We start from the raw sequence: 57,671 nt of genomic DNA, 5'->3' as shown, positions 1-57,671 counted from the left end.
GGCAATATACATGAAAAAAACAACGCGATGAGCAGTGGAGATTTTCATCCTGGTCAGATTTATACATCGGATGAGCAGAAAAATAATACCTTTCAGCGTGTTACAAAACGTCCTTCTTGGCTGCGTTATGAAAATTCAAAAAAATCTCATTCATAGAGTTAGTGAGGGAGCTCTTGATAAAACATTGTCCGCCAAAGCACCAATATAAAGGTGTTGTTTTGAAACACAAAAAAGTGGGGTATGTGTTTGAGAAAAATGTTCCAGGATTAGCTGTTCGGCAAGTGTGTGTGCGTCTTTTAGGCGCTATACTTGATAAGTGTACGCCTCTTACTAGTTTAACAGATAATGAACATGGACATCCGCAATATTTAAAGCTTTCTCAACGAGATCGTTTATTATGTCGGGCTATTTTGCTAGTGGCGTTGCGTCATCGAGGGCAAATTACAGCAGTTCTCTCACGTTTTTTGGTCCGTCCTTTGCCGTCACAAGCACTTTCACTTCAGCATCTTTTGCATATTAGTATTGCGCAAATTCTTTATCTTGATATTCCTGATCATGCAGTTGTCGATTTAGCTGTACGTGTGGCGAAATTTGATCCTCGTATGTATCGTTTTTCTGGGGTAGTGAATGCTCTTTTGCGCAATATTGTGCGGGAAGCAGCGATTTTACGTCAACAAGTTTTTACCATTGAAGATGTTCCAGCGTGGTTTGGACAGCTTTTAGTGTCAACTTATGGAATAGAAAAGGCACATCAGATTATAGCAATTCAAAGTGTAGAACCCCCTCTTGATTTGACAGTAAAATCTGACAGTGTTGGATGGGCTGAAAGACTTGGCGGTGTGGTGTTGCCCAATGGTTCTGTTCGATTGAATCGTTTGGAGTGTTCTATTGCTGATTTGCCAGGTTATCATGAAGGGATTTGGTGGGTTCAAGATTTTGCCGCAGCACTTCCTGCTCGTTTACTAGGAGAGATTCGGGGTAAAAATGTCGCTGATCTTTGTGCGAGTCCTGGAGGGAAAACAGCACAATTGGTTTTGCAAGGGGCGCAGGTGACAGCAATTGAGCTGTCTGCTAACCGTTTAAAGCGTTTAAAAGAAAATATGGAACGGCTTCAGTTTTCAGTTCATACTTGGCATGGCGATGTAAGAAATTTCCATCCCACACAGCTTTTTGATGCAGCCCTTCTTGATGCTCCTTGTTCTTCTACAGGAATAATCCGCCGCCATCCAGATATTTTATGGACAAAGTCAAAGAATGATATCATCAAGTTAGCGGCGTTGCAATATGATTTGCTTGTTGCAGCAATTGCTTTGGTAAAGGAGGGGGGGCGTATTATTTTTTCAAACTGTTCGTTGGCAAGAGAAGAAGGTGAAGATCTTATTGAAAAAATTTTATCGACACACAATAACATTGTTTTAGAACCTATTTATCCAGAGGAAATGGGAGCATTGGCACACTTGCTTTATGAAGGGGTGTTGCGTACAACGCCGGTGGATTTTTGTCATAGAAATTTTGATGCTGAGAAAACCGCATTTCTAGGAATGGATGGTTTTTTCGCTGCGCGATTACGAAAAGTTGCTTAATTAACGCTTCATTTACAAAAATGATCGAAATTATATTTGATTCAGCATAAATGGAGATGGAATTTTGGTAGTTGCGGTGAAAGTTCCTCAAGTGAAATTGGCAGCTTATATAGATACGTTGCAGCAAGTCATGCGACGTTTATGGGTTGGGCCATTGTTTCGTTGGCGATTTTCAGGGTTTCGTCCTCATAAAATTTTAGCACATCCTATTGATTTGCATGCAGCTGACCCGATGATGGCGCATGAGTTTTATCATGGTCGTTTTGCTTTTGCTAGTCATATTGTTCATTCTGGTGCTGTTTCGCCATTTTCATTGATTCCTCCAACGCTTGAATGGGAAGCAGCTCTGCATGATTTTCATTGGTTGTGCCATATGAAGGCGGCAGAAAGTGATTTAGCTTCTGCACATGCACGCTCTCTTTTAGAAGATTGGCTTGACCAGGCTGGTAAGAAGGTAAAAGGGCTTGCCTGGAGCGGTCCTGTCGTGGCGCGGCGTTTGATTTCGTGGATTTGTCATTCAAAAATGTTGTTAGAAGGGGCAAGTGAGCGGTTTGAAAAACGCTTTTTGCGTGCGCTTGGTTTGCAATTTCGTTATTTGCGTGTAACAATTTGCAGTATGGAGCACAATGATCAACGCTTACAAGCAGCAGTAGCGTTGACTTTCGCATCTCTTGCTTTGCCTGTTTCTGCAACAGTGAAAAAAAAAGTACAAACTACGCTTATCGAAGAACTTTCGCGTCAGATCTTGGTTGATGGCGGCCATATTTCCCGTAGTCCTATCATTTTGCTTAATTTGTTATCAGATTTATTATCTTTACGTCATCTTTTTATGCGGAGCAGTGAAACAGCACCACGTATTTTGGTTGATTCTGTTGAGCGTATGTTGCCAGCTTTGCGATTCTTTATTCATGAGGATCAAACATTGGCGCATTTTAATGGAGTTGGTTCTCTTGTATTGGAACAGTTATCCGCACTTTTGGAGCTTGATGAAACAGGAGGGCATCCTTTTAGTTATGCTCGTTATTCAGGATTTCAGCGCTTAAAAGCCAATCAAACAACCGTGCTTGCAGATACAGGAAAGTTTCCACCCCGCTCTGTGGCACAGCAGGCTTGTTCAGGGTGTTTGTCTTTTGAAATGTCTTCGCAAGGGCGCCGTTTTATTATCAATACCGGTGTTAATTCTGATGGGCGGGAAGATTATCGACATTTAGGGCGTGTGACTGCAGCTCATTCAACAGCTACGCTTAATGATTGTTCAGTGGGTGTTTTTTATAAAAAAAATAAAAGTGGAGCTTCTTTTTTGGTTGATGGACCAACGGATGTCCAAGTGCGTCGTATAGAGGATTCAGAGAAGATCGGTTTTATTGCGAGCCATAATGGTTATGTGCGTTCCTTTAATTTTATTCATGAGCGTGGTCTTGTTTTGGCGACAAATGGAGATGTGATCGAGGGGTTTGATCGTTTTTTTAGGCCTAATAAAGGGAGAAAAAGACATAAGAGAGCGCAGAGTGAAAAAGATTATGTTGCTGTTCGATTTCATCTTCATCCACAAGTTGAGGTTAACTATGATGGCAGGCGTGTATGTTTAGCCATAAAAAACGAGAACATGAAGGATGAGCAAATATGGTATTTTAGTTCATTTGATGCAGAGATTTATCTTGAAGATTCGATTGATTTTACAGAATCAATAGGTTCGCAGCGGACACAACAAATTGTTTTATATTTTCGTCCTGCATTTCAGGAAAAAGTTCGTTGGCGTTTTATCCGTAAAGTGTTTGATAGAAAATTAGAACATTGTTCCAATCTATAGTTTATATATTGCGTTTTATCTTTGTACTACAAAGCGTTATTGTTTCTTGGGGTAATATTCTCAAAATTTGAAAATCATGTAAATTTTTATACATGAAGTATTTTGTTAGAGTATGTGAGATATCATCAATGGATCAGGAGAATCTTATGTGGTGGTGCTGAAGAGGGATTGAATCCAGAGAAACAGGGATGTTGATGGGTTATTGTTGACAGATCAACATTGGTTAAGAATCTTTATTCTTTAAAGGAGGTAGAGAAAATTAAGTTGTTGTTTATCTTCGTAAATTCTTGAATATACACTGTTATGATCAATATTTCTTTTTAAGAGAGATGCATTTTAAAGACAAGCAAATGTTTTTTGTAAATGCACATTCTTGTTTTAAAGGAATATCTATCAGTGTTTATTGTTCCTCTTTTATGATGGTGTTTCGAGTATGATATAAAAATTTCCTGTAGAATAGTGTAAACTTATTATGCACCCATTTTTATCGTTTTTGTTATTTTGCTGTATGACTTTCAAAAGCATCTAGATTAAGATCTTTAAAGAATATAGATCACATTTTATTTTGTAGTTTTGTTTTTCACATTTTAAGATGTTAATATATTGATTTGTATCGTTTATTTTTTGGAACTTAAATAAAATCTTCGAAGATTGTGAGATTCTTTTCTGTTTCTAGTAAATCGACTAAAATTATATGTGTGTACATTATAAGACGAGATAGCGTGTCGATAAAACTTATAGAGAAAAGAATAAAAATGGCTTTTTTAGATATTCTTAAATGTCGAGAATTACTGTATGAGGGGAGCTAGAAGATGGTATGATATTATAGTTTATTCCTTTATTAAACATAAAAGAAGGAATGTTCAGATGATTTTAATTCTTCATAAATGTTATTATGGGAGCGATGTGATAAACATTGAAAGATGTTACTCTAAAACAAGAGTGTGTAAATGTGCAACATAGAATGACATTTTAATTTTGGATCTTTTATTTTACCTGAAGAATACGGTTTTTATTAAAAAGCAAGAAAAAGATGTGGTAATGCACAATCTCTACTCTTTAAAAGATTAAATGTTTTTGAAAGTTGTCAAACCAAATAAAAAAATGATAGTAAAGACGAGAGTAGGTTTTTATCCCTGGTTCTTTTTTTCGCGAAATTAGCTTATCTCCCATTTTATAAATAAACTAAATTTATAATTCAATATTTTTTCTGCTATCTCATATAAAAAAGCTAATGTAGGAAAGCGTTAAATTATCTTAATTTTTTGTTATTATTGCATTAAGATTGAATGTTGATGGATAAGCAACAGAAAACAGTATGGGCTTTAGAAGTATAACAATGCCAGAAAAGGTAAAACATATTAGCATTGGATTGAAGAAATATTTCTCGGATTGTTTAGATATTTAAGCAAAGCAATGACAATAAGCTAGCTTTGTGTTTTTTATACGGATTTTTTGCGTTATCTTCATAAAGTTAGATTGATGGAGATCATTAATAATTCTTGGTCAAGAATAAAAAAGATGATGTGGTACTGCAATAGAGTTTTGTATGAATTCTGTATGGGTTATCATTTTTACGTTTAATAAGAAGTGCAAGTTGCGATTATTATATACTTTGTCACTCTAATATTGTGCGATAGCTTTATGCACTTGGGAATATTTATAAAAGGCCTTTTTATTTCTTTCTTGATCATTTTTTCTTTGACATCAACCTCGTTTATGATTTGCAAGCTAATATGAACTAATTTGAAATGGAAAAAACTTACAGTGTAAGGATAGCTCATTCAATGTGAAGAAATAATGAATTATATTTATAAATCAGAATTTTGACATTATAGAAACATTGAGGATTCAAGAAGCAATACATAACATTGGGCATGGAGGAAATCTAAACATTTTTTCTGCTCTAACCATAAAATGCTGATTTTTTCATACTAAAGCATTCTTTCAAAGATTCTTAAAGAAACTTTTAGGAAGTTTACGCGAATGACACTGTGCAGTTAAATCAATATGATCTCGACACCAAGATCATAGAGTTCATAGGTTGAGATATAAAGCATTAATGATTCAAAAATAACGGTGCAGATTACTGAAGAACATAGAATATGCAGATTCTTATACTCAAATTTTGTATACTATCCTTTAGTTTAAGAATACTAAAAAGAGTTGTGCTATAATGGTATATATCTACATATAAAAGAAACCATTTTAAATTTGTCTCATGTGAAAGAACAGCTAGTAAATCTATTAATGACGGGAGGGTTCTAGCCTTAAAACAATAACTAAATTATGTGAATTCGCTGCAGTAATAAATTTATTTATTATGTATAGATTTTCTGGATTGAATAACAGCTTCCATTTCAATAGTTATCAATCAACATACAATAATTATGAAAAACTCTTTGCAACATTTGTTTAATATCTTATATGAAGAGGAAGCAAAAAAATATTAATGGCGAAAGTGACGTGTTCCTGTAAAAACCATGGCTAAATTCTGTGCATCAGCTGCGGCAATAACTTCTTCATCTCGCATAGACCCTCCTGGTTGAATAACTGCTGTAGCACCTGCTTCAGCAGCTGCTAATAAACCATCTGCAAAAGGAAAGAATGCATCTGATGCAACCACTGATCCTTTTGTGAGAGTTTCTGTTAATCCTGCTCTTTGTGCACTTTCTGCTGCTTTATTTGCAGCAATTTTTGCTGAATCGATACGGCTCATTTGTCCAGCTCCAATTCCAACTGTTGCGCTATTTTTCGCGTAAACAATAGCATTTGATTTAACGTGTTTTGCTACGCGAAAAGCAAATTGTAGATCGCGCATTTCAGCTTGAGTTGGTGCTCGTTTTGTCACCACTTGTAATTTAAGATCATCAACTACCACATTATCACGTGATTGCACTAAAATACCTCCTGCAAGTGTTTTAGCAAGAAGTCCTCTACAACGTGGATTAGGGACACCACCTGTAATGAGCAAACGAAGATTTTTTTTCTTCGCAATAATTTTACGTGCAGCTATTGTCGCATCAGGGGCAATAATGACTTCCGTGAAAATTTTAACAATCTCTTCCGCACAATCTTCATCAAGGGTTTGATTTAAAGCAACAATTCCACCAAACGCCGATACATTATCACACATAAGGGCTTTCAAATAAGCTTTTTTTAAATTTTTTGCTTCTGCAACACCACAAGGATTAGCATGTTTAATAAGAGCAACAGCAGCAGTTTTTTGCGGATCAAATTCTGCCACAAGCTCGAAGGCTGCGTCTGTATCATTCAGATTGTTATAAGAGAGTGCTTTACCTTGTAAAAGTTTTGCTGTTGCAATGCCAAAGCGTTTTTCATTATTGCGATAAAATGCTGCTTGTTGATGTGGATTTTCTCCATAGCGCAGAACATTCTTAAGATTGCCAGAAAAACTCTGCCACGATGGCATTTCAATTTTTAAATCCTGTGCAAACCACGTTGCTATTGCTGTATCATAAGCCGCAGTGTGGGCATAAGCGCGCAGAGCTAACTGATGACGCATGGATAAGCTTAAACATCCATTATGCTGTTTTAATTCGGTTAGAATTGAATCATAGTCGTTTATTGCTGTTACAACACCGGTATAAGCATAATTTTTTGCTGCTGCGCGAATCATTGCTGGTCCACCGATATCAATATTTTCAAGAATTGTTTGATTATCAGTCTCTGATTGGATCGTTTCTTCAAAGGGATAAAGATTCACTACTAAAAGATCAATGCCATGAATATTGTTCTTTTCCATTGCATCTTTATGGCTAGGATTCTCTCTCACTCCTAACAAAGCACCGTGAATCAAAGGATGGAGTGTTTTAACACGTCCATCCATTATTTCAGAAAATCCGGTAACTTCAGCAACATCTTTTACAGGTAAACCAGCAGCTATGAGAGTTTTCGCTGTTCCTCCTGTTGAAATCAATTCTACATTGTAAGTAGCGTGGAGAACTTTTGCAAATGCAACTATGCCTGTTTTATCAGCAACAGAAAGAAGAACACGACGCACCTGATGAAGATCAGGCATAGGGAAATTTTTGCCAACAACACCCATAACAAAAGCCTTAAAAATAAAAGAGTTAAAATTCCAGCAAAACAAACTTATGCGTTTATAGCATAAGCCTTTAGAGAAATACATTAAAAGCATAAACTGCCTTATTAAAATATGCTAAGAATGATCTATTAGCCTATTATATCGTCATTGGAGATATGGTGATGTAGAATATGCACGCCTTATTGACCCATTAAATGTTTTTTAGTGCAAATGGATAAAAACACAATGCTGTTTTAAACAGTTTAGACGACAATAAGCGTATTTACTTTTATTCTTTTGCATCTATGTTTTAAAATGGTTTTATTTTTCATAAGAAATGTCTGTTGTTTTAGCGAGACACTAATGTAATGTGAAAACTATGAAAATATAGTTTAGAATGTTTCATGTCAGTTGATGTGTAATTCAGGTACAAAAGGACTATGATCAGCAGAAGAAAGGCTAAAATTATATTGAAAAAGACAAAGAGATTGTAGAATGATTTTAGTGCTTTTGGTGATAAAGCTAAGCAAAATCCTACTTCTTCGAGGCTGGTTTCACCAAAGTCACAAGACGTTGACCAGAGTTTTCCTCTCCATAAACTGACACGGTGGAATCTACCATCAAGTTTTTTAAATTGATTGCAGTATTGTTGTCTCTATCATGATGCATATCATAAGGAGAACATCTCCATTTACGTAGACTAAGAGGTAACTTTTCAGCCTTAGCCGCAATGATGACAAAATTTACTACTCGCATACTAACGATCTGCAATAACAATCTATCGACCATTGTGTTTCGCTTTATATGCTAATTAACGGCGAAACGCGTAAAAATCTTAATATGCAAGAGCACGCGATAAATGCCGATTTTTCAGCAAATCTTTTATATGAAGAACTTCGAGATAAAATATACCAAAACGCTGAATTAAATCTGTTGGAACCTTATGTAAATTATTTGTTCTGATATTGATTATCCGCGCATGAAGCTTAGTAAGTTTTTGCTTCCCTTTATCATGATTGCTCGAGCCTTTTCGTTGGTAACTTAGTCTTCGTAAGAAGTGCCGTAAACAATTTATTAAAACCTTGGAAGGTTTAACACCTCCTATGGTCTCTCCTGTCAAGAGTGTTGCAAGTGCATCTACGCCCAAATCAATACCAATAATAGCTTAGTTCTCGCTGTGTGGCTCTTGATTATTGGTTTCAACGCTAAGACTTACAAACCAATTATCTGTTTTATGGCTAATGGTTGCTGACAAAAACTTTCTTTGAAATCGTAATTATTTGCGTACGGACCCAACGACGTTTTATTTAAAAACGTTTTAAGTTTGGGAATTCTTATCTTGGAACCTTGCAGCTGTATTTGATCATTGGTTAAAGTAAAACGATCGTGCACTCTTTCTAAAACTGGGATATCAGTTTCTTTCTGAAAAGAAATTCTTAAAGGCCATACCCAACTGAATAATTGCTATTGGTGGGGCATTTTTAGTAATTTTCATGATTCATGGAACTTATTCTTGTTTTAGAGAATTGAATTGTCTACATAGCCCGTAGTCATTAGGATTTGGTAAATTATTATCTTTCTTCCATGCTTCATATTGTTGCTCCTATTCCTTCAGTGCCCAATTAGAAGAAAAACGCGTGCAACCAATGGCTTGAGCCATATAGCTTCGTTGTTTATTGTTTAAGTCTAGAGCTATTTTGTGAGCAACAATCATTGCTATGCTTCCACAGTTTGACGAACATTTTCTAATAACTTTTGATTTTTTCGAACGATTCTCATAATAAACGAACACTGGAGACAGTAATAATTTTTAAAACATCTTTGGCTAAATATTCTTCAAAATTTTTTTCTTCTGCCTGATTGAGAATGACAACCTCTATTTATTTGGCTTCACAAATGGCGAAGATCAATTTTGCACCAAAACGCAATAAACGATCTTTATGCGTAATCACCAAACGACCGATTCATTTTTCATGAGTACATCTAATAAACCTTTAAGGCCTTTTTTACGATAATTCACTCCTATCCCTCCCTAAATCAGCGATGATTTCATAAGTTCAACCTTGGCTTGCGCAATAAAGCTCGAGATCTGGTTTTTGTCGCTCTAAATTGTCTTTATTGATCATGGCTCGATATAAAAGCATAAGCAATAGTTTTCTTTATGACAGCTCTCTCGAATGAAAAGCTCAGGTCTCAGCTTGGATAGATCATAAATGGCTAGTGATAGCTTGCTAGATGCTCAGAAATAATTTTGCCTTCACCTTCTCAACGACGTAAAGTACTAATCGAAACACACAAAGATTAAGCTGTTTTATCTAGCTCAATAAATCTACTCATAATACATATTATTCAAAACGTATAAATAGTTTACAGAAAAAATGTTAACCCCTAGCCAAAGATTGTTATAGATTATCATCGTTGCTCTTTAATGGATATAATGTAAAGAATATGTGCGGATGCTTGTAAAAGAAAGAAACACAAAGCTTAAGTATATTGTTGTAAGGGTTTTGTTTAAATATCTAAAAATCTGGGCATATTTCTCCAATTCATTATTGGTATATTTGTAAATTTATGGTGTTGTTATGCCTCATAAAGCTTTTGTTTCTTGTAACTGAATATTTTTATGAAAAAGCAGATTTGAAATAAAAAACGCAGCTGGACGTTTTTTGCTATATTAGTTTTTGTATGCTCCATGAAGGTGAGAGTCTTGCATATATAAGTTTGAATAACCTCTGAAATGAGAAACAACTTAATGAGACAAGAATTATAAAATTGTAAAGATAGAAATGAAAACTTATCTTTCCGGTTATTTTTAAATTTGACTTTATGTTTTTCAAAAGTGTTTCTGACAATGTTTTTTAGGTGGAGATAATGCATTACTTTATATTTTGTGCATTATATTTTTAATGAAATTATGATTTTCATGCACAATCAAACGCGATTATATTGCGAATTTACATACGCTTATTTTAAAGAAACGTTTTTCAATGAGTTAACTCTCTTTTAGAATAGTCCTTTGAAGCGTATACGTAAATCCTTCGTGAATGGTATAATAGATCCATTGTAGGTTTATGATCTTTGCTTAATAAAGGTGGCATATCGCTATTCTCTTTAGTAGTTCTCAATATTTTAATAATTCTTGGTACTGAAGACGGAAGAGGTGTTTACCTTCTTATTTTTAATAATTTTATTTGTATGGTTATCTTTGCTGTGGAGAGTAAGGGAATAATTTTGATTGTTTCAGCATAGGAGGACTTGAAGGAAAGCTTCTTACGATGTCTAAGGTCTTTTTTAGTTATAAAGTGATAATATTATTTATATAAATCAAATATTTATATCTTTAAAGATCAATTTTGTAATGCATAAAATTCTCAAGACAACAATGTTAAGATAGGCTCTATTGCGAAGCATATTAATGACTCTATTAAGGGGTATTTTGCTTGTTATTTTTTTAGTTTTTTTGCCTTAACAAAAAAAGATAAGCACTTAACACCCCTGCAGCTAAAATAAACCACGTAATTGCGTAAACAAGATGATTATTTCGAAAATGTACAACAGTTAGACCAGGAACGGGAAGGTTTTCTTGTAAAGTTGTTTTTTTCCCAGCATCAATGAAATAAGGAGCAACAGTGGATAGACCAAGTTTTTGTGCCATAGCAGTAAGGTCGCGTGTATACCATAAATTCTTGTCGGGATTATTTTTGCGTGGGAAAAAACCATTTTTTTCACTCATGCGTAATAAACCTATGATTGTCATTTGTTTTGTGCCTGTGGTAGAATTTTGCTGAGATGAGACATTTGTATGGAATTGCTCTGACTGTTGGAAATTGTTACGTTCGTTCATGGGGATAAAGCCACGGTTGATAAAGGTCAGTGTATTGTCAGTGGTTTGTAAAGGAGTCAAAACCCAATAGCCTGTAGTATTTTGGGCGGTGGCAGTGACCAAAATATTTTTATTTGTTAAAAATTTTCCTGTGATAACGACAGGTTGATATTCATTTTTTTCAAAAGTAACATCTGCCCATTGATTTTTTGGGGGGGCTTTTATGGGGGGCAAGTGAATGCGCTGATGAACAGTGGTAATAAGATTTGTTTTCCAGTTTAATCGTTGTATTTGCCATAGACCTAATGCACTGAAGAGAAGAAAAAAACAAACACATAAAGTTCCAAACAAAAAAGAAGAAAAATGGACAGGATTGCTTTGAAGCTTTGTCATGGGGAACTCTTTTTTGCGCATGATTTACGCTTCCTTTCAGGATAATAAACTCCCATTTTAATATGGTGCAACTTTAAATTAGCATGGGGAGACTTTAAAAAAAATATTTTGTATGCCTTATTTCAGAAAAAGATGAAGAGTGTTCCTAGAAGAGATGAAAAAGGTCTTAATAAAAGACTTGACCTTTTATTGTTGACCCCCTATTAAAAAGAGACTCCCTAATGATGTCCGTTCGATGTGGTGTGTTGCGCGTGCGTTTTGTCGGTTGGATATAGGGATTTGAAAGTTTCTTAGAGTTTAAGGGTGAATTTTATGTCTCGTGCATGTGAATTGACAGGAAAGACGGTTTTGTATGGTAATAATGTTAGCCATGCAAATAATAAGACTCGGCGTCGTTTTTTACCAAATCTTTGCAATGTGACATTGATTTCAGAAGTGTTACAGCGAAGTTACCGCTTGCGTGTTTCAGCAAGTGCGTTGCGTTCTGTTGAACACCGTGGTGGTCTTGATGGTTTTTTGATAAAAGCAAATGATAAAGAGTTGTCGCAACGGGCGCGTTTGTTAAAACGCCAAATCGTTAAGAAAAAAGCCGAGCAAAGTGCCGAACAGGCAGCATAATTTTCAGCATCGTTGTTTTGGTTTTTTTTCTTTTTGATCGCTTTGTTTTATCGTTTCTCTTCAGGTTAAAAAATGTCTTCAAGCGGTCCTTTATTAGAACGGAAAAAGGAAAAATATGTTGCTTTTTCTGTTTTTGCAATGTGCCTTGCTGTTACAGCTTCTAATATTTTGGTTCAATATCCGGTCTACTGGTTTGATTTGAATGACCTGTTAACTTATGGAGCTTTTACCTATCCGTTTGCTTTTTTGATCAATGATTTAACCAATCGTTTTTATGGTCCATCTGCTGCTCGGCGTGTTGTTTATATTGGTTTTTTTGTTGGCGTTTTTGTTTCTTGGATATTAGCGACGCCGCGGCTTGCAATTGCTTCTAGTGTTGCATTTTTATTTGGACAACTCCTTGATATTGTTGTTTTTACTCCTTTGCGACGAAAAACATGGTGGAAAGCACCTTTAGCAGCAGCGTTGGTTGGTTCCGCTTTGGATACAATGCTGTTTTTTGCTCTTGCTTTTTCTAACTTTTTTGCTGCTCTTGATAAGATAACAGGGTATGATGATAGTTCACTTGTGGAGAGTGTTATTTGGGGAGGGATAGATATGCCAGTTTGGCTCTCATTTGCTTTTGGCGATTTTTCGGTAAAAATTGTTATGAGCTTGTTTATGCTGATTCCTTATGGAGCAATTTTTAACATCGTGAGGTTTCTTCTTTATCTAAGTCATTCAAAGGACGATTCCTCTTTTGTTTGTAACAAGTAATGATCTTTTTGTTTTCCTAACCAGAAAATTGCGCGCTCTGCTTTGTATAGCACGTTGTTTATACTGATACTTTAACACTTGCCAACTTGAGTGAAAACTTCAGCACAGGATGCGTTTCTTATTTCAAAATTCTCTTGTGTGGGAGTAATAAAAAAATTATTTGTTTGTCCTTCACGAGAAGGGGGAGAGGTAAAAATTGTTTGAAACGCGGTTAGATAGGCTTCTTAAAAATAATCCGATGTGAGAAAAGTTGTAACTGGTGCTCATTAGTAGATTGATTTAAAATTATAATTCGTACTTTCTATTTGAGTGAAAAAGCCTAATATTATATTTACACATTTTAAATACTCTTATCATGAAAATCATTTTCTGGCTATGTTAGAAGAGCAATTGTGGACAACATCACTTGAGAAAGGATTAAAATATTTCTTATGAAGAGCTTTAATGCAATAGAAGTGCAATACCAGGCGCTGGAGGTGTGTCTTGACTTATCTGAAATATTAGAAGTTGAAAGATAGGATTCTTCTTTTGGTTTTGCAGCTTGTAAAGGTCAAGAATTATTCCGGATTTTGCATTATGCCAGCTATAGACGTTGTCGTGAAACAGGTTTGGAAGCAAGGTAGAATGTTTCTTAAAGTAGGAGTACGAATAAGCGATATAAGGGTGTGCTATTTTTCGTGAATGAAGCGATATTCTTTTTTTTCGTGTTTTTTCTTATATTTTATGTGAGTAAAGGCTTTTTTTATCAATAAGATGGGAGTTTATGTTGATAGTTCACTCAGGTAAAGTACTGTTTTGAGAAGGTTGGGAGGCAGTTTGGCTTTCGATAGATTTTGGTGATTTTTCGGTAAAAGTTGCTATGAGGCCATTGCTGTTGATTCTTTTGTAGAATAGTTTTTAGTGTTTAAAATATCTTCTTTGGATGATGCTTCTTTTGTGTATAATAAATACAACTTTTAACTTCTCGTTTTATTTAAGGTAAAAGATAGCGCGTTATGTTTTCTGTTAGAGCAGAATTTTATTGCCATGTTTAGTAGAGGTATTTTTCCAGATATGTGTATCTCAATATCTAAATTTAGGGAAATAACACAACAGAGAGACGTGTTTAGTCTTTTAAATTTAATTGTACTCTAGAATATGATTGTAACTGGGGAATTCCAAGCAAAGTTTTATCAGCTGCAATAAAACCAGAAAGTAAAAATAAATTCATTATAATTTTTAAAGATGCATAAAACATTTCTTTTAGAATTCATAATGTATTACGTAAAGTCGGAGTTTTCTTAAAGTTTGATATTCAATCTGTAGCGTTATCTTCTCAGGTGGTTAGCCATAAAATTCCAATGGCTTAATGATAGAATTCAGCTTTTAAATGTAACAGTTGCTGATTCTAGGCAGGCTTATTTCATATAAATATGAGGCATTTTATCACTAAAAAGTATTTCTAATTGTTTTGTTATGGCGTCGGCGAGTTCTTCAGCATTCATAATTGTTACAGCGCGTTGATAATAACGTGTGACGTCATGACCAATTCCAATGGCAATAAGTTCGATAGGGGAATGTGTTTGGATTTCTTGAATCACTGCGCATAAATGTTTTTCCAAATAATTGCTGGAGTTGACTGATAGTGTTGAATCATCAACAGGAGCACCATCAGAAATTACCATAAGAATACGACGTTGTTCACGTCGTGATAAAAGACGCTGATGAGCCCAAATCAAAGCTTCTCCGTCAATATTTTCTTTTAATAATCCTTCTTGCATCATCAAACCTAAATTGCACCGTGCTCGACGCCATGGGGTATCAGCACTTTTATAGATGATATGACACAAATCATTAAGGCGTCCAGGATGATTAGGTTTATGTTGCTCGAGCCATTTTTCTCGTGATTTCCCCCCTTTCCAAGTTTTAGTGGTAAAACCTAAAATTTCAACTTTGACACCACAACGTTCAAGAGTTTGGGCCAAAATATCGGCACAACTTGCAGCAACGCTAATGGGGCGTCCGCGCATTGAGCCAGAATTGTCAAGGAGGAGTGAAACAACTGTGTCCCGAAATTGGGTAGTGCTTTCCATTTTAAAAGAAAGAGGTTGCATGGGATCAATAATCAGGCGTGGAAGCTGTGTTGTATCGAGATATCCTTCTTCAAGGTTAAAGTTCCAGTTGCGGTTTTGTTGTGCCATAAGGCGGCGTTGGAGGCGGTTTGCTAAACGTCCAACAATGTTTTGAAGATGATAGATTTGCTTATCAAGAGAACGACGTAAGTGATCTAACTCATTTTCAGAACAAAAATCTGTCGCTTCCAAGATTTCATCAAATTGACGGGTGAATATTTTATAATCAGCAAGTTTTTCCATTTGTTCCAAAACGGAAAAAAAATGCTTGGGTTTGCATGATTTTTCTTTCCAAGGTCCACTTTTTTGCTCGACATCAGCTTGATCATTGTTGTTTAATTGTGTTGCTTGTGTTTTTCCTTCATCTTGCATATCATTTTCTTGTTCAGTGCCCGTTTGTTCTTTACTTTGAGTATGTTTTTTGTTTTTACCTTCTGCTTGGTCTTGAGGTTCACATGCGTTTTTTAATTTTTTATTGTTTTCATTGGCAGAAGCTTTATCTTGTTGCACTGTCAGTTTGAGTGTAGCAAGCATTTGGCGAACGATTTGCGCAAAAGCCTTTTGATTGTAAATATGATGTGTGAGTTCATTGAGTTGTGCTGCGGCTTTTTGTTCAAGCTCTTGACGCCACAATTCCACGACAGGACCTGCTTCTCTTGGGGCAGTACGTTTTGTTATTTTTTCGCGCAATAAAAGTGCAATCGCTTCTTGGATGGGGGCTTCGCTTTGGTTACTAATCTTATGATAATGGGCTCTTTTGTATTTATCGGCGAGCATGACATCAAGGTTTTTTGCAAGTCCCTCCATCGCTAAAGTGCCGATTGCTTCAACACGTGTTTGTTCGAGGGCGTCAAAAATAGCTTGTGATTCTGATCCTAGCGGAGAAAATTGCATGTGAATTCGGTTATCATGCCATGCTTTGCGCAGAGCCATGGAATCACCTAATCCGCGAGTAATTGTGATATCTTTATCCGTTACGTGTTGGGGTAATTCCGGTAAACGTGCACAATTTTCGCTCAAAGATGGCCTATTGGAACTAAAAGAAACTTCTAGGTGGGGTGTCCTAGAAATTGCACGCATACAGGTGGAAATAGCTTTCTGAAAAGCTTTCTTATCAAAATTTTTGGGTGAAGAGTTATTTGAAAGATTTTTGCTATTGTCGCCAAGGTTAATAGCCATGGTTGACATACTCCTCTAGGATAACACTTCCTGCATGAGTGATTCAGGAAGCTCTTGTCCAAAGGCGCGTTGATAAAATTCTGCGACAGTAGCACGTTCGAGTTCATCACATTTATTGAGAAAAGTTAAGCGGAAGGCAAAACTGACATCTTGAAAAATTGTCGTATTTTCTGCCCAAGTAATGACAGTACGCGGACTCATAACAGTTGAAAGATCGCCATTGATAAAAGATTGACGTATCATATCAGCAACATGAACCATTTGTGAAATTATCTTTTTTCCCTCAGTTGTTTGAAAAGATTTGACCTTTGAGCAAACGATATCAACCTCCTTGTCATGGGGTAAATAATTTAATATTGTGACAATAGACCAGCGGTCCATTTGAGCTTGGTTGATTTGTTGGGTACCATGATAGAGACCAGTTGTATCGCCAAGACCAATGGTATTTGCTGTGGCAAAAAGACGGAATGCTGGATGTGGAGAGATTACACGGCTTTGATCAAGTAAGCTTAGTTTTCCAGAAGTTTCAAGAACGCGTTGGATGACAAACATAACATCGGGACGCCCTGCATCATATTCGTCAAAGACAAGAGCAATATTATTTTGGTAAGCCCATGGCAAAATGCCTTCTTTAAATTCAGTGATTTGTAAGCCATCTTTTAAAATGATAGCGTCTTTACCTATAAGATCAATACGACTTACATGACTGTCGAGATTAATGCGAAGACAAGGCCAGTTGAGACGTGCAGCAACTTGTTCAATATGCGTTGATTTCCCTGTACCGTGATAGCCGGAAACCATGACACGGCGGTTAAAGGTAAAGCCTGCGAGAACCGCTAAAGTTGTTTGCTGATCAAAAAGATAATCGGGATCGATATCAGGGACATGAGGGCTTTTTGTGCTAAAAGCAGGAATTTTCATATTTGTCTCAATATGAAATAAATCGCGAGCGCAAAGCGTAATATCGGGCAAATTTTCAGTGGTAAGATTTTTCATTGTATTTTTGGAAGAGAAAGGACGCTATTTATTCATTAGAAGACGATACAAGAGTTAGAGCATTTATGCAATGCTCTATAATAAGAACGAGCGCCTTAAATCCAAAGGAAGAATCTGCTTATATATTTTATAATGTTTTGAAAAAACAGTATCCTGTGCAAATAATGATAGTTTAAATGAGAATGAATTCGTAAAAGTATATATTTTTAGCACAAACCTGTCTTTTTCAGCAAGTTATAAGCATGCAAAACATCACGAAAGCGCTCTTCTGAAGCACGATTACCACCATTGGTATCAGGATGGTGTTTTTTTACCAATTCTTTATATTTCATTTTGATATCTTCTGCTGAAGCGTTTGCTTTTAATCCCAATGTATCAAAAGCTTTTGCTTCTAAGGGCTTTAATTTTCGTGAGAAATTATTTTTTGAATGCTGTTGCGTAAAAAGCGTAAAAGGATCGCGCATACGATTTTGATAGGCAGCTGTTCCAGAGCGAATTTTTGCATAATTAGCGGCTGTTGTTTTTGATGTACCATTGCTCAGATCTGTAGGCCATGTTGGTCTATGACCTGTGAGAGCATCCTTTTGGAATTTTGCAATATCTTTATTGCTAAGACCAGAGAAGTAATTAAAATTTTTATTATAGGCACGTACGTGTTCAAGACAAAAATAGAGATATTGCCCTTCATGATTTCGACCTGCCGGTGCTTTATGGGTTCCTGTTTTTTTACAACCTTCCCATTGACACTGCTGAGCTTCTGGCTCAGCTTTTTGTTTTTTATTTGAGCTTATGCGAATTGAATCGAATAATTTAGATGTGATTGTCATATTATTGGTTTATGCAAAATTGATTAATTTTACAAGAATTGACTTTTGAAAAATTTGTTTTCGCACTTAATTTGATTATAAAAAAGGTATATTATTACGCTTTCATTTTATTAAGGAATGAAAAATGTATATAGAAACAATAATCAAGAGAAAGCTTCAGGATGCTTTTCATCCGCAAAAACTTGAGGTGATTAACGAAAGTCATCTTCATGAGGGACATCCCCATAATGAACATGCTTTTGATGGGAAAGGGGAAACTCATTTTCGAGTGAAAATTTTATCTTCTTCTTTTTCAGACATGACGCGCGTAGAAATACATCGAGCGATTTATAAAGTTTTACAAGAAGAGTTAGCTACTTGTGTTCATGCTTTGGCACTTGAGGTTCAAACTCCTTAAATTTTTTCGATGAGGAGCTTTTATGAACGGGGATGTGCCTTTTGATAAATTTTTAACAAATGATCTGTATCAACATGGGTATAGGTTTGTGTAGTGGAAAGACTAGCATGCCCAAGAAGTTCTTGAATTGTGCGCAAATCTCCCCCCCGTGATAAAAGATGAGTGGCAAAAGAATGGCGCAGTGTGTGAGGTGTGGCAGTTTCTGGTAAACCAAGGCTTGTACGTAAATTACGTACAGTTTTCTGAATAATGGCAGGTTGTAGGGGGCCACCTCGCGCACCACGAAAGATGGGCTGGTTGTCTCTTAAAGGATATGGGCAACATTTGAGATAATTTTGTACGGTTTCGTAAACAATTTTTATAAGAGGAACAAGGCGTGTTTTGCCTCCTTTCCCAGTTATAAATAAACTCGTTTTTTCAGGATCAGAAAATTGTTCTGGTGTGAGGCTTAAGGCTTCTGATATTCGCAGTCCACAGCCATAAAGAAGTATAAGGACAGCTGCATTGCGAGCGGTAATCCAAGATTCATTTTCCAGCTGATTTTCTTGTTTAACTATGTGGAGTGCTGATTTTATGGCTAAGGGTTTTGGAAGCAATTTTGGGTGTTTGGGACTTCGAATAAGTTGAGCAGCGGGAATGTTGACAATTCCTTCGTGTGACAGGTATTTGAAAAAAGAACGGATGCCTGCTAATCCTCGGCTTAAAGAGCGAGCACTTATATTATTTGTACGCCTATAAGCAAGATAAGCACGCAAGTCACTGACGCGTAAATTAGAAAGATCTGCCAGGATTGGTATATGGCTTAAGTGTTGATAGAGAAAAGACAAAAATTGCCGCGTATCACGCTCATAGGCTTGCACTGTTTGTGCAGACAGACGACGTGTTTGTATGAGATGCTCTAACCAGTTTTTCCTTGCGTTTAAAACTGTATAGTCTGCTGGAATAAGGGGAAGATTTTCATCTTTTCTCTTGTTGTTTTTGATGGTCATTATTTAGTTGAGGGTTTCTTTCTTTTTAGATTCTTCATCGTTAGAATGACCATTTTTGTTTTGAGGTTGTTCTTCGCGATTAAGAAGTTGCTTTTCACCTTTGAGAAAGAGTATTTTTAGCAGATTATGCGTTGACATCAAGTGCGCAAAAATTAATCCTAAAAAGCCATTTTTATGAAGTTTGGCAAGTTGGCCTGCTGATAGTTTGTTCAATTTTTCTTCATCAACAACCCAAAAATGTTCTAATTGTGCTGAAAGACCTTTATCGTTTTTCACATTGATTGATTTTTGGCTTAGAAGATCCATTTCCACAAGGGCGTTGATAAACTCAGAGGTTTTTTCCATGGCGATTTTAAAACTTTCAAGAAAACGAATGCGTTCTTCCATAAAAGGAGAAATAGAACCATCGGAATTAAAAAGTTCTGTTCCTGCAACTTCGTTAAACATACCTGATTGCTGATCAAAGCATACAGAAAGTTCTTTTTCATTGCTGATTTGTGCTAGAACAAAAGGATAGCGACGGACAAAAGCAGGAACATAAGTATTGGTTTTCCAACTTTTATCAGAAGTAATGTAGTCATTTTCGCCGTTAGAAAGACCTACAAGAGCCGCGGATGTATAGTGCCGTTTTTTTTGTTCATCTTCAGCACACATAAATAAAATAGGATAGTCTAGTGCTGCTTGAAAATATTCAGTACTTGCTAAAGGAACCCAGTGAGTGTCTTTGGCAAAAGACATATCACTTGGAGGAGCAAATTTTAGCTTTTTATGGGAAACTTTGTTGATTGGGGTGATCGCTTTGTAAAATAGCATAATATTTGCCATAAGACTTCTCCTTTATTAATTGTTTTTGTTACCAAGAAAGGTCTTTTGAGAAGATTGTTTCATATGGCAACAAGGCTGAATAGAAAATTATAAGATTGAAGAGTTCATTTTTAAGAGATAATGTTTTTGCAATGGAATATAATAAAGAAAAGCTTAAAAATAAAGTCTATCTTGCCATTATTGGTATGCCTCATGGTATAAAAGGAGATGTTTTTGTTAAAATTTTAGGTGCTGAGCCACAGCGTTTCAAGTCTTACGATATTTTTTATGATGATATGGGGCGCTCTTATGAAATTGTAACTCTTCGCATTCAAAAAAATAAGGTGATTGTACATTTTAAAGGGGTAGAAAATCGTAATGCTGCTGAGGCTTTAAAAGGTATTCGGCTTTATGTGATGCGTGATCAATTAATTGATGATTTAGGTGAGGATGAGTTTTATCAAGTTGATTTAATAGGGTTGCGTGTTCAAGATTGTAAGGGGGAAGTTTTAGGTGAAGTGTGTAGTTTTTTTAATTTTGGGGCTGGTGATTTGCTTGAAATACATTTGAAGACAGGAAAAAAAGTACTTATTCCTTTTAGTAAGGCGGCAGTCCCAGAAATTTGTATAGATTCTGGTTTTCTTGTTATTGATTCCATGGCAGCTGGTTTCAACTATAGTAGAGAAAATGATAAAAGGGAAATGGTGTGAATCTAAAAAATAAAAAGTGGGAAATTTTAAGAAAGAAAATAATTCCATGCAAAAGTGTTTGGTGTTTTGATTTTTTAAACGTTGCTTGAATTTTTAGAGATGGCTTAGAAGAAATGGTCTTTAATTTTTAAAGTAGCAAGTATTGAAGAGAGAGCTAATTGAATATGGCGCAGATAAGAGATAGAGGAGATTCGTATTAACGTTATAGCGTTATTATGGTTAGTTTGTGCTGTTTTAGTTACGATACAGAGTTTGTTCGAGAAAATGAGGATGAAAAAATAAAAATGAAGTTTCAGGCGCGTGTCTTCACTCTTTATCCTGAAATGTTTCCTGGTTTTTTAGGGTATTCTTTAGCAGGGAAAGCTTTAGAGCGCGGAATTTGGTCACTTGAGACAGTGCAGATTAGAGATTTTGCTTTTGATAAACACCATAGTGTTGATGATACACCAGCTGGTGGAGGGGCTGGTATGGTGATGCGAGCAGATGTATTGGCAGCTGCACTTGATAGTTATCCACAGGATTCGCCAAGATTGTTGATGAGTCCACGTGGGCACTCTTTTGATCAAGCTCATGCGCGTAGCTTGGCGCGTAATTCAGGAGTGACATTGGTTTGTGGACGTTTTGAGGGTGTTGATGAGCGGATTATAGAAGCACGGGAATTAGAAGAAGTTTCTATTGGTGATTATATTCTTTCAGGGGGTGAAACAGCTGCACTGGTTATCTTAGATGCTATTATACGTCTTCTTCCCGGAGTGATGGGGAATAAGGTTTCTGCAAAGTGTGAAAGTTTTGAAAATGGTTTGCTAGAACATCCGCAATATACGCGCCCTTCGCTTTTCGAAGGACGGGGCATTCCGCCCGTGTTGACCTCAGGTCATCACAAAGCGATTGCAGATTGGCGTCAACAGCAAGCTGAGTTCTTGACGCGTCAACGTCGCCCTGATCTTTATGCGCGTTATGATAAAAAATATCAGAAAACTTGATTCATAGGATAAGGTGGTGTATTGCATAGCCCTCTATGTTTAGAGAGTTTTTTATAAAAGGTTTTCTGGAGTCCCAAAATTAAAATGAAAGAATGGTGTATTCGCTCCTGTGTAAGGTTTAGCTTAAAGAGCTCTTTTATCTTAATAAAGGCTTTTTAGATAAGAGGTGAGCGCTCTGACTGTTCGATGAAGAATATGAAGGATAAAAGACATGAATATTATCGCACAGCTTGAAGCTGAACAATGTGCAAAAATTGAAGAAAAGCGTCAATTTCCAGCCTTTCAGCCAGGAGACACAGTCCGTGTCCTAGTGCGTGTGACAGAAGGTACACGGACGCGTGTTCAGGCTTATGAAGGTGTTTGTATTGCTCGTTCAGGCGGTGGGTTGAATGAGACCTTTACAGTACGTAAGATTTCCTATGGTGAAGGGGTGGAACGGGTATTTCCTGTTTATTCTCCTTTGATTGAAGGGGTTGAGCTTGTGCGCCGTGGTAAAGTACGTCGTGCAAAACTCTATTATCTTCGTGGTTTGAAAGGTAAAGCTGCGCGTATCGCTGAAAAAAGAGAGTATCGGAAAAAAGTTGAGAAAATTGTTGAAAGAGTAGAAGAAACACCTGTAAGCACGGATGTTGAAGTGCAATCTGCTGAGTAAAAATTATATCGGCTCAACTTTATGCAAAGGCGCCTTTTATACCGCATGTCGAATCTTTCCTGATTTGTTTGGTTATGAAAAGACTTGGAAGAGGTATAAGAATATTTAATCTATCAGTTTTCTTCATTATTAATGGGTCGTAGCATTGCGTACATCATGGATATTCAAGAGTACCATCATAGTTTGAGAAAATGTCGATTTATAATTGAGAAAAGATGTTAGACCTTTGACGTGAAGGTAAAATTGTATTAGATTAAGGCGAGTTTTTCGGATTGTATCTATAGAGTAATCGGTTTTTTTTATGCGTGACCTTTAATCCGTTATTTAAGACAACCGACCTGTAATATTGGTATTTTGAGATGCCAAACAAGTAAGAACGAGATAATATTTTGAGCGTTTTATGCGTTCCTCTCGTTCATTGTGGTTGCAGTAGAACCAGGTCAGGATATTTTATGACAGAGACAACTAGGATAAAAGAGCGCCCCCGTTCCCCTCATATAAGTATTTATCGTTGGGCAATAACTATGGCCATGTCCATTGCTCATCGCATGACGGGTGTGGCACTTTATGTTGGTATGGTCTTTCTTGCTGTTTGGTTAATCGCTATTGCGTGTGGGGAGGAAGCATTCAGAACAGTTTACGACATTTATGGTTCTTGGTTTGGTTTATGTGTCTTGTTTCTTTATACTTTGGTAGGCGTTCATCACATGGTTGGTGGTATTCGACACATTGTTTGGGATGTGAGTCCTTGCCTTTTGGCAAAAGAAAAGGCAACCGTCATTGCTTGGGCGACAGTCTTTATTTCTCTTATTATTACTTTTGTAATTTGGATTATTGGATATAGTGTTGTTTAGCAGGGGGTGAAAAGGGATATGAAAAAAGACTTTCGAACAGAACTTGGGAAAGTACGGGGCTTGGGGAGTGTTCATGAAGGAACAGAGCATTTTTGGCTACAGCGTTTGACAGGGTTTGTTAATCTGCCGCTTTTGATATTTTTTATTGTTCTTATTCTTTCGCTTGTGGGCAAGGACTATAGTTTTGTACGTGCACGGCTTGCACATCCTGTTGTTGCTATTCTGATGGGATTGATGACTGTTTCGGTTCTGTATCATATGAAACTTGGTATGCAGGTGGTGATTGAAGATTATGTTCCGCGTGAAGGTTTCCGAATATTCTTTTTAATATTAAATATTGTGTTTTGTTTTTTTATAGGTGGTGTCATTATCTTTTCTCTTTTGAAAATTGCATTAGGGGGGTAAGCAAATATGGTGGGTACAGGATCGTTTCTGGGTGCTAAGGCAGGTAATGCTCCTTATCGCACTGTAGATCATAAATTTGATGTTGTCGTTGTAGGGGCAGGTGGTGCTGGTTTGCGTGCAACCCTTGGTATGGCAGAACAAGGATTAAAAACAGCTTGTATCACAAAGGTTTTTCCAACTCGCTCACATACGGTCGCAGCACAAGGCGGTATTGCCGCATCGCTTTCAAATATGGGGCCTGATAATTGGCAGTGGCATTTATATGATACCGTGAAAGGTTCTGATTGGTTGGGTGATACCGATGCAATGGAATATTTGGTGCGGAATGCACCTGCTGCTGTATACGAATTAGAGCATTATGGAGTTCCTTTTTCGCGAACGCAAGAAGGAAAAATTTATCAGCGTCCTTTTGGTGGACATACAACACAATTTGGTGAAGGTCCACCTGTTCAACGTACTTGTGCAGCAGCTGATCGGACAGGCCACGCCATTTTGCATACGCTTTATGGACAAAGCTTAAAACATAATGCGCAATTTTTTATTGAATATTTTGCACTCGATCTCATCATGACAGATGGCGTTTGTACCGGGGTTGTTGCGTGGAATCTCGATGATGGTACAATACACTGTTTTTCTGCCAAAATGGTTGTTCTTGCAACCGGTGGTTATGGACGAGCTTATTTTTCTGCGACATCAGCGCATACCTGTACGGGTGATGGTGGTGGGATGATCGTACGTGCTGGATTGCCACTTCAGGATATGGAATTTGTGCAATTCCATCCTACAGGTATTTATGGTTCTGGCTGCTTAATTACAGAAGGAGCTCGTGGTGAAGGGGGATATTTAATCAATTCTGAAGGGGAACGCTTTATGGAGCGTTATGCTCCTTCCTTTAAGGATTTGGCTTCACGTGATTTGGTTTCGCGTTGTATCACACTTGAAATTCGTGAAGGACGTGGCGTTGGACCTAAGAAGGACCATATTCATTTGGTTCTTAACCATATTGATCCCGCAATTTTGCACGAGCGTTTACCAGGGATTTCGGAATCAGCGCGGATCTTTGCAGGTGTGGATGTAACAAAAGAACCTATCCCCATCTTGCCAACGGTACATTATAACATGGGGGGAATTCCTACTAACTACTACGGGGAAGTCCTCAATCCAACAGCTGATTCGCCTGATTGTATTCAACCAGGGTTGATGGCAGTAGGAGAAGCAGGGTGTGCTTCTGTTCATGGTGCTAATCGCTTGGGATCAAATTCATTAATTGATCTTGTGGTGTTTGGCCGTGCTGCTGCCATTCGCGCAGGTGAAGTTATTAATCGAAATGCAGAAATTCCACCGCTCAATGAAGTAGCTGTTGATGAAATTATAGCGCGTTTTGATCGTTTGCGTTTTGCACAAGGAGCGATACCAACAGCGGTATTGCGTGAAAAAATGCAACGCACAATGCAAGAAGATGCGGCAGTCTTCCGTACAGAAGATTCTTTGCAACAAGGATGTCAACGGATGGATAAAATCTGGGAAGAATTGTCTGATATTAAAGTGACAGATCGTTCCTTGATATGGAATTCTGATTTGGTTGAAACATTAGAGCTTGAAAATCTCATGGCGAATGCAATCATGACTGTTTATTCTGCGGAAGCACGTTTAGAAAGCCGTGGTGCTCATGCCCGTGAAGATTATCCAGAGCGTGATGATAAAAATTGGCGTAAACATACGCTTTCACATTTGTCAAGAGAGGGTAAGGTGATGTTATCATATCGACCTGTCCACGTGGAACCATTAACATCTGAAGCTGATGGTGGGATTGATTTAAAGCGTATTGCACCTAAAAAACGTGTTTATTAAGGGGGATTGAAATATGGTGCAAATTAAATTACCCAAGAATTCACAAGTGAAAGCGGGAAAAGTTTGGCCAAAACCTGAAGATGCTAAAAAACTGACAGAATTTCACGTTTATCGTTGGTCGCCTGATGATGAGGAAAACCCTCGTCTGGATACTTATTACGTAGATCGGTCCGCTTGTGGTCCAATGATTCTTGATGGACTTTTGTTTATTAAGAATCATATTGATCCGACTTTGACATTTCGTCGCTCTTGCCGTGAAGGCATCTGTGGTTCATGTGCGATGAATATTGATGGAACCAATACATTGGCTTGTACCAAAGGTATGGATGATGTAAAATATCCCATTAAGGTATATCCTTTGCCTTCCATGCCGGTTATTAAAGATTTGGTTCCTGATTTGAAGCGCTTTTATGCGCAACACCGAGTTATTGAGCCTTGGTTGCAAACAGTTTCTCCTGAACCTGCAAAAGAATGGTTGCAAAGTTATTCTGACCGCCAAAAAATCGATGGTCTTTATGAGTGTATTTTGTGTGCGTGTTGTCAGACGTCATGTCCAAGTTATTGGTGGAATGGTGATCGTTATTTGGGGCCCGCTGTTTTGCTTCAAGCTTACCGCTGGATTGCAGATTCACGTGATGAGATGTGTGGTGAACGCCTTGATAATTTAGAAGATCCTTTCCGCCTTTATCGTTGCCATACAATTATGAATTGTGCACAAACTTGTCCAAAGGGATTAAATCCAGCCAAGGCAATTGCTGAGATTAAAAAACTCATGATTGAACGACGCCTTTGAAAATTTACTGATTGATGAAAATAAAGCGTAAGATAAAAAAATCATATGTACTTTTAGAGCTTTAATCTATAAAATTACATTGTCTGTTTATGAGGTATTAGTAGTTATAATTGTCTTAAAAATGAAGTAATTCTTGTAATGGCTGAGCTTAAGAAAACTGATGGGTGAATGTGAGCTGCAAAAATCGATTAATTAATGCATAGTAAAGTAACAAACAGAAAATTGTGCGTGTTTTTTTGTTCCTCTTAAGATTTAGTTGCTAAAAGTTTATTGGCCTTCCATGAGATGGTCAAAATAGTGATTGTTGCCTTTAAAAGTGCAATAGTCGTTTGGGTAAAATAAATACTTCGAGAGAGAAAAGCGTTTTATGTAAAAACAATAAAACCAATATGCTATGTGTTTTTATTAAATGCGAATCAAAATTCGCACTTTAATGCGCGATTCAATTAATCGTTTTTTATAAAAACAATTACTCTATGTGAATAGAGGGCAAAAAATAAATGCTGATGTAAATGTTATAAAAATGTTATAACGCGTGTAAGGATTCAAATAAAATACAAAGTAGTGTTCATTATGACAGTTCGTAGTTTTATGATACATTTATTATAACTATCGAAAACATTGCTGATATGCAGAGATTGGGAATTTATGATAGCATTATCACCATGCTTTAAAGATCATTTTTTATTTTAAAGATTGGATTGTTATTGCATTAAAAAGTAAAATTGATAGTTCTCAAAATTGAAGGGTGTACAATAACTATTTAATAACGATAGATTAAATCCTTAAGGGGAGAATAATTTAAAATTGTTATAATGTCATAGGTTTAAATTCATTAAAGAGCCTATAAAAAATTTTTTATAAAATACCAAATTTATAGGATTTTTTAAAAATTTATAAAACGGTAGTAAGAATTCTGGAAACATGTATTGTAAATATGGAATAAGGAATAGTTTGTAGGTTGGTTTAAGTTGAATGAATTCAATCGTAGAAAAACGTGTTTTATTTTGACGAACTTCGTAGGTGCTGATTTTATATGTTTTTAAATAGAAAAATATAGATTTCTAGGTGTAGTACCTGTTTTTTAGATAACTGAATTTCGTTTTTTACATCTATGCTTAAGAATTTTTTTAAGCAGTAAGGGTGTTTTTTGTTTTGTTTTTCAGTTTAGAGATCTTTCTTAATATGAAAGAGAATTCGATAAGTATTAACGGTATGAACAGTTATTGTTTGAGTCTTTATTCTGTTGTGCCGTAATACCATCATTTGAGGTGCGGTGATTAAAGTGGTTAAAAGGTAGAATTTCCTAGGAAAGAGAGAAAATTGTTTACAGATCGATAGGCAGGTTAAGAAGCTTTAACCTTTAGGATGGAGATAGGTTGAATCTGTTAGCCAGTTACATAAACTAGAATGAAATCCGTGCTAACGAGATTTTAATCCGGTTTGCTCTCCTGTATGTTGATAGAAAATTCACATTAAGAGGCGCTCCATGATCGGTTACAGAAAAAAATCATTGTGTGAAATCAAGCGTGTTTGCGTGCTTGTTTAGAATTTATAATGCTTTTATGATAAGGGTATACAAAATTCTGTTATGGGATCACGTAGGTTTTTTATGTTCTTGAGTTAAGAATTGTCTATATATGCTTTTTAATCTCATTTTCACGAATGATGTAAAGGATGTATACGAATGCTTGAAAGAAAATAAGCAAACGCAAGGGCAAATGTATTATTGTTGTGCTTTATAGCGCAATCTGATGGAAAGTAGACATATCTTTTTTATTTATTATTGGTAAGTTTTGTGTTTTATATCGTTGTTTTTTAAGTTGAGCGTGTGCTTTTTTTACTGTTTGTAAATCAAGAGTTAATCCTAATGCCTCTGCATGTTTGAACCAAAGATTAAGATGGTTGAGTGTTTTATGAGCAACTGTACCAACTTTATGTATCCCGATAGGTGCGAACGGATTGCATATCGCTGGTTGCGTAATCTCTGAAACGAGCAGACAGACTAATTGGGGAAGGATATAAAGTTGTAAAGGAGAGAACCAGTTTCCATCTTTTCTAGCATTTTTTCATTCAGCTTTATGACTTTCAAAGGCATCTAAAGCAATATCTTTTAAATAATGAAGATTGCTTCACGCTTTTGTTTTTCACGTTCTTTAATGAGGTCACAACCCTCAGTAAAACAGAACGCCACCCAGTTGCCAATTCACCAGCTTATTTTACGAGATATCTTGTAAAGCTTTCAAGCTCATTTCATGATGGTATCCATGAATGGTATATAAACAGCCATTGATTATGCCTATCTTGACACTTGTCAAGGCACACATCGGCATTCATTATATACTTTGCCATCTTTCATGTGGAACGGCCTTTGCCGCTTAAGATGGTTAATTAGAGGTATTTTTAGCTTTTTTTGCACAGTTTTATCCATATGGAATCTTGTTTATGATGTGTGAAGATATGGTTTTGATTGATTCAAGATAAACAGGTTTGGAATGAGAGAATCTGATGTTATTTGGGATATTCATTCAGCATGTACAACAATAAACTATCATTATCAATCAGTGTGATAGGGCTTAAAAAGGGGGATTGTAGATTTATTCTTGTAAGATTTTCGCTCTTTGAGGTGAAGAGAAGAGAGTAGGAATATTTATAATAGGGTTTTTTCTATAGATTCGTATAGGCAGCGTTCTTTAGGTGAGGGTATGCGCCAAGTTATATGGTTAGCAAGGTTTTCTTAAGAGGAATTTGATTGCTTACACAATTCGTAGAGGTTAAGGATTTTTCTTTGTCCGAAGAAGATATTGATGTGCTACGCTATTTTTTGTTACCAAGTAGAATGTAATTTGCGGAGACTAAATCGATATGACAGTCTATTTGCATTGGATTCTCTGTATCTGAAGGTTATTTGGTTAAAAAACATATTTTTTGATCATTTGAAAATAGAACTTAGAATTTTTAAATGATAAGTTTGTGTTTTTAAAGTGATAATGATTTGTGATGATCGAAAGTATTTGTTGCACTAAGCTTTTATTGATGGGTGAATTAAGATTCACCTTTTGCGCATAAAATACATATTTTTAAAAGATAAATGGAAAGAATGATTAAAGATAAGAGAATTTAGAAAGAATCTCATGTGTTTCTTGGTTTTCTTATGAATTTTCTGTCTAACTTTTTTCTTTTTTGTTCATTAAGAGTGTAAAAAATGCATGGAAGAAGCAAAGAAAAAAGGGTGGTTTTAAAATAGCCGTAACTGATTGTTACGGCTATTTTTTCTGTGTAATGTTATTAAGAGGAAAATTCCCCTTAAACAATTTTTGATTTAGCAAAAATCGGATCGTAAAAGATTTCAGAGAGTTTTCTATCTTTAAAGAATAATACTACATCAACTGTTGTGTAGAGAACGGTTTTTATCATTTCCATATCGAGTTGACGTCCTACTTCTGATCTTTTTATTAAGGTGGCACATCGTTCAAATGTTTGCAAAGCACTGTTGGCATGTGTTGTTGTAATCGATCCAGGATGACCAGTGTTTAGTGAATTAAGATATTCCCATGCTTCATTGCCTCGTAATTCAGCAAGAAAAATTCTGTCAGGCGATTGACGCATACATGCATCTAAACATTCTTCAGCTGAAACACGGCCTACATTATTACCATAAATCATATGTACATGATTGGGATGGTTGGGTAGAAAAAGCTCATGGACATCTTCAATTGTGATGATACGCTCTTCTACAGGGACCTTTTCAATTAAGGAACGGGCAAATGTTGTTTTGCCAGATCCTGTCTTTCCTGCAATGATAATGTTGCGTTTGTGAAGGATGCATTCTTCCAAAAATTCAAGAATTTTTCTATCACGTTTATGTTGCAAGAGTTGAACTTCAAATGGTTCCAACCGTGTGAAGTCTTGCTTCGATAACAAGTTATTCGCTTCTTTTCCCGTAGGTTTATTAAAACTTACGTCAGAGAAATCACTAAATGCACCTATTTCGTTAAGTTCTTCTAATGTTTTAACTAGAAGAGAATGCTTACGAATTACAAAAGAAAGAGCACCATCGATGACAGCTGGTGTTTGTATAATTGTACCACGTTGTCCGCCAGGCAATAGCACATAATTAATGCTTTTGGGAGCCATACCGTTGTAAACGATAATAGCTGTGATAAGTGTTTGCAAAAAAGCTGTGGTTAACTCTGGTACGCTATGAACCTGCCAACCTTTGAAACTTTTCGTCCATATTTCACAGGGGCGGCAGATCGATAATTCAGTGATCTCCGGATCTTCTAAAAAACGATCAAGCGGTTGCAGAAGTTGAGAAACTGCTTGATTTTTCTGTATTGAGTTAACGTGTGACGAGACTGTAGACATCGCTGAAATCCAGATCACGAGCAACAAAGATATTTACTCGTTCACCTTGGTTTTTGTAAAGTGTTGGAACAATATTGATGGAATTTTGAAGAACATCAGTCATAACCGATGTAGCATTCTGAGTAGTTTGAGATTGAATACCTTGAAGTTTTAGTTCCTCTTTATTCTCTTTATTATTTTTACTAATTTTACCTTTTACCCATTCTCCTAAATCACCGATGACACTCACCATAATTGCACCGCCAAATCGCTCCCAAAAGTGGCTGTCAATCCAACCACCGATACCTGCTTCACCAAGAGGACCTGTGCCGGGTGAGTCAAGATTGACAATAACACCAGAAGGCGTTTCAATACGCAACCATTGCACAAATACACGTGTTTGTCCTTGTTGTATGCCACTTTGGTAAAAACCAACAACTTTAGACCCACGATCGAGCAAAACAACACGACCGCTTGTGGAATAAATATCACGTGTTAAATGGCAAATAGTCATGCCCGGTTGTGATGTGATGATCTTTGTTTCCAAAGTGCAATCTATTTGTGTCCCCTGCGTAATCAAAAGGTCACGATTACGAAGTTGTACCGCCTGTGCTTGACCTAAACGCACAGGTTGGAGCTGGTCGAATAATGCGCCACTATTTCTATCATCATTTGATGTTTTATTGGTTGTCCCTGTAGATCCTTCACTACCACCACTGTTAAGACTAGAACTGAGCATGCGTTTGCGTGCTAATTCTTCAGAATCTTTGAGTATATGGGCAGGAATGGTCGTTTGAAAAAGCTTACTTAGAGCCGGTGGAATATCCAAAGTTGAGTTCTCTGTTTGCGTTAATTGCTCTTCTTCTTCTATAAGTTTTGGCTCTTCGATAACTCGAGGAGTATAATTTGGTATAATTTGCTGTACCGTTTGTTGTTGTTTCTCTTCCTCCACTTCTACAGTATTACGCATTTTAAAAGCTTTCCAAGTCAGAGCAATTGGTATTACTATTATGACAATAAGGCCTACTATTAACAATGCACGAGTGCCTGGAATCGTCGGACGGCGTTCTGAACCTAGTTCAGAGCTTCCATAGGCACCTTCAATATGTTTTTGTTTAATGTTGCCCAGTTTTGTACTTTTTTCATCTCCTTCCTTGTTGCCAAACATCATTTTCCTCCTTTATTGATACGATAAACTGCCGAAGATACGGTTCCTGTTGTGTTTGGTATGCCATTGGGGTCATAAGCTTCATTAAAAACAGCTAAAGCACGTTTACCAAGTCGTATAAGCCATTTAGGGTTAACCTTATGAACGGCGATAATATCGTTAGAATTGCCGATAACAGTGCGTGGTATTAAGCTTTCATTGCCTTCAGCATCAACGACATAAATCGATGGCATATCCATGTTAGCGGGAAACTTAAAGTAAGTAATACGCCCATTATCCCAAGCATTTATCGGAGCAATATCTAGGTGACCGCTCATAGTGTAACTAAGATTATAACCTTTTATGCCTTGGTGAAAACCACGCTCAATTGCAAGATGTTGGCTGTTCGTTTCTGATTTTTCATTGTTTGAAGCGGGATAATGAAAAGCCAATTCATAAGTCGCTCCTGCACGATCATTTCGAAACTGGAGACGAAATTTATAGCTTCGTTTATCGGTTACAATGATGAGATTAGTATTAGCAAGTTCTGCTTTTGGCTTAATAAAAATATGCCGCCCTTTATGAGCAAAGGCATAGGCTTCTGAATCACCAAAGGCATGAGTGATATATTGCTCACCTTCTTCAAGAATGATATGTGTTGCTACACCAAGAACTGTTTCAATTTGAACCACATCGGCTTCATTATAGGTTATAGATCGAATGCGGTGATCATATTGTGAATTCGATGGGCTTTTAAGTGCCTGTACAGGTACTGTGTAAAGAGAATAAAACGAAGACAGTAGAACAATGAATGCAAGTTTTTTCATAACAGTCAATTCCTTAATCATTCAACAGTATTTCTGGGTCAGTACGGTAACTTGTTACTTGAAAACCAAGGGGATTAAGCAATCGATCAGATGATTTCATGGGTGCACCGACATAGGTGTAACCAATTGTTGCGATCTGGTGTTGTTTTGGTCCAGCTGCACCGTTGCTGTCATGTTGTTGCGTGGTAAAACGTACAGTTGCTTGACCGAGTCCATTGGGTTGAATCGATCGTACTTTAACTGTAATACGGGCTTTGTTGGAAAGCACTTTGTCTCGTGCCTTTTCTCCATCATAGATTTTATAATATTCTTGTTGAACAGCTGCTGCACTTAAAAGTGCTGTTGTGTCATAGTTCAGTTGAATGGTATCGTAATCGTAAGTTTCACGGTTAAGCACATATTGATTGAGCCAATATCTATCTACAACTTCACCATAGCTAGTTTCATGCTCACGCATGATGGAGATAACATCAACTGCACCTGTTGTATTATCGACCCGTAATACTAAGGGAGTTGGGGCTGGTTGGGAAAAACCAACGATTCCACATATCATACCGAATAAGCCAAAAAGACCAACGGCACCTGCTACACGCCACGCAATTCTACGCGATCTGATAAATTCATTTATGAGATCACGTTCTAAACCTCGGCTTTCTTCATAATAACTGCTAAGCTGTTGTGCTTTCACTGGTTTTGCTTGTTTTGTTTTCATATGATTGCTCGCTTGATTTCGGCGGGGATTGTTTTATTAACAGGTACACGGTTTCTATCATTTGGTTGTTTTAGCTTTGGTGCCAATGCACAAGCTGATAAAGTATTTATAATCAAAATTATAAAAACGATCGACTTCATTTTAATGCGCCTCTTTTATGATAATGATATAAAGTCTAACATTTATTATCATTATTATAATTTTAATAATAAAGTAAAGTGTATAGTTTACGATAGTTTATCTTTTATTAATTTTATTTTTTAATTTATGAAAATAATTCACGTTCAGTGCAAATAATTTTAAAGGTCTCATTGATTATTTGACAGTGTTATTTTGGGGGGGATGCGTTGCCTGTTGTATCTAATCTCCATAGGTATCTAAATGTAACGCCTTTTGCTAAAGCATTTGCGATATTTGACAGTTTGAGGAGTAGTACAATAGAGATAATAGATAGGATGAGTGCACCACCAAGGGCATATCCCACATTTTGCTTTCCATCGAATTTCAGATCGGTTACATAATTTGCAAAGATATCCATCATCAAACTAAATACGGTGGCTAGGAGTACAACGAGGATTGTATAGCTTAGGATTTGGGCTATCCATTGCTCAAAGAAGCGATAGGTTGGTTGCCAGAGCAAAGCAATGATAAAGAGTGGTCCGAGCCCTACGAGGAGTACAAGTGCGATTTTTGCCATCAAAATGAAAGCTCCACCAATTGCGGCTAGGAAACTTGTTATAAGCAAGATAAGGATACCGAAGAGACCATACAGAAGCCCATTAGCTTCCAAAAAAGCAGCTTCTTCGAAAGCTTCGCTTGCACAACTAAACCCTTGTTCAGCGACTTTGTCAATTAAACTGATTAGTGTGTTGTTATTTGGTGGGTTATTCATTAGTTTAGCTGCTAACTCATAGGGTATGTCTATTATCAAATTTGCAATTTCAGTCTGATAAAGTCCGGTAGATAATGCAATTGAAGTAATAATACTTGTTCGCAAGTAACGGTGTACGAATCCAGAGAGTGACATGTCTATTGCCCCACGCATAATGAGCAATCCATACACGATGAAAGAGATGGTGAGCCCTACGGATACGAAGGGTGTAATGATAGCGATTGCTTTTGAGGAAATATCTGTGACATATGTTTTTGTTGCCTCATCAATCCGGCTAACAAGTTGTGTGAACATTGTGAAGTTCATGGTATTCCTCTTTTTTAACGAACTGGTAGTTTCATATTATCTTGAAACATGAGTAAATGTTTTATTGACATTACAGAATATCGGCTGAGAATTTTTCATTGGTATGGTCTGACAGAGGTTATAATTCTGGAAAAGCTTTTAGCTTGTTAAGAGAGAACAGAAACACCATGTAGTGCTCTGTTCTTTACACAAACGAGCGGCAAATGATATAGGGAAGATAAATATAAAAATGTCATTAAGTAGATCTCATGTATCGTATTGTTGGCATTTTTTTATTGTTACTGTTGAGAATTTTTGCGTTCCGCTTTTGCTTTTGTTGATTGATAAGCGCTTGTTCTGCGTTGCGCGAATAGGAAACCATTTGTAATTTTGTAGTCTCATTTTGAATCTTAGCTAACATTCCAATTATATGTGCTTGTAACTCGGCAACGCTTTTTAGGTCTTTTGTTGTATTAATTTCGTTTAATAGTTCTTCAATTCGCTGAAAACGATAATCTGCTTCTCGAAAAGTTTTTAAACTTACTGCTTTATCAACGACTGTTGCATATTGGATACGTTTATCGATAGCATTACGTAAATTATCAATATTACTGATATACTGTTCTTTTTCTTGCTTAATTTCTGCAATCTAGTTTAAGTCCTTTGTATTCATTTTCTTATGTTTGGTTTTCTTATAGATATTTTCTGGATTTTGAAGAAAAAATCAGGTGTCTCATGTAGCATATTTTTTTAAGTCTTGTAGTTCAGTTCGAGAACCTGTTATAGATTTATACGTTTTTTCAAACACATCATGCAATATCTTATTATCGTTATTCTGTTGCTCTATTGTTTTTAGAATATTAGCAATATTGGAGGATCATTTGGGTATAGACGCTGAAGATGCTTGAGATGCAGGATTTGAGCTAGCTACCACAGTTGGTGTGGATGTTGCAGATGTAGGAGAGGATTTAAATTTTTTCTAAGTCTTCCGGGCAGTGTAAAACCTGATGGTATTTTTTTGATGCTATTCCCAGCGGTGGCTCTTTATAGTTTATAACTACTGCTTGAATCAAGATCTTCTGATAAACTAGGAAGTAGATGAATACGAGAGTGCCCTTTTGTTTTACCAGCAATATTTTCACTTTTTGCTAAGTTTGGTATGCCAAAAAACGTACTTATTGCTATGATAACAATAGTTTTTTTCATATTTTATTCTTTCTTCTTTTCGTATTTTCAGTTTTCTGTGACTTTAAAAACGGGCGTATGTTTCTTTACATTCATACGATTTATCTCAGGACTTTTTATTATTGAAACTGTGTTGAGGTGGATTAACCTCTTGTGTGTTTCTTTAGAATATTGAGGGAATATTTAATGCTATGGGTTTGAATTCTCCTGAGAGTAGAAATAAAAAACTGACGGCATAGAATAAGCCGTTTATAGAGTGTTTCTTATTTGAGGCATTTTTGTATTTGTGCTCGAAAGAATTTTTGTATTGCGCATATTTTGTAATCGGTTAATAAGTGCCTGTTCAAGGGTGCGTGAATACGCAATCATTTGTAATTTTGTTGCTTCATTCTGGGTCATAGCTAATATTTCATTCATACGTATCTGCAATTTAGCAAAGCTTTTTAGATCTTGCATTTGGTCAAGAATGGCTAATGTCTCCGCAATGTGCCGAAAACGATTTTCTATTTCTAAAAAAACTCGTAAAGCTACAGTTTTATCCATAAAATCTGCATATTGTTTGCGTCTAGTAATTATGGTGCGTACAGTATTGCTCGTATAATTCTTAGGATAAACTTCACTTTTTACAACTCTACTAAACTCTTGCACAATATCATTCTTGCCTGTAACCCTATTATTGGTAAAAATGTTATTCTGTTTATCTCTATCATAGATAAATTGCGGATTCTGAAAATAAAAATCTTGGTTATTTTTTTCAAGCACTAAGCTATTTACGTTTTTATTTTTTTTCTTATTTACTTTCTCACCTGCTAGAAATTTATATGTTTCTTCGATTTTTTTAAGCTGCTTTTTGCTTATTTCAAGTTGTTTTTGAAATAAACTAGCAGGATCTTTTTGTAATGAAGATAGTAATGACTCAGATAGTCCTATAGCTGAGTTTAGTGTTCCAATAAGCGCCTGTTGTTTTTGGTATTCTTGTGAAGAGGAAGAATGTTTTAATGATTTAGATATGTCTAGGGCTGATTTTAATGCTTTAGATATGTCTAGGGCTGAATTTAACGTTCCAACAAGTGTCTTTTGTTTTCCCAGCAGATCAAAATCCTCTTCTTGTGAAAAAGAATGCTGTGGTAACGCTTTTGATAGCGCTTTTTTTGATGATTTAGATAATGCTAGAGTTGAATTTAGTGCTCCAATAAATGCAATTGCTCCTATTAGAATAAATAACTTTTTCATATGATTGCTCGCTTGATTTCGGCGGGGATTGTTTTATTAACAGGTACACGGTTTCTATCATTTGGTTGTTTTAGCTTTGGTGCCAATGCACAAGCTGATAAAGTATTTATAATCAAAATTATAAAAACGATCGACTTCATTTTAATGCGCCTCTTTTATGATAATGATATAAAGTCTAACATTTATTATCATTATTATAATTTTAATAATAAAGTAAAGTGTATAGTTTACGATAGTTTATCTTTTATTAATTTTATTTTTTAATTTATGAAAATAATTCACGTTCAGTGCAAATAATTTTAAAGGTCTCATTGATTATTTGACAGTGTTATTTTGGGGGGGATGCGTTGCCTGTTGTATCTAATCTCCATAGGTATCTAAATGTAACGCCTTTTGCTAAAGCATTTGCGATATTTGACAGTTTGAGGAGTAGTACAATAGAGATAATAGATAGGATGAGTGCACCACCAAGGGCATATCCCACATTTTGCTTTCCATCGAATTTCAGATCGGTTACATAATTTGCAAAGATATCCATCATCAAACTAAATACGGTGGCTAGGAGTACAACGAGGATTGTATAGCTTAGGATTTGGGCTATCCATTGCTCAAAGAAGCGATAGGTTGGTTGCCAGAGCAAAGCAATGATAAAGAGTGGTCCGAGCCCTACGAGGAGTACAAGTGCGATTTTTGCCATCAAAATGAAAGCTCCACCAATTGCGGCTAGGAAACTTGTTATAAGCAAGATAAGGATACCGAAGAGACCATACAGAAGCCCATTAGCTTCCAAAAAAGCAGCTTCTTCGAAAGCTTCGCTTGCACAACTAAACCCTTGTTCAGCGACTTTGTCAATTAAACTGATTAGTGTGTTGTTATTTGGTGGGTTATTCATTAGTTTAGCTGCTAACTCATAGGGTATGTCTATTATCAAATTTGCAATTTCAGTCTGATAAAGTCCGGTAGATAATGCAATTGAAGTAATAATACTTGTTCGCAAGTAACGGTGTACGAATCCAGAGAGTGACATGTCTATTGCCCCACGCATAATGAGCAATCCATACACGATGAAAGAGATGGTGAGCCCTACGGATACGAAGGGTGTAATGATAGCGATTGCTTTTGAGGAAATATCTGTGACATATGTTTTTGTTGCCTCATCAATCCGGCTAACAAGTTGTGTGAACATTGTGAAGTTCATGGTATTCCTCTTTTTTAACGAACTGGTAGTTTCATATTATCTTGAAACATGAGTAAATGTTTTATTGACATTACAGAATATCGGCTGAGAATTTTTCATTGGTATGGTCTGACAGAGGTTATAATTCTGGAAAAGCTTTTAGCTTGTTAAGAGAGAACAGAAACACCATGTAGTGCTCTGTTCTTTACACAAACGAGCGGCAAATGATATAGGGAAGATAAATATAAAAATGTCATTAAGTAGATCTCATGTATCGTATTGTTGGCATTTTTTTATTGTTACTGTTGAGAATTTTTGCGTTCCGCTTTTGCTTTTGTTGATTGATAAGCGCTTGTTCTGCGTTGCGCGAATAGGAAACCATTTGTAATTTTGTAGTCTCATTTTGAATCTTAGCTAACATTCCAATTATATGTGCTTGTAACTCGGCAACGCTTTTTAGGTCTTTTGTTGTATTAATTTCGTTTAATAGTTCTTCAATTCGCTGAAAACGATAATCTGCTTCTCGAAAAGTTTTTAAACTTACTGCTTTATCAACGACTGTTGCATATTGGATACGTTTATCGATAGCATTACGAGATTCTTGGAGAGATGTGAGAGTATTTTCTGCTTGCGTAATATTTGCAACGGATGTTGATATATCTGAATTATTAGATTCATTATAGATATTTTCTGGATTCTTGAGAAAAAAACTGCTGTTATTTGTTTGTGTGTTTGTAAGTTTTTTAAGATCGAATTTATTGCTTCCCGTTATAGACTTATGTACTTTTTTTGTTTCCTCCAATTGTTTTTTTAGTATATCAATAAGTGGAGTAACTGGCGGTATTTTGGGTAGGTTCTTTTTGGGAGAAGGACTTTTAGGCTTTGATGTATTTGAAGATGAACCCCAACCCCAATTGGGCCAAGCTGTTGAAACTGATGCACTTAAATCAGCAGCTCCTGCTCCCCAAGACCAAGCCATTGCTGAGCTTGGAATTCCTAAAATCGCTGTTGTTGTTATTGCGATAATTACCTTTTTCATATTTCCCTCCTGTTATTTTTTACGTGCTGTAAAAAAACTGGTAACCATATTGCTGGATCATCACCAACTTTTGCAATAATGCTTTCGGCTAATTCTGCATTATCAGGGGTACCTGATAACACTAAGAGCTCATCATTAAAGTTGTGTTCAATGTTGTTTCCATCGCTTGTCACATGGAATTTACCAAGATTTAGTTCTGCAAGTGCTGATTGGTCGCCCTGCTTAATAAGAAATTGCCGGCTAAACTCACCAAGTCCTTTAATGAGTTCAAATTCGGTATCTGTTAGTTTAAAGCCTTTTGTGTAATCTTCATAATTTGCTTTGGGATTGGCTAGAAAAATGTAAGTTGCGCATTGTTGAATGAGTGTTTTGGCAATATTACTTTCTAAAGCATCGCTAGGCTCTTGGGTCGCGTAAACAAAAATACCATTTTGTTTACGGATAGTCTTTTGCTTATTTTTTGCTAAATCTTCAAAGTATGGGTCTTGTAACGGTTTCCAAAACTCATCAAAAATATACATAAATCGCTGTCCGCTAATCATACCTTCAGTGCGGTAAAGCAAATACATCATTACCGGCGTGCGAGTTTCTAGATTGTCTAAGAATTCCGTAATATCAAAACCGTAAATTTGATGTGTTGAGAGATCAAGAGCATCACGGGGATTATCAAACAACCATCCATAATCACCACCCTCGCACCATTTCAGTAAGCGAGCATGAACAGATGGGTGTGCATTATAGTCATTTAAGTGCGGATTTGGTAAGAATTGCACTAGAAAAGACAAACGACGCAGCGATTGGTCAATGTTATTGCTCATAACAGACATAACAGCTTGATTAATTTCTTCCTCGTCGTGATGTGTGATTTCACCACCAGATTCTGCTAATTTTTTAACAAATTGTTTCAGAAAGATCAGATTGTCTTGGGTGGGAGGAAGTTGGAATGGATTAAAGCCACTTGATCTACCTGGCTTGAATGTTAGATATTTTCCACCCATCGCTCGAATAGCAATTTCCATGCCGCGATCTTTATCAAAAACAACAGTCGTTGGTTTGAATTTCTGTGCTTGTGCTAACAAAAAACCAAGCAGTACAGTTTTACCAGACCCAGATTGCCCAATAAGCGCAGTATTGCCGAGTAACCGCTTATCGGTCGAATCTTCCTCAAGTTTAGAGGCATGAAAATTGAAATAAAGCGGTGTTTTACTAGTTGTTTTAAGAATTGTGACGGCTGGTCCCCATGGGTTACCAGTAGGTTTTCCTGACATAAAATTATGAAAAGATGAAAATGATAAAAAATTCAGTGATGTAATCGGAGAAGGACGGGGTCTCCATTTCCAATTACCAGGAAGTTGTGCCCAATAGCCGGCTTCTATCGCTAAATCTACGGGTTTGGGTAATACTCCAACGTCTAGTAATGCTGCACTTGCTTTGGCCATATGATCGCGAATTTGCTGGATTGTCTCTCCATATATAGTCAATGTGCAGTGATGTTCCCCCATGACAAAATGCCCACTTATAAGCTGGTTTAGTGCTTCGTCAATTTGTGCAATTTGGCTTGTTGCTACATCTCGTGCATCAATAAGATTACGCTGATGCCGTTGTAAATAGTCTTTAGCAGCATGTCGGGAGAGCACTGAAAAGCTCTGTGTCAATACGAATTCGAAATCACTTTCTAGCAAACTATTCAGTTGTCCTGGTTTGGTTGTCACATCGTATTCTTTGATTTCTAGCATTCCAAATCGACGTATTCCACTGGTTGTTCGCAGTTCACCAAAAGCACCCCATTTTGAGAAAAAAGGCCGATTGATAGCCATATAGTCAGCAAAACGATCATAACAAATTGGCATAGGACGATATTCAGCATTGACAAGCATTCCAAGGAACTCAAGTGCAGAAGAATAAGCATATCCATTTTTTTCATAAGTACCAAGAAGTTCTGCACCATAATGCTTTAATGATTGGCTTAAAGTACGATTGATGTCATTGAGCTCTTTGATACATAAATCTTGTCGCGCATTTTTTTGGTCAAGTGTTTCGCGTTCATGTTGAGAAAAGAACGACATAATTTTATCCGCTATCGGTTGAAAAACCACAGTCAGATACAAATCATTGACCATTAAATTATAACCAATAAAACTTTGGCGATATTTTTCATCAAGCTGATAGCAAAACATTTGATCAAATGTTGAATCAGGATATTCATAAACACGGCGGCGTACAATATGCGTCCAAAATGATAAATTGGCTGATGCAATGCCGCGCAGAGCATTATTCAGTTCTTTCGTCCATTGAAAAATATCTTCTTCCGAAGCGCTTTGATGCGAACGTCCATCAATCCTCCAAATCGATAAATACTCCGCATTCTTCGTAGAGATAATCGTATCTGTAACATGATGTGAATAAGGAAGGAACAGGCTTACAGGTGTCTCTGATGCGAGACGTTTGCTGCTTTCAACAGCTGTCATGCTTATCTCCTTTTACTATAATTAGAGGGACTATAACTTGATGCGCCCCAAAAACCTTTGTTACGATTACGAAATTTTGTATCAATCCATAACCACCAGATACGAAACGCTTTATCATCGTTTTTAGTAATTTGTGCCATAATAAACCATAATGGTGGGGCTATAATCCATAAAAAGATATTTATTGTCATAGCAACAATAGCAACTCCCATAACCATAACGATAAGTGGCATCATAGGTACCCCCCACATTGTTGGAACGCGTGTCGCTCCTTTGAATAAAGGGAAAGCTTTTTGTTCTTGTAATTTCATGGATAACTCTTGTCACTGAATGTTAAATAGTATGTGGCTAATATAGAAGGCCGCACCAGCAATAATGACACTGAATGCCCATCGCATAAATGTAGCTCTTGCGATAATACGAAATAGGTAAATAAGTAAAAGAAATAAAAGAATAATGGCGGCAGAGATAGGAATAATGATACTTAATCCATACTGCATACCTATAAAAACATCTAAGCTTTTTGTTCCTGTTTGAGCATAAGCAGATTGAGTTATTAATAATAGAATTGAAGCGATAACAGTAACGCTAATCTTGTTGCATGCTTTTGCTCGGAACGTATTTAACTTTTTCATATCTTTTATCCTATTATGATTAATGTTTTTATAAATAATATTCCTTTTTGCAATATGAGCGACATTATTAACTGGTGTATACTTAGTAACAAACGGATGTTTAAAAACATTACGTGTTATATTAATTCATGCAGTAGTTGTAAATAACATTTTAGTAAGTTGGGTTGCTGATCCTGCGATGATAATGCCGATTGCCCATCGTATAAATGTATCTCTTTCGATGTAGCGTCCCGCATAACCAATTGCTAAGCACAAAAGTATAACAGCAGCAGCAACTGGAATAATGTGTTCAATAAGATCATCCCTCAGCCTTTCTAAAGCTTTTTTAGCTGGCTCCAAATTCGCATATGCAGGATGCGTTATGAAAAAGGCGCTTATAACTGCAGAAGTTGCAATGATCCTATTGTTACATTTTGCTTGGAACATATTTAACTTTTTCATATCTTTTATCCCTCTTGATAATTAAAATTTCTATAAATAATACTCTTTTTGCAAAATAAATAATATTAATTCCTGCTATACATCTATAACTAATAAAATTTAAAAACATTATGTGTTATACTAAAACGTAATTATTTTCATTAACCCGTGAATAAAAGCGCAGTAAGTTGGGTAGCTGATCCTGCGATGATAACACCTAGCGCCCACCGTATAAATGTATCTTTTTCGATGTAACGTCCTGCATAGCCAATTGCTAAGCACAAAAGTATAACAGCAGCAGCGATAGGAATAATGTTTTTAGTCAGATCTTCCTGTAAAGCCTTTAAAGCTCTCTCTGTATTTGCCATCTGTGCTTGAGCAGACATAGAACTACTCATCAAATATACAATTATGTTTGCAGAAATTGTGATAATTTTATTATTATTTTTCAATTGGAAATTAATTATTTTTTTCATATTGGTTAATCTTATCAAATTTAGTATAAATAGCTTTTCTGAAGAATAAGAAATAATTTTATTAATATATGAAAATACTAAAACTTAAGCTTTTTTTGACATAAAAAATCATCTTTTAAAGAACGTATTCGGTAGCTTTAAATAGTAAATCAACTAGCTTTAAATAGTAAATCAACAAGCTCAACTGCTGATCCTGCGATGATAACACCTAGTGCCCACCGTATGAAGGTATCTTTTTCGATGTAGCGTCCCGCATAACCGATTGCTAAGCACAAAAGTATAACAGCGGCAGCGATAGGAACAATGCCAATCAACTGTTTCTTAAGTTCTTCTAGGGCAGTTTTTGCAGGGGCTAAACTTGCCTGAGCATCCATGAGATGCGTTACAAAAAAAGCAATTGTCATAAGAGCGATAAAAGTGCTTTTATTGGTCGCTATTTGAATAATATTTAATTGTTTCATATTGTTACCCCATTTAGATTACAGTTGCTATGGACAATATCTCTTTGTCATATGGTTTTTATTAATATGTATAAGATCTCTTAAAATTCAGGTTATTCTTTGAATAAGAAAGACACTTTAATGCTGTATAACTTTATACTTATTTATCCTTTTGTGAATAACATGTTTGCAAGCTCAGCTGCTGATCCTGCAATGATAACACCTAGCCCCCACCGTATGAAAGTATCTTTTTCGATGTAGCGTCCCGCATAACCGATTGCTAAGCACAAAAGTATAACAGCTGCAGCGATAGGGATAATTGTTTTTAACTCTTGACTGAGTTTTTCTAAAACATCTTTTACTTTTCCTAAACCTTGCGCTTGGGCCCATACAGGATATGCCATAAAAAATACATTTACAGCCGCAAAGATTTGAGTAGCATTATTTCGAATTATTTTTTGAAGAATATTTGACTGTTTCATATGTTTCATCCTGATTAAGACTAAAATTTCCACAAAGAACACCTCTCTCATGAAGAAATTTAAAAAGATATTTAGGATCGGCCCAAGTCCTTAGTTTACCTCTTTGTGTAAGAAGCGTATACTTATTTGGTTTTCCGGTGATTGGATCATCGGCAATAAATGTAAAATACCATTCCCTTTCTGAGCGCATTACAATTGTAACTTCTCGCGCTGCCTTTTGATTAAATGCTATATCGACGCTATTTTGTTCTATCATTTTCATTTTTTTGCCCTCAATTAGAAGAGATTTTGTCCAATCTTACTAATTAGAGCTTTAATATTTCTTTATCTAGCTTTCATTATAATATCCTACAAAATTTTAGCTTTAGTTTGTTAGAACATCAGCCACCACTCGAGTTGTTTTCTAAAGAAGAAGAACCTTCGGTCGCAAAAGCATCCCGGGTGCTACTTGCTTTATGTGTAAACGCATCTTCTAATTCTTCTTTGGAAAGAAGGGGAGATTCTGTCTTTGTTGTTTGCTCTTGTTCTCTTTCGTAAATTTCTATAGATTCCTGCGACGTTTTATTATCTACAAATGGAGGAATTTTCACCCCAAAAAATGAAGAAATCTTCTGTATGTAGGGCCTATTTAAATTTCCCAGGTTGTAGAAATTTAGTACGGATTGCAATATATCCTTTTTAGAATTAGATGTAGATGTTACCTGCTCATAGCGGTAGGCTAGAACGGCTTGTTTAGTTTTAAGATTTCTGAAAAAACCAAATGTGTTAAAAAGAAAAAAACCTTTCATATCTTCAACATCAATTTGTTCTAAATTTACGTCAAAATTATGTTTACTTTGTTTAAACTGTCCCCTTGTTGCGATTGTTTTTTCTAGTGGAGAAGATTGACGTAATAACTTATCATTATCTGTTACATAGATATTGCTTTGCAATTCTTGTCCAACGAGAATTGAAAATGCCGTGAAAGGCGTATCGAATATGTATGCAGCTGAAAGCATTGTGAAATCTGGAATAATCATCAGCAATACACCTTATTACGAAGGGCCTTATTGATAAAAATGTCAATTCCATGTGGTGTTTTTTCTCGTTGTCTTTTGATTTGATAAACTTGCAGAACGTAACTGCTTAGATTAGGATACTTCTGGTGATTATTGGTTGCTTCTTTTTTGAGAAGATTTCCCATATTTGTGAATATCCAACCAACGAGATCAATGTGAGGGATAAAATAAGACTCATTACGCTGATCAGGATTATTGGTCTCATGGAGAAAAATGCTGCTTTTAAGTAAGGCCAATCTTTGGGATTTTATTGAAGTTGTTTGTTTTATACGATTTTTTAGTTGCAATTTTTTTTTCAAAAAACATTTAAAAGAAGCAAAACACTGGTGTATGTGAAGGAGTTTCTTATAGTTGTAATGAACTATACCATCATTATACCGATGGGGCTTGTTCTTTGTTACATATTGCCATAGTTTATAGAATGGCGATTTATACTTACCTTTGACTGCTGATTCACGAGAATCATAAAGGTGTGAGGGCGTTTGCGCACGACATCTACTAGTTTCAGCAACTGAACTGAAAAGGGATGCTGTGGTGACTACTGATAGGCAAATAAACAATTCTTTGTGGTCCAAAGCACACCTCCGTCAAAGCGATATATTTATCGTAATTATAATTTCGATAACAAATAGGCAAAAATCGTCTATAATTGTGTTTAAAATATGACAAGGAACAATTCTTTTTTGCAAGGGGAGTAATTAAGGTGAATGATCTCAAAAATATGAATTTTAATGAACTACAAGAAATGCGTATACAAATCGATGTGGAATTGAAAAAACGGCAAGTAAAGGAAAAACAAAATGCGCGGCGAAAAATTCTTGAAATTGCTAATGCTCATGGAATTGATATCGCTGATCTTGTGAATAAAGAGCGTCATTATAGAAATCCCAATAACCAATGGGAATTATGGAATGGGCGTGGGCGTAGACCTAAGTGGATTAAAGAGTGGTTGGAAAATGGGTATACACTTGATGAATTAGAAGTGACATAAAGCAGTTGCAATATTTACAAAAGATAAGAGAATGTCAAAAGATATGAATGCAAGTAGATTGCTCTTTTTGAATACTTTGATAGACAAAAGCTAATGAGCAGATGTAGAGTATTGAGTGATCGAATAAAATGATAAGGGGGCAGAAACCAATGTATTTAAAGGCAAAAGATATTTTTGTAATAGACTGGCATCATTATTAAGTTTACCAACTTAAAATGTTGTGATTGCTCTTAATGCATTTGAGAGGGGGGATTTTATCGCTTTTATTTTATAGTTGTATTAACGTTGTCCTTTTAAAGCTATGCAAGTCAATTATTGATTCTTTAAAAAAGAATTCAAATGAGACAAATTTATTGCGTAAGGATTCTAATCCAATAGGTAAAGTGATGATTTTATAAACTAATAGGTTGATAAATTAACTTTAATTTATCGTTCGTATCGTTGATATGAATATGAACTAAGTGTGTGGAAAATGGAAATTTTCTATGGCCAGTATAGGGCTTAATGGGATTTTATGACATATTTCTAAGTGTTTGTGATTAAAACTTATTTATGGGTATGTGTGAATAGAGTGCATTAAAAATAAAAAGTTTGCGTAATTTTTATGTCTGTTTGTTTTCTTTTATGGTGTGAGATAGAGTGGTAATACGCACGTTGTCAGCTCATGTGTGATGGTATAGAGCACGGGAATTTGTTGTGTATCGGCATTCTTAAATTGTGGTATTGTCATGTAAATTAAAGGTATTATCATAAAATACAATGGTTTAAATGGGAATTACTTGTATTGCTAATTTACATGCTTAAAAAAACATCTTTAATGTAACTAAGCTTATTTTATGGCGCTGTTCGTGAATAGCATAATATAAAAGTTCTTATGATTATCTAAAATCTACGGGGTATGATTATCTTTATTTCAGTGAAAGGTGCAAGCTAGCAGCATTCAATTATATAACTTTGCTAATTTTTTTATTGCGACAGTTCTTTGTATTTGAGAGGGGGCATGAGAGAATTTTCTTGCTTTCTTTTAAAAATCGTTTTTATCGATACGTGAATTCCGCTTTTAATATGCAAGTGAATGAATTTGGTTATTGCAAAATACGCAGGTTTAAAATAAGAGGAGCTTACGATCTTCGCATTTCTCATTCAATATGAGAACAATGAATGATTACTATAAATAAAAATGTTGTGTGATAAAAAGTTTTGTTTATTTTTGTATGCGATGAAATAGCTTTCTTTGAGGTGTGGTGATCTAAGATAACTTCCTTGGGATATTAAACGTTTTTTCAGTGTGTGGTGGATATTCTTAAAGTAGGGCTTATTCTTGAATCTTGTGTTAAGTGAAACAGATGAATGGGAAGCCAAGAGGGACCTGCTCGGCAAGAATTCAGTTTATAAATAGATTAGATCGAGAGTTTTTTTGTTTTTTGAGGTGGAGCGGAAAGTCAAAGAGTGTAAAAAGTGAAATGATATGGATTTTTTCTTCAAAGTGGGAAGCCATGGAGAAGACGTGGAGCATTTGGGGTTAAGCCCGCAGCTTCTTGAATGAAATATTTTTTTATTCTTGGCGCTTGATTGATGATTCCAAGACCCGTATCTCGGAGCATTCGTAAGAGAGGATTATCGTTAGAAAAGAGTTTATTAAGCCAGTCATTGTTGAAAGCCATACGGACAATTTCAAAACGTCTCCAGCTTTGATAGCGCTCTAAAGCAGTGAGGGAGCCAATATCAAGACCTAATCGTGCTGTTTCAATAATCACTTCAGCAAGGGCAGCACTATCGCGTAATCCTAAATTGAGTCCTTGTCCTGCAATGGGGTGGATAGTATGGGCAGAATCGCCAATGAGGGCAAAACGTGGCTTAATGCATTGATGTGTTAAGGAAAGGTTCAAGGAAAAAGCTTGACGTTCACCATTCCAAGAGAGTTTTCCTAATCGATGGCCAATGCGTTTTTCGAGTTCTGTTTCAAAAATAAGTGCATCAGCTTTGAGATAATATTGCGCGGTTTTATGATCTTCATTCCACACAATGGCGGAGCGGTTGCCTTTAAGAGGAAGAAGAGCGAAAGGACCTGCAGGTAAAAAATGTTGAATTGCTCGACCATAATGGGGTTTTTCATGTTCAATTGTGCAGATGATGGCTATTTGTTTGTAGGGATGAAAAAAGTTTTTAAGACCTGCCTTTTCGCGTAATTTCGAGTGGGCTCCGTCGGCTGCAATAAGCAATTTCGTTTGCCAAACCTCTTCATTATTTAAAATGACAGTTGTATGTTGGTCTTCTTGATAAAAATCAATGACACGCGTGTTTGCAATAAAAGGAATATTGAGATCTTTAACACGTTTTTTTAAAGTGTTAATGAGCTCTCTATGCTCTACCATAGTTGCAAAGGGTTCATTGGGGGTAATATCACCTTCAAAGGTTAAAAGAGTGGGTTTGACAGGATCACTTGGATTTGTATCTGTGATGATCATTGAGTGAATGGGTTGCACGTAGGGTTTTATAGGTTCCCAACATTGTAATTGTTTTAACATACGAATAGAAGCAGCAGCAAGGGCAAAGGTTCGTATGTTAGAAGCAGAAATATCTCCTTGTGAAGCAGCATCAACGATTTTTATTTTCAGATTAGCAGCTGTTTGTTTGAGTGCTATGGCTAGTGTTAAACCGACAACCGCACCCCCTGCAATGAGGAGATCACATTGTTTGGTTTTAGAGGATTTTATTTTGCTGTTTAGTTTGACATCTTTATAGTGATTAGAATACACAAGGCTTCTTCCATTGTTTACAGTTTTTTGCTGTTAAAAAATATTTTTCTTTAAAATTTCCTGAAAATATCTTAGCTTTTATTTTTCTCCTTACTTTTATAAAGGCGAGATTTCTTTTTGATGCCAATCTTATGACAGATTGTTTTTTTAGAATTCTTCTGTTTAGTCACTTATGTAGTTTATTTTGCAGACTTATCGGTTAAGCTTTTTTTGAATGTTTTCTTCAACTCTTTTTACACTTGATTGATAAAAAAGAAAACTAAAATTAAACAAAGAAAGTTTTGTATTTTTTGATTTGGATGAAGGTGCTTTAAGACGCTATCTTTGAAGGGATGTATTGAGTGAGTATGAGAGGTAAGAAAAACTGTGCTCATTAGGTGATGGTTAAAACAGTATTAAATGTTGCTGTTATCATGATGTTGCGTATAATGTCATCTGTTTAGGAGATGCTATAGGGCTCATGTAAAACTTTACACATTAAGGTGTTTTTTGGTTGAATGTGTGATAAATGTTCAGAGTAGGGCTTTTACGGCGCCTTATGAAGTTGTGCCCTTTAGGGTGGTGGGAGATAAACGATATGAAGTGGTTAGAAAGTAGAATCCGCTAGATAAAAAGCCGGAGTAGTTTACAGATCGGCGCTGGTTTAGGCTTCATTCTTTTTAGGAAGAGGGGAGGAGCTATAACTCTTTAGATATAAAATTTTGTATTTGGAATTGATAGATGCACCGAAGTTCTTCTCCTTATGATTCATTAGAAGTGCGAAATTCTCAAGGCTTACGGATTATTGAGATGTTTTTACGCCAGATTGGTGTTTTCATTGGACTTGGACTTTTGGGTTTTATTATTTTTTGTGTGTTTGCTTTGGCAACTTGGAATGTTGCAGATCCGTCTTTAACCCATGCAAATGCAAATGAGGTTACAAACCTTATGGGGTGGTTGGGTGCGATTTTTGCAGATTTCATTATGCAGTTTTTTGGCTTGGCAAGTCTTGCTGTTTTATTACCGCCATTATTTTGGTCTTTTCTTTTATTGGCACAAAAGAATATCTATAATTTGATGTTGCGCTTTTTTTTATGGGTGGTATCAACGATTTGTTTTTTAATTGCTTTTTCCCTTATGACACCTATGGCTTCCTTTACTTATTGGCCATTGCCAATGGGCTTGGGAGGGGTTTTAGGAGATAAAGTTGTAAGTGTTGCTTCTTCAATCTTTCCTCTTTTCCGTTCTCCACTTTACACTGTGTGTTTCAGTGGTATTTTTATTTTTTTAGGTTTTTTCATTGCTGCTTTTGCTGGCAATGTGATATGGCGACGTCAACCAAAGAAAAGAAAAGAAAAAAACATTTCAAAAAACGAAATCATTAATCCAATCTTTGAGTTGGAAGAAAATGCAGAACATGCTGCAGAGGATGATCGTGTGCAAGATGGTTTTTTTGCGACGATTTTTGGCGCTGTTTTACATTTTTTTTATTTTTTACAAGCACGGTTTTTGCGTTTTTTCTGTTTCAAAAGGCGTTTTCAGAGCAGGAAGCAAGGAAAATCATTTGATCGGATCGAACCCATTTTTTTTGGTGAAAAAGAAAAGTACAAGGAAAATCAAAATGAAATACATGTTTCTCTTGTTAAAAATCGAAAGCGTTTAACAGTTTCTTCAAATGGTAGTTTTGTTCTTCCACTTTTAGATTATCTTTCGGTTCCACCACCATCTGTTAGGGATGCAAAACTTTCTCCTGCTTCTTTAAAAGCAAATTCTCAGGAACTTGAGGGGGTTTTGTTAGATTTTGGGGTCAAAGGGAAAATTATAGATGCTTGTCCTGGACCGGTGGTTACTTTATATGAATTTGAACCGGCTGCTGGTATTAAGTCTTCTCGTATCATCGGTTTAGCAGATGATATTGCGCGCTCGATGCGGGCAATTTCTGCTCGTGTGGCTGTGGTTCCAGGGCGTAATGTGATTGGAATAGAGTTGCCTAATGCAAAGCGTGAGATGGTTTATTTAAGGGAAATTGTGCAAGCGCAGGAGTTTATTGAAAGTAAAGCAGCATTAGGGCTTGCTTTGGGCAAAACGATTGGGGGAGAAATCGTTATTGCTGATTTAGCAAAAATGCCTCATCTTTTGGTTGCTGGTACAACAGGATCAGGAAAGTCTGTTGCTATCAATACAATGATTTTATCGTTGCTGTATCGTATGACACCTGAACAATGTCGTCTCATTATGGTGGATCCAAAAATGCTTGAACTTTCGGTTTATGATGGCATTCCTCATTTATTAACACCAGTAGTAATAGATCCTAAAAAAGCCGTAATTGCCTTAAAGTGGGCTGTTCGTGAAATGGAAGAGCGCTATAGTAAAATGTCAAAACTTGGCGTTCGCAATATCGATGGGTTTAATGCGCGTCTCAAAGAGTCAAAAGATCAAGGAGAGACAATGGTGCGTACAATTCAAGTGGGTTTTGATCATGATACTGGGGAGCCTCTGTATGAAACGGAAACTCTTGATTTTAGTCCTATGCCCTATATTGTTGTCATTATTGATGAAATGGCTGATTTGATGATGGTTGCTGGTAAAGATATTGAAGGTGCAGTGCAACGCTTAGCACAAATGGCGCGTGCTGCTGGTATCCATGTGATTATGGCAACACAGCGTCCTTCTGTCGATGTTATTACTGGGACAATCAAAGCCAATTTTCCTACACGCATTTCTTTTTCTGTAAGTTCAAAAATCGATAGTCGAACAATTTTAGGCGAACAAGGAGCTGAACAATTGTTAGGACAGGGAGATATGCTTTTCATGATGGGAGGAGGACGTATTCAGCGTGTGCATGGACCTTTTGTTGCAGATGATGAAGTGGAGCAGGTTGTTGCGCATCTCAAAGCGCAAGCACGACCTGATTATTTGGAAACAATTACGCAAGAAGTTGAAGAGAATGAGACTGATGTTTCTTTGGCTTCTCCTTCAGGAGACGATCCCTATAGTCAAGCTGTTGCTATTGTTCTTCGTGACCGTAAGGCTTCGATTTCTTATATTCAACGCCGTTTAGGCATTGGTTATAACCGTGCTGCAACGTTAATTGAGAGGATGGAAGAAGAAGGCATCATTAGTCCAGCAAATCATGCAGGGAAACGGGAAATTTTAGTACCTCCTGAAGAGGAACGCTTTTGAAAAATCTTTATAATCGTTTTTTAAATAATATTTTATAAAAACAGGCATTTACTCTATTATGCGTTAAAAAACTGATATCATCATGTACTTTTCCAGCTTTCAAGATTATGCTAACTCTTGGCACTTGAGACAATTCATAAGAAGTATTTTTATTCCTTATTTTATGTAATTTATCTATACGCAGATTTTGTTTGTAAGGTGCAAGAAAATGATTTGAATTAATTGAATATGGGAGCGTATAAGATGAAAAAATCTTACTGGATTTGGCGTTATGATTTATGTTTACGTTGAAGAATGGTAATTTATCATTATAAATCAATGTATAAATATGAAATAATGTCGTTTGAGGCGTTGTGGTTATGCAAGGCTTGATATATTAATTTTTTTCTAGAATATATTGAATATTTAGGGCAGGATTTTCTTGTCAAGCCGTATAGAAGATTAAGTATATAGGGTGGAAATCCAAGAGGGACTTGCTAAAATCCAAATTGTTTATAGACCTGAGTAGATGAGAATTTTTATTCTTTTAGGTGAGGAGGAAGTCAAAAAAATATTTTTGCGACTGATAAAGAGTTTTTAAATTCGTGAAGTAATATGTTTAATCTCCGTTGTATGTTGACTATAAGCCATGTTGCTTCATTAGATTACAGGTGGGTTAGAATATATGAGTTGTTTAGCAAATTTGCAGAAAAATAGGAATTTAGCTACCTTCAAAACTTTAAAGGCGGACTAATTGTTTGAAAATAATATTGCAAGCAGATGAAGAACATAAGGCAGATGTCTCTTTTCTTTCTTCTTTAGCAGATAATTATTGTCAAACTTTTGCTATCGTACTTCATCATGATCAGGCTTCAACTTCTTATATTCAATGCCGTTTAGGTATTGATTCTAATTGTGCAGTGATATTGAGTGAGAAGCTGGAAGAAGAAGGCATCATTGATTCAGAAAATCATATGGGGAAAGCTGAAATTTTAAGAGACTATTGAAGAAGAATACTTTTAAAAAATCTTCAGATCGTTTTTTCAAACAATATTTTTTCTGATAAAGCAAAGTATTTATTCGTTATTTGTTGTTTATAATAAAGCCAATTAAGTATTGCTTGGGAGCATTTTTTATGAAACTGTTTTTTTTATCGCAAAGTAGAGTCTTTAGGTTTGTGGGAATTGTTGTCTTTTGGTGTTTAATGTTTCCTGCTTTTTCACAAACATCTAATAAAATGGTAAAGGCGCAGAATGTGGTGAATCGCTTTGCGGCAATCAAAACAATGACAGGTGATTTTATTCAATTTAGTCCAAGAGGGAAAATGTCTCAAGGAACATTTTACTTAGAACGTCCAGGAAAAATTCGCTTTATTTACAAAAAAATGCCTTTGCAGATTATTGCAGATGGTCAGTTTATTGGAATTAATAATCGGGCTTTGAATACTTGGAACTTTTCACAACTTTCGCAAACACCAATGAAGTTTCTGTTGGATGATAAAATTGATGTATCTTCTGGGCGTTTATTGGCATTTCGTGAAGATCCAGGGGCAGTGACGATTGTTCTGCGTGATAAAAGCATTGGGGCTGGGAAAATAAGAATGATTTTTGATCCTAAAGGATCCGCTTTGCGGCAGTGGACAATTGTTGACCAACAAAATTTGGAAACTACTGTACAGGTTATGAATGTACAAACAGGCGTTCGATTTGCAAATGGAATGTTTACACTTCCTTCGAAGAAATGAAGAAATAGGGTTACATCATTGAGATTAAAGTAGATGTTTTTTCGTATTGCGACTTGGAATATTAACTCTATTCGTTTGCGTCTTGCACAGATTTTTCAGTATTTGGAATTCTTTCCGGCTGATGTTTTGTGCCTACAGGAAACAAAATGTCCAGATGCTTTATTTCCAGTAGAGGATTTTGTAGCAGCAGGATATAAGCATATCGCACTGAATGGACAAAAATCTTATAATGGAGTGGCTATTGTTTCTCGGTTGCCTTTTAAAAAGATAGAAAAGCGTTTTTTTTGTCAAAATCAAGATTGTCGCTATATCTCAGTGATTGTGGAAGCTCACGGGAGAAATTTGCGGATTCATAATTTTTATGTTCCTGCAGGAGGAGATATTCCTGACGCTGATGTGAATGAGAAATTTCGTCATAAGCTTGATTTTTTAGAAGAAATGTCTTTTATCCGTGCAGAGCAGGAAAAGGGGGTGTCTTCTCTTTTACTGGGCGATTTGAATATTGCTCCTTTGGCAGAGGATGTTTGGTCTCATCAGCAATTGTTGAAGGTTGTAAGCCATACACCCATTGAAACCGAGCGTTTACAAGATTTGTGTTGTCAAGGCGGTTGGATTGATCTTATGCGGTTGCATATTCCTGTTCCTACTAAACTTTACACCTGGTGGAGTTATCGTGCACGCGATTGGGCCCTTACGGATTATGGGCGTCGGCTTGATCATATTTGGTCTTCTCCAGATTTAGCGCCCTTGGTAGAAGATCTTTCGACTTTTCGTGATGCGCGCGGATGGGAACGTCCTTCAGATCATATTCCTGTGCAAACTATATTTGATTTTTCACGTTAATTTTGAAATAAGAGGTAAATAAAGTATTAATACTAAGTAATGATTCTAAAAAATGCGGGAGACTAAATGCAGAGCAGAAATCTCAAAAGGGGCGTTTTTCAAGGATTACTTTCTAATGTTTTGCTATGTTTTCTTTTGTCAGGATGTATGGTTGGCCCAAATTATCATAAAACATTTTTTCGTGTTCCAGCCCAATGGGGACAGAAGTCTGAACAGATATCTGACCGTTCAATTACTCTTGCGGGATGGTGGCGATGGTTAAATGATCCGATTTTAAATGCATTAATGGATGAGGTAATTTCTGGAAATAATGATATTGCGGTTGCTAAAGCTCGAGTTCGCGAAGCACGTGCTAGTTTAGGGCAAGTGGTGGGGGCCTTGTTGCCAAGTGCGTCAAATACAATTGCAGGAACCCGTAACGGATCTGGACAATCTGATGCGTTGAGCCAATATCGTGGGGGATTTGATGCAAGTTGGGAGCTTGATTTTTTTGGTGGGCATAAACGAGGCGTTGAAGCAGCACGGTATGGTCTTGAAGCGGTGGTGGAAGATATGCGGGCTACCATGGTCATATTGTTGGGAGAGGTGGCAACAAATTATGTTCAAATGCGTGGTTGGCAACAAAAGTTGCTGATTGTGCGGCAAATTGCTGCAGCACAGCGCAAAACATATGAATTGATGTGCGCCAAATTGACAGCAGGCGATATTTCTGAGCTTGATGTTTCAAATGCAAAAGCGCAAATGGCCAATACAGAAGCCGATATCTCTCAGATAGAAGCCAGTGTGGCAATGAGTATGCATCGCCTTTCTGTTTTAACTGGTCATGTGCCTACGGCTTTGAAGGGTTTTTTGCAAAAAAATGCTAAGCAAATTAAAATTCCACAACCACAATGGCCCATACCAGCAGGAATTCCAACCGATATTTTGTTGTCACGTCCAGATTTACGTCGCGCAGAGCGCCAATATGCACAAGCAACAGCTCGCATTGGTCAACGTGAGGCAGAACGTTATCCATCGCTTACTTTAACAGGGAATATTGCAACAGCAGCAGTAACAATGGATCAATTATGGAAAAGTTCAACGATTAGCTGGTCTTTTGGACCTGGTCTTCGTTTCCCCTTTTTTAATGGAGGGCAGATTGTTGCCTCTGTTGCGATGGCACGGGCACAGCGTGATCAGGCCTTTATTACTTATCGAGCGGCTGTATTAGGTGCTTTAGAAGATGTTGAAAATGCCCTTGTGAGAGTAACGAAGGAACATCAGCGTCTCAAAAAGCTCGTCATTGCAAATGAAACTTATCTGCATTCTTTAAAACTTTCACGAAGCCTTTTTGAAAATGGAAGTATCAGCTTCCTCGAATTGTTAAATGCTGATCGTTCCTATTATTCTGCGCAGATGGCACTTATAGATAGCCGTGTTGCTTTAGCTACCCAATATATCGCTTTGATGAAAGCATTAGGAGGTGGGTGGGATGGAGTTGTTGATGTATCACGTCCGAAAGTTATTGATGGTGTTAGTCGTTCGCTTGCAAGGTTAGAGCAATGAAAAAAGGTTTCATCAAAAATTTCGTTATAAAACACAGGAAACTTTCATTATTTCTTATTTCTCTCTTCATTATTGTCATTTTGTTGTGGTTACGCTCTGTTTTTTGGGGAACATCTACACCAATGTATATGACAGCTGTTGTGAAGCGTGGTGATATCGAAGAAAGTGTTTTGGCTTCTGGGCTTGTGCGGCCTTATAGGTTGGTGGCTGTTGGAGCGCGTGCTACGGGGAGAGTGATTTCTATGCGCGTTTTTCCGGGCAGTGTTGTAAAAGAAGGGGATCTTTTGGCCGAAATTGATCCTACAGATCAAGAAAATGATCTGAAAAGAAAAAAAGCAGCTTTATCTCATTATTATGCGAATTTAGTGGAACAAGAAGCTTATCTTTCCCTTGCACAGAAAAATTTAGCGCGGCAAAAAAAAATGATAGAAGCGCGTGCAACTTCAAAAGCTAATCTTGATGATGCGACAACACAAGTGAAAATACGCGAAGCGCAAATTGCCCAACTGCAGCAGCAGATTGTACAAGCTCAAATTGATGTAGAGAGTGCAAGGGTCAATCTCGATTATACGCGAATAACTGCTCCTTCGGCGGGAACTGTTTTGGCAACGGTTGTTGAAGAAGGACAGAATGTTAATGCTGTTCAGTCAGCGCCTACAATTGTTATTTTAGGCGATGTGTCAAAGATGACAGTCAAAGCGCAAATTTCAGAGGCTGATATTCTTAAAGTTCGTGCTGGTCAACCTCTTTATTTTACGGTATTGGGCAATTCACACCGGCGTTATGAGGGTATTTTAGAAAGGGTCGATCCGGCGCCTGAATCTATTCGTGCTGATGTGAGTATTAATTCTGGAGCAGGAGGTTCTAGTTCTCTTGTGTCATCAGCGATTTATTACAATGGGATTGCACATGTTGATAATAAAGACAATTTTTTGCGAACTTATATGACTGCTCAAGTTCATATTATTTTAGGACGTGCTCAGAATGTTTTGTTGGTTCCAAGTGTTGCTTTGCGTGATGAAACAAAAGAACATAAAGCATGGGTTTTACTTTTGGTGGGGGGTAAAAAAGTAGTGGCAAAACAAGTGATTGTGGGGCTTAATAATAAAGTGATGGCAGAGATTGTTTCAGGGCTTCAGGAGGGGGATGTGGTTATTACTGGTTCACGCGATGGTGTGTTGCCTGAAATTCCTGATGAACAGAGTGGAAATGAGAATTAAGCCATGAAAATAGAAAAAGCAGA

At 36.5% G+C, this 57,671-nt stretch carries 52 protein-coding genes and 2 pseudogenes (2 of these 54 cut by a window edge); 21 read left to right on the top strand and 33 right to left on the bottom strand.

Annotated elements, in window-relative coordinates; genetic code table 11:
• The 3 genes from htpX to GGR08_RS00430 all read left to right on the top strand — a co-directional run.
• Positions 1-156 carry the end of a zinc metalloprotease HtpX gene (htpX, locus tag GGR08_RS00440; RefSeq protein ID WP_183193454.1) on the top strand. It extends 891 nt beyond the left edge of the window, so 156 of the gene's 1,047 nt are visible here — the last part of the coding sequence; the start codon falls outside the window, past its left edge; the stop codon is at positions 154-156.
• Between the two features lie 62 nt (positions 157-218).
• Entirely contained in the window at positions 219-1,583 is a 1,365-nt protein-coding gene (locus GGR08_RS00435; RefSeq protein WP_183193453.1) for an RsmB/NOP family class I SAM-dependent RNA methyltransferase, read from the top strand.
• Between the two features lie 64 nt (positions 1,584-1,647).
• Entirely contained in the window at positions 1,648-3,393 is a 1,746-nt protein-coding gene (locus GGR08_RS00430; RefSeq protein WP_183193452.1) for a heparinase II/III family protein, read from the top strand.
• Between the two features lie 2,449 nt (positions 3,394-5,842).
• Here GGR08_RS00430 and purH read toward each other — a convergent pair.
• The 6 genes and pseudogenes from purH to GGR08_RS00415 form a co-directional block, all read right to left on the bottom strand.
• Positions 5,843-7,462 carry a bifunctional phosphoribosylaminoimidazolecarboxamide formyltransferase/IMP cyclohydrolase gene (gene purH / locus GGR08_RS00425; protein ID WP_183193451.1) on the bottom strand — a complete coding sequence of 540 codons (1,620 nt, stop codon included), beginning with the start codon at positions 7,460-7,462 and terminating at the stop codon, positions 5,843-5,845.
• 513 nt (positions 7,463-7,975) lie between these two features.
• Positions 7,976-8,197, bottom strand: a complete 222-nt coding sequence (locus tag GGR08_RS08080) for a transposase (RefSeq protein WP_246350061.1) — start codon at positions 8,195-8,197, stop codon at positions 7,976-7,978.
• Positions 8,198-8,276: 79 nt separating this feature from the next.
• Positions 8,277-8,588 (bottom strand): transposase, encoded by a 312-nt coding sequence (locus GGR08_RS08075; protein WP_246350059.1) that lies wholly within the window; start codon positions 8,586-8,588, stop codon positions 8,277-8,279.
• Positions 8,589-9,044: 456 nt separating this feature from the next.
• A complete protein-coding gene (locus tag GGR08_RS08070) occupies positions 9,045-9,155 on the bottom strand; it encodes a helix-turn-helix domain-containing protein (protein ID WP_246350057.1) in 111 nt (36 codons plus the stop codon).
• 39 nt (positions 9,156-9,194) lie between these two features.
• A pseudogene (locus tag GGR08_RS08065) lies at positions 9,195-9,598 on the bottom strand (IS607 family transposase); the annotation flags it as partial.
• Positions 9,599-10,892: 1,294 nt separating this feature from the next.
• A complete protein-coding gene (locus tag GGR08_RS00415; RefSeq protein ID WP_183193450.1) occupies positions 10,893-11,678 on the bottom strand; it encodes an SURF1 family protein in 786 nt (261 codons plus the stop codon).
• 291 nt (positions 11,679-11,969) lie between these two features.
• On the opposite strand from GGR08_RS00415, the gene rpmB reads away from it, so the two are divergent.
• Positions 11,970-12,275 (top strand): 50S ribosomal protein L28, encoded by a 306-nt coding sequence (gene rpmB, locus GGR08_RS00410; RefSeq protein WP_183193449.1) that lies wholly within the window; start codon positions 11,970-11,972, stop codon positions 12,273-12,275.
• A gap of 72 nt (positions 12,276-12,347) precedes the next feature.
• Positions 12,348-13,031 carry a VUT family protein gene (locus tag GGR08_RS00405; protein WP_183193448.1) on the top strand — a complete coding sequence of 228 codons (684 nt, stop codon included), beginning with the start codon at positions 12,348-12,350 and terminating at the stop codon, positions 13,029-13,031.
• Between the two features lie 1,397 nt (positions 13,032-14,428).
• On the opposite strand, the gene cobT is transcribed toward GGR08_RS00405, so the two are convergent.
• The 3 genes from cobT to GGR08_RS00390 all read right to left on the bottom strand — a co-directional run bounded on the left by cobT (position 14,429) and on the right by GGR08_RS00390 (position 18,144).
• Positions 14,429-16,321, bottom strand: coding sequence for a cobaltochelatase subunit CobT (cobT, locus tag GGR08_RS00400; RefSeq protein ID WP_183193447.1), 1,893 nt, complete (start codon positions 16,319-16,321; stop codon positions 14,429-14,431).
• A 15-nt stretch (positions 16,322-16,336) separates the two neighbouring features.
• On the bottom strand, positions 16,337-17,317 hold the full coding sequence (gene cobS, locus GGR08_RS00395; protein WP_183193446.1) for a cobaltochelatase subunit CobS: 981 nt from the start codon (positions 17,315-17,317) through the stop codon (positions 16,337-16,339).
• Positions 17,318-17,523: 206 nt separating this feature from the next.
• The gene (locus GGR08_RS00390) at positions 17,524-18,144 is read right to left on the bottom strand and encodes a J domain-containing protein (protein ID WP_183193445.1); all 621 of its coding nucleotides are present in this window, start codon (positions 18,142-18,144) and stop codon (positions 17,524-17,526) included.
• 124 nt (positions 18,145-18,268) lie between these two features.
• Here GGR08_RS00390 and GGR08_RS00385 point away from each other — a divergent pair, with 124 nt between their 5' ends.
• On the top strand, positions 18,269-18,541 hold the full coding sequence (locus GGR08_RS00385; protein ID WP_183193444.1) for a BolA family protein: 273 nt from the start codon (positions 18,269-18,271) through the stop codon (positions 18,539-18,541).
• A gap of 20 nt (positions 18,542-18,561) precedes the next feature.
• Here the strand turns inward: GGR08_RS00385 and GGR08_RS00380 are convergent, their stop codons facing one another.
• Positions 18,562-19,530: a tyrosine recombinase XerC gene (locus GGR08_RS00380; protein WP_183193443.1), complete on the bottom strand. Its 969-nt coding sequence runs from the start codon at positions 19,528-19,530 to the stop codon at positions 18,562-18,564.
• 3 nt (positions 19,531-19,533) lie between these two features.
• Entirely contained in the window at positions 19,534-20,355 is an 822-nt protein-coding gene (locus GGR08_RS00375; protein WP_183193442.1) for a SapC family protein, read from the bottom strand.
• 131 nt (positions 20,356-20,486) lie between these two features.
• On the opposite strand from GGR08_RS00375, the gene rimM reads away from it, so the two are divergent.
• The 7 genes from rimM to GGR08_RS00340 all read left to right on the top strand — a co-directional run bounded on the left by rimM (position 20,487) and on the right by GGR08_RS00340 (position 26,582).
• Positions 20,487-21,044: a ribosome maturation factor RimM gene (gene rimM, locus GGR08_RS00370; RefSeq protein WP_183193441.1), complete on the top strand. Its 558-nt coding sequence runs from the start codon at positions 20,487-20,489 to the stop codon at positions 21,042-21,044.
• A 284-nt stretch (positions 21,045-21,328) separates the two neighbouring features.
• On the top strand, positions 21,329-22,027 hold the full coding sequence (gene trmD / locus GGR08_RS00365; protein ID WP_183193635.1) for a tRNA (guanosine(37)-N1)-methyltransferase TrmD: 699 nt from the start codon (positions 21,329-21,331) through the stop codon (positions 22,025-22,027).
• A 211-nt stretch (positions 22,028-22,238) separates the two neighbouring features.
• Complete coding sequence (gene rplS / locus GGR08_RS00360) at positions 22,239-22,679, top strand: 50S ribosomal protein L19 (RefSeq protein ID WP_183193440.1); 441 nt, start codon at positions 22,239-22,241, stop codon at positions 22,677-22,679.
• 452 nt (positions 22,680-23,131) lie between these two features.
• Entirely contained in the window at positions 23,132-23,533 is a 402-nt protein-coding gene (gene sdhC / locus GGR08_RS00355) for a succinate dehydrogenase, cytochrome b556 subunit (RefSeq protein ID WP_183193439.1), read from the top strand.
• 18 nt (positions 23,534-23,551) lie between these two features.
• The gene (gene sdhD, locus GGR08_RS00350; RefSeq protein ID WP_183193438.1) at positions 23,552-23,938 is read left to right on the top strand and encodes a succinate dehydrogenase, hydrophobic membrane anchor protein; all 387 of its coding nucleotides are present in this window, start codon (positions 23,552-23,554) and stop codon (positions 23,936-23,938) included.
• 6 nt (positions 23,939-23,944) lie between these two features.
• Entirely contained in the window at positions 23,945-25,789 is a 1,845-nt protein-coding gene (sdhA, locus tag GGR08_RS00345; RefSeq protein WP_183193437.1) for a succinate dehydrogenase flavoprotein subunit, read from the top strand.
• A gap of 13 nt (positions 25,790-25,802) precedes the next feature.
• Positions 25,803-26,582, top strand: coding sequence for a succinate dehydrogenase iron-sulfur subunit (locus GGR08_RS00340; protein WP_183193436.1), 780 nt, complete (start codon positions 25,803-25,805; stop codon positions 26,580-26,582).
• A gap of 3,306 nt (positions 26,583-29,888) precedes the next feature.
• On the opposite strand, the gene virB11 is transcribed toward GGR08_RS00340, so the two are convergent.
• The 21 genes and pseudogenes from virB11 to GGR08_RS00245 all read right to left on the bottom strand — a co-directional run bounded on the left by virB11 (position 29,889) and on the right by GGR08_RS00245 (position 45,366).
• Positions 29,889-30,950 (bottom strand): P-type DNA transfer ATPase VirB11, encoded by a 1,062-nt coding sequence (virB11, locus tag GGR08_RS00335; RefSeq protein WP_183193435.1) that lies wholly within the window; start codon positions 30,948-30,950, stop codon positions 29,889-29,891.
• Positions 30,925-32,097: a type IV secretion system protein VirB10 gene (virB10, locus tag GGR08_RS00330; RefSeq protein WP_183193634.1), complete on the bottom strand. Its 1,173-nt coding sequence runs from the start codon at positions 32,095-32,097 to the stop codon at positions 30,925-30,927. The genes virB11 and virB10 overlap by 26 nt, the downstream gene beginning before the upstream one ends.
• Positions 32,097-32,903 carry a P-type conjugative transfer protein VirB9 gene (gene virB9, locus GGR08_RS00325; RefSeq protein WP_183193434.1) on the bottom strand — a complete coding sequence of 269 codons (807 nt, stop codon included), beginning with the start codon at positions 32,901-32,903 and terminating at the stop codon, positions 32,097-32,099. The genes virB10 and virB9 overlap by 1 nt, the downstream gene beginning before the upstream one ends.
• Before the next feature lie 13 nt (positions 32,904-32,916).
• Positions 32,917-33,615, bottom strand: coding sequence for a VirB8 family type IV secretion system protein (locus GGR08_RS00320; protein ID WP_183193433.1), 699 nt, complete (start codon positions 33,613-33,615; stop codon positions 32,917-32,919).
• Positions 33,612-33,755, bottom strand: coding sequence for a TrwH protein (locus GGR08_RS08035; protein WP_210273912.1), 144 nt, complete (start codon positions 33,753-33,755; stop codon positions 33,612-33,614). The genes GGR08_RS00320 and GGR08_RS08035 overlap by 4 nt, the downstream gene beginning before the upstream one ends.
• Before the next feature lie 188 nt (positions 33,756-33,943).
• On the bottom strand, positions 33,944-34,813 hold the full coding sequence (locus GGR08_RS00315) for a TrbL/VirB6 family protein (protein ID WP_183193430.1): 870 nt from the start codon (positions 34,811-34,813) through the stop codon (positions 33,944-33,946).
• 235 nt (positions 34,814-35,048) lie between these two features.
• Positions 35,049-35,378, bottom strand: a pseudogene (locus GGR08_RS08060) (TrbJ/VirB5 family protein); the annotation flags it as partial.
• Positions 35,379-35,836: 458 nt separating this feature from the next.
• On the bottom strand, positions 35,837-35,998 hold the full coding sequence (locus GGR08_RS00305) for a hypothetical protein (RefSeq protein ID WP_183193432.1): 162 nt from the start codon (positions 35,996-35,998) through the stop codon (positions 35,837-35,839).
• A 228-nt stretch (positions 35,999-36,226) separates the two neighbouring features.
• On the bottom strand, positions 36,227-37,210 hold the full coding sequence (locus GGR08_RS00300) for a TrbJ/VirB5 family protein (RefSeq protein WP_183193431.1): 984 nt from the start codon (positions 37,208-37,210) through the stop codon (positions 36,227-36,229).
• Positions 37,207-37,350 carry a TrwH protein gene (locus GGR08_RS08030; RefSeq protein ID WP_210273912.1) on the bottom strand — a complete coding sequence of 48 codons (144 nt, stop codon included), beginning with the start codon at positions 37,348-37,350 and terminating at the stop codon, positions 37,207-37,209. Before GGR08_RS08030 ends, GGR08_RS00300 begins: the two co-directional genes overlap by 4 nt.
• 188 nt (positions 37,351-37,538) lie before the next feature.
• Positions 37,539-38,408: a TrbL/VirB6 family protein gene (locus GGR08_RS00295; protein WP_183193430.1), complete on the bottom strand. Its 870-nt coding sequence runs from the start codon at positions 38,406-38,408 to the stop codon at positions 37,539-37,541.
• Positions 38,409-38,643: 235 nt separating this feature from the next.
• The gene (locus tag GGR08_RS00290; protein WP_183193429.1) at positions 38,644-39,426 is read right to left on the bottom strand and encodes a TrbJ/VirB5 family protein; all 783 of its coding nucleotides are present in this window, start codon (positions 39,424-39,426) and stop codon (positions 38,644-38,646) included.
• A complete protein-coding gene (locus GGR08_RS00285; RefSeq protein WP_183193428.1) occupies positions 39,423-41,894 on the bottom strand; it encodes a VirB4 family type IV secretion/conjugal transfer ATPase in 2,472 nt (823 codons plus the stop codon). The genes GGR08_RS00290 and GGR08_RS00285 overlap by 4 nt, the downstream gene beginning before the upstream one ends.
• A gap of 2 nt (positions 41,895-41,896) precedes the next feature.
• Entirely contained in the window at positions 41,897-42,205 is a 309-nt protein-coding gene (locus GGR08_RS00280) for a VirB3 family type IV secretion system protein (RefSeq protein WP_183193427.1), read from the bottom strand.
• 12 nt (positions 42,206-42,217) lie between these two features.
• Positions 42,218-42,529 (bottom strand): conjugal transfer protein, encoded by a 312-nt coding sequence (locus GGR08_RS00275; protein ID WP_183193426.1) that lies wholly within the window; start codon positions 42,527-42,529, stop codon positions 42,218-42,220.
• 126 nt (positions 42,530-42,655) lie between these two features.
• A complete protein-coding gene (gene trwL / locus GGR08_RS00270; protein ID WP_183193425.1) occupies positions 42,656-42,970 on the bottom strand; it encodes a VirB2 family type IV secretion system major pilin TrwL in 315 nt (104 codons plus the stop codon).
• Positions 42,971-43,110: 140 nt separating this feature from the next.
• The gene (trwL, locus tag GGR08_RS00265; protein ID WP_183193424.1) at positions 43,111-43,425 is read right to left on the bottom strand and encodes a VirB2 family type IV secretion system major pilin TrwL; all 315 of its coding nucleotides are present in this window, start codon (positions 43,423-43,425) and stop codon (positions 43,111-43,113) included.
• A gap of 149 nt (positions 43,426-43,574) precedes the next feature.
• Positions 43,575-43,886: a VirB2 family type IV secretion system major pilin TrwL gene (trwL, locus tag GGR08_RS00260; RefSeq protein WP_183193423.1), complete on the bottom strand. Its 312-nt coding sequence runs from the start codon at positions 43,884-43,886 to the stop codon at positions 43,575-43,577.
• A gap of 143 nt (positions 43,887-44,029) precedes the next feature.
• Positions 44,030-44,347, bottom strand: a complete 318-nt coding sequence (gene trwL / locus GGR08_RS00255) for a VirB2 family type IV secretion system major pilin TrwL (protein ID WP_183193422.1) — start codon at positions 44,345-44,347, stop codon at positions 44,030-44,032.
• Positions 44,307-44,609, bottom strand: a complete 303-nt coding sequence (gene korA / locus GGR08_RS00250; protein ID WP_183193421.1) for a KorA family transcriptional regulator — start codon at positions 44,607-44,609, stop codon at positions 44,307-44,309. The genes trwL (GGR08_RS00255) and korA overlap by 41 nt, the downstream gene beginning before the upstream one ends.
• A gap of 118 nt (positions 44,610-44,727) precedes the next feature.
• A complete protein-coding gene (locus tag GGR08_RS00245) occupies positions 44,728-45,366 on the bottom strand; it encodes a lysozyme family protein (protein ID WP_183193420.1) in 639 nt (212 codons plus the stop codon).
• Positions 45,367-46,108: 742 nt separating this feature from the next.
• On the opposite strand from GGR08_RS00245, the gene GGR08_RS00240 reads away from it, so the two are divergent.
• Entirely contained in the window at positions 46,109-46,396 is a 288-nt protein-coding gene (locus GGR08_RS00240) for an H-NS family nucleoid-associated regulatory protein (RefSeq protein ID WP_183193419.1), read from the top strand.
• 1,481 nt (positions 46,397-47,877) lie between these two features.
• Here the strand turns inward: GGR08_RS00240 and GGR08_RS00235 are convergent.
• Positions 47,878-49,155 (bottom strand): ubiquinone biosynthesis hydroxylase, encoded by a 1,278-nt coding sequence (locus GGR08_RS00235; protein ID WP_183193418.1) that lies wholly within the window; start codon positions 49,153-49,155, stop codon positions 47,878-47,880.
• A gap of 720 nt (positions 49,156-49,875) precedes the next feature.
• Here GGR08_RS00235 and GGR08_RS00230 point away from each other — a divergent pair.
• The 7 genes from GGR08_RS00230 to GGR08_RS00200 form a co-directional block, all read left to right on the top strand.
• Entirely contained in the window at positions 49,876-52,317 is a 2,442-nt protein-coding gene (locus GGR08_RS00230) for a DNA translocase FtsK (protein WP_183193417.1), read from the top strand.
• A gap of 737 nt (positions 52,318-53,054) precedes the next feature.
• Positions 53,055-53,303, top strand: coding sequence for a DNA translocase FtsK (locus tag GGR08_RS00225; protein ID WP_183193416.1), 249 nt, complete (start codon positions 53,055-53,057; stop codon positions 53,301-53,303).
• 128 nt (positions 53,304-53,431) lie between these two features.
• On the top strand, positions 53,432-54,040 hold the full coding sequence (locus tag GGR08_RS00220; RefSeq protein WP_183193415.1) for a LolA family protein: 609 nt from the start codon (positions 53,432-53,434) through the stop codon (positions 54,038-54,040).
• Positions 54,041-54,073: 33 nt separating this feature from the next.
• Positions 54,074-54,883: an exodeoxyribonuclease III gene (locus GGR08_RS00215; protein WP_183193414.1), complete on the top strand. Its 810-nt coding sequence runs from the start codon at positions 54,074-54,076 to the stop codon at positions 54,881-54,883.
• Positions 54,884-54,949: 66 nt separating this feature from the next.
• Positions 54,950-56,428, top strand: a complete 1,479-nt coding sequence (locus GGR08_RS00210; RefSeq protein WP_183193413.1) for an efflux transporter outer membrane subunit — start codon at positions 54,950-54,952, stop codon at positions 56,426-56,428.
• Positions 56,425-57,648: an efflux RND transporter periplasmic adaptor subunit gene (locus tag GGR08_RS00205; protein ID WP_183193412.1), complete on the top strand. Its 1,224-nt coding sequence runs from the start codon at positions 56,425-56,427 to the stop codon at positions 57,646-57,648. Before GGR08_RS00210 ends, GGR08_RS00205 begins: the two co-directional genes overlap by 4 nt.
• Positions 57,649-57,651: 3 nt before the next feature.
• Positions 57,652-57,671 carry the beginning of a MacB family efflux pump subunit gene (locus GGR08_RS00200; RefSeq protein WP_183193411.1) on the top strand. Its footprint extends 1,960 nt past the window's final position, so only the first 20 of its 1,980 coding nucleotides appear in the window; it begins with the start codon at positions 57,652-57,654; its stop codon lies off the right edge, out of view.

Origin of the sequence: Bartonella fuyuanensis (assembly GCF_014197255.1) — a bacterium.
Lineage (GTDB): Bacteria > Pseudomonadota > Alphaproteobacteria > Rhizobiales > Rhizobiaceae > Bartonella > Bartonella fuyuanensis.
Note: the sequence above shows the minus strand (reverse complement) of the source record. Positions and strands in the feature narration are given on the sequence as shown.

What these genes read in the sequence shown, in the direction of transcription:
- GGR08_RS00415 (WP_183193450.1), bottom strand. Translation starts at nt 11,678, where the DNA reads ATGCGCAAAAAAGAGTTCCCCATGACAAAGCTTCAAAGCAATCCTGTC.
- GGR08_RS00315 (WP_183193430.1), bottom strand. Translation starts at nt 34,813, where the DNA reads ATGAACTTCACAATGTTCACACAACTTGTTAGCCGGATTGATGAGGCA.
- GGR08_RS00280 (WP_183193427.1), bottom strand. Translation starts at nt 42,205, where the DNA reads ATGAAATTACAAGAACAAAAAGCTTTCCCTTTATTCAAAGGAGCGACA.
- GGR08_RS00295 (WP_183193430.1), bottom strand. Translation starts at nt 38,408, where the DNA reads ATGAACTTCACAATGTTCACACAACTTGTTAGCCGGATTGATGAGGCA.
- virB9 (WP_183193434.1), bottom strand. Translation starts at nt 32,903, where the DNA reads ATGAAAAAACTTGCATTCATTGTTCTACTGTCTTCGTTTTATTCTCTT.
- GGR08_RS00290 (WP_183193429.1), bottom strand. Translation starts at nt 39,426, where the DNA reads ATGAAAAAGGTAATTATCGCAATAACAACAACAGCGATTTTAGGAATT.
- cobS (WP_183193446.1), bottom strand. Translation starts at nt 17,317, where the DNA reads ATGAAAAATCTTACCACTGAAAATTTGCCCGATATTACGCTTTGCGCT.
- GGR08_RS08070 (WP_246350057.1), bottom strand. Translation starts at nt 9,155, where the DNA reads ATGATTGTTGCTCACAAAATAGCTCTAGACTTAAACAATAAACAACGA.
- korA (WP_183193421.1), bottom strand. Translation starts at nt 44,609, where the DNA reads ATGAAAATGATAGAACAAAATAGCGTCGATATAGCATTTAATCAAAAG.
- GGR08_RS00390 (WP_183193445.1), bottom strand. Translation starts at nt 18,144, where the DNA reads ATGACAATCACATCTAAATTATTCGATTCAATTCGCATAAGCTCAAAT.
- GGR08_RS00215 (WP_183193414.1), top strand. Translation starts at nt 54,074, where the DNA reads ATGTTTTTTCGTATTGCGACTTGGAATATTAACTCTATTCGTTTGCGT.
- virB10 (WP_183193634.1), bottom strand. Translation starts at nt 32,097, where the DNA reads ATGTTTGGCAACAAGGAAGGAGATGAAAAAAGTACAAAACTGGGCAAC.
- virB11 (WP_183193435.1), bottom strand. Translation starts at nt 30,950, where the DNA reads ATGTCTACAGTCTCGTCACACGTTAACTCAATACAGAAAAATCAAGCA.
- sdhD (WP_183193438.1), top strand. Translation starts at nt 23,552, where the DNA reads ATGAAAAAAGACTTTCGAACAGAACTTGGGAAAGTACGGGGCTTGGGG.
- GGR08_RS00340 (WP_183193436.1), top strand. Translation starts at nt 25,803, where the DNA reads ATGGTGCAAATTAAATTACCCAAGAATTCACAAGTGAAAGCGGGAAAA.
- GGR08_RS00320 (WP_183193433.1), bottom strand. Translation starts at nt 33,615, where the DNA reads ATGAAAACAAAACAAGCAAAACCAGTGAAAGCACAACAGCTTAGCAGT.
- GGR08_RS00245 (WP_183193420.1), bottom strand. Translation starts at nt 45,366, where the DNA reads ATGATTATTCCAGATTTCACAATGCTTTCAGCTGCATACATATTCGAT.
- GGR08_RS00385 (WP_183193444.1), top strand. Translation starts at nt 18,269, where the DNA reads ATGTATATAGAAACAATAATCAAGAGAAAGCTTCAGGATGCTTTTCAT.
- trmD (WP_183193635.1), top strand. Translation starts at nt 21,329, where the DNA reads ATGAAGTTTCAGGCGCGTGTCTTCACTCTTTATCCTGAAATGTTTCCT.
- GGR08_RS00275 (WP_183193426.1), bottom strand. Translation starts at nt 42,529, where the DNA reads ATGAAAAAGTTAAATACGTTCCGAGCAAAAGCATGCAACAAGATTAGC.
- sdhA (WP_183193437.1), top strand. Translation starts at nt 23,945, where the DNA reads ATGGTGGGTACAGGATCGTTTCTGGGTGCTAAGGCAGGTAATGCTCCT.
- cobT (WP_183193447.1), bottom strand. Translation starts at nt 16,321, where the DNA reads ATGGCTATTAACCTTGGCGACAATAGCAAAAATCTTTCAAATAACTCT.
- GGR08_RS08035 (WP_210273912.1), bottom strand. Translation starts at nt 33,755, where the DNA reads ATGAAGTCGATCGTTTTTATAATTTTGATTATAAATACTTTATCAGCT.
- GGR08_RS00205 (WP_183193412.1), top strand. Translation starts at nt 56,425, where the DNA reads ATGAAAAAAGGTTTCATCAAAAATTTCGTTATAAAACACAGGAAACTT.
- GGR08_RS00375 (WP_183193442.1), bottom strand. Translation starts at nt 20,355, where the DNA reads ATGGCAAATATTATGCTATTTTACAAAGCGATCACCCCAATCAACAAA.
- GGR08_RS00305 (WP_183193432.1), bottom strand. Translation starts at nt 35,998, where the DNA reads ATGAAAAAAACTATTGTTATCATAGCAATAAGTACGTTTTTTGGCATA.
- GGR08_RS00230 (WP_183193417.1), top strand. Translation starts at nt 49,876, where the DNA reads ATGCACCGAAGTTCTTCTCCTTATGATTCATTAGAAGTGCGAAATTCT.
- purH (WP_183193451.1), bottom strand. Translation starts at nt 7,462, where the DNA reads ATGGGTGTTGTTGGCAAAAATTTCCCTATGCCTGATCTTCATCAGGTG.
- sdhC (WP_183193439.1), top strand. Translation starts at nt 23,132, where the DNA reads ATGACAGAGACAACTAGGATAAAAGAGCGCCCCCGTTCCCCTCATATA.
- GGR08_RS00220 (WP_183193415.1), top strand. Translation starts at nt 53,432, where the DNA reads ATGAAACTGTTTTTTTTATCGCAAAGTAGAGTCTTTAGGTTTGTGGGA.
- GGR08_RS00405 (WP_183193448.1), top strand. Translation starts at nt 12,348, where the DNA reads ATGTCTTCAAGCGGTCCTTTATTAGAACGGAAAAAGGAAAAATATGTT.
- GGR08_RS08030 (WP_210273912.1), bottom strand. Translation starts at nt 37,350, where the DNA reads ATGAAGTCGATCGTTTTTATAATTTTGATTATAAATACTTTATCAGCT.
- GGR08_RS00285 (WP_183193428.1), bottom strand. Translation starts at nt 41,894, where the DNA reads ATGACAGCTGTTGAAAGCAGCAAACGTCTCGCATCAGAGACACCTGTA.
- rplS (WP_183193440.1), top strand. Translation starts at nt 22,239, where the DNA reads ATGAATATTATCGCACAGCTTGAAGCTGAACAATGTGCAAAAATTGAA.
- GGR08_RS00210 (WP_183193413.1), top strand. Translation starts at nt 54,950, where the DNA reads ATGCAGAGCAGAAATCTCAAAAGGGGCGTTTTTCAAGGATTACTTTCT.
- GGR08_RS08080 (WP_246350061.1), bottom strand. Translation starts at nt 8,197, where the DNA reads ATGCGAGTAGTAAATTTTGTCATCATTGCGGCTAAGGCTGAAAAGTTA.
- trwL (WP_183193422.1), bottom strand. Translation starts at nt 44,347, where the DNA reads ATGAAACAGTCAAATATTCTTCAAAAAATAATTCGAAATAATGCTACT.
- GGR08_RS00300 (WP_183193431.1), bottom strand. Translation starts at nt 37,210, where the DNA reads ATGAAAAAGTTATTTATTCTAATAGGAGCAATTGCATTTATTGGAGCA.
- rimM (WP_183193441.1), top strand. Translation starts at nt 20,487, where the DNA reads ATGGAATATAATAAAGAAAAGCTTAAAAATAAAGTCTATCTTGCCATT.
- rpmB (WP_183193449.1), top strand. Translation starts at nt 11,970, where the DNA reads ATGTCTCGTGCATGTGAATTGACAGGAAAGACGGTTTTGTATGGTAAT.
- trwL (WP_183193423.1), bottom strand. Translation starts at nt 43,886, where the DNA reads ATGAAACAATTAAATATTATTCAAATAGCGACCAATAAAAGCACTTTT.
- GGR08_RS00380 (WP_183193443.1), bottom strand. Translation starts at nt 19,530, where the DNA reads ATGACCATCAAAAACAACAAGAGAAAAGATGAAAATCTTCCCCTTATT.
- trwL (WP_183193425.1), bottom strand. Translation starts at nt 42,970, where the DNA reads ATGAAAAAGTTAAATATGTTCCAAGCAAAATGTAACAATAGGATCATT.
- trwL (WP_183193424.1), bottom strand. Translation starts at nt 43,425, where the DNA reads ATGAAAAAAATAATTAATTTCCAATTGAAAAATAATAATAAAATTATC.